This is a genomic window from Hydrogenophaga sp. (assembly GCF_051860785.1).
In the GTDB taxonomy this organism is placed as follows: Bacteria; Pseudomonadota; Gammaproteobacteria; order Burkholderiales; family Burkholderiaceae_C; genus Hydrogenophaga.
The window spans coordinates 109501-165451 of record NZ_JBIMLB010000009.1; the positions used below are offsets into that span (position 1 = coordinate 109501).

General features: G+C 63.8%; 57 protein-coding genes (1 of these 57 cut by a window edge). 33 read left to right on the forward strand and 24 right to left on the reverse strand.

Annotation, left to right across the window (positions count from 1 at the left end; all coding sequences use genetic code 11):
* Positions 1-135 precede the first annotated feature (135 nt).
* From ACTIF6_RS13755 to ACTIF6_RS13780, 6 genes are all read right to left on the reverse strand, one after another.
* Positions 136-1617, reverse strand: a complete 1482-nt coding sequence (locus tag ACTIF6_RS13755; protein ID WP_439588479.1) for a nucleobase:cation symporter-2 family protein — start codon at positions 1615-1617, stop codon at positions 136-138.
* A gap of 430 nt (positions 1618-2047) precedes the next feature.
* A complete protein-coding gene (locus tag ACTIF6_RS13760) occupies positions 2048-4336 on the reverse strand; it encodes an NADP-dependent malic enzyme (protein WP_439588480.1) in 2289 nt (762 codons plus the stop codon).
* 38 nt (positions 4337-4374) lie between these two features.
* Positions 4375-5625 carry an ArgE/DapE family deacylase gene (locus tag ACTIF6_RS13765; RefSeq protein ID WP_439588481.1) on the reverse strand — a complete coding sequence of 417 codons (1251 nt, stop codon included), beginning with the start codon at positions 5623-5625 and terminating at the stop codon, positions 4375-4377.
* Positions 5626-5633: 8 nt separating this feature from the next.
* Positions 5634-7418, reverse strand: coding sequence for a 2-oxo-4-hydroxy-4-carboxy-5-ureidoimidazoline decarboxylase (gene uraD / locus ACTIF6_RS13770; RefSeq protein WP_439588482.1), 1785 nt, complete (start codon positions 7416-7418; stop codon positions 5634-5636).
* A 10-nt stretch (positions 7419-7428) separates the two neighbouring features.
* Positions 7429-8379, reverse strand: coding sequence for an allantoinase PuuE (gene puuE / locus ACTIF6_RS13775; RefSeq protein ID WP_439588483.1), 951 nt, complete (start codon positions 8377-8379; stop codon positions 7429-7431).
* Complete coding sequence (locus tag ACTIF6_RS13780; RefSeq protein WP_439588484.1) at positions 8376-9041, reverse strand: GntR family transcriptional regulator; 666 nt, start codon at positions 9039-9041, stop codon at positions 8376-8378. Before ACTIF6_RS13780 ends, puuE begins: the two co-directional genes overlap by 4 nt.
* 72 nt (positions 9042-9113) lie before the next feature.
* On the opposite strand from ACTIF6_RS13780, the gene uraH reads away from it, so the two are divergent.
* On the forward strand, positions 9114-9467 hold the full coding sequence (gene uraH / locus ACTIF6_RS13785; RefSeq protein ID WP_439588485.1) for a hydroxyisourate hydrolase: 354 nt from the start codon (positions 9114-9116) through the stop codon (positions 9465-9467).
* Between the two features lie 62 nt (positions 9468-9529).
* On the opposite strand, the gene ACTIF6_RS13790 is transcribed toward uraH, so the two are convergent.
* The 5 genes from ACTIF6_RS13790 to ACTIF6_RS13810 are packed head-to-tail and all read right to left on the reverse strand — an operon-like array spanning position 9530 to position 14301.
* Positions 9530-10207 (reverse strand): RraA family protein, encoded by a 678-nt coding sequence (locus ACTIF6_RS13790; protein WP_439588486.1) that lies wholly within the window; start codon positions 10205-10207, stop codon positions 9530-9532.
* The gene (locus ACTIF6_RS13795; RefSeq protein ID WP_439588487.1) at positions 10204-11376 is read right to left on the reverse strand and encodes an alpha-hydroxy acid oxidase; all 1173 of its coding nucleotides are present in this window, start codon (positions 11374-11376) and stop codon (positions 10204-10206) included. Before ACTIF6_RS13795 ends, ACTIF6_RS13790 begins: the two co-directional genes overlap by 4 nt.
* Before the next feature lie 14 nt (positions 11377-11390).
* Positions 11391-12350: an NAD(P)-dependent oxidoreductase gene (locus ACTIF6_RS13800; RefSeq protein ID WP_439588488.1), complete on the reverse strand. Its 960-nt coding sequence runs from the start codon at positions 12348-12350 to the stop codon at positions 11391-11393.
* Positions 12347-13303 carry an alpha/beta hydrolase fold domain-containing protein gene (locus ACTIF6_RS13805; RefSeq protein WP_439588489.1) on the reverse strand — a complete coding sequence of 319 codons (957 nt, stop codon included), beginning with the start codon at positions 13301-13303 and terminating at the stop codon, positions 12347-12349. Before ACTIF6_RS13805 ends, ACTIF6_RS13800 begins: the two co-directional genes overlap by 4 nt.
* A 26-nt stretch (positions 13304-13329) precedes the next feature.
* Positions 13330-14301, reverse strand: a complete 972-nt coding sequence (locus tag ACTIF6_RS13810; protein ID WP_439588490.1) for a tripartite tricarboxylate transporter substrate binding protein — start codon at positions 14299-14301, stop codon at positions 13330-13332.
* Between the two features lie 115 nt (positions 14302-14416).
* On the opposite strand from ACTIF6_RS13810, the gene ACTIF6_RS13815 reads away from it, so the two are divergent.
* The gene (locus ACTIF6_RS13815; protein WP_439588491.1) at positions 14417-15334 is read left to right on the forward strand and encodes a LysR family transcriptional regulator; all 918 of its coding nucleotides are present in this window, start codon (positions 14417-14419) and stop codon (positions 15332-15334) included.
* 104 nt (positions 15335-15438) lie between these two features.
* On the opposite strand, the gene ACTIF6_RS13820 is transcribed toward ACTIF6_RS13815, so the two are convergent.
* Entirely contained in the window at positions 15439-16002 is a 564-nt protein-coding gene (locus ACTIF6_RS13820; RefSeq protein ID WP_439588492.1) for a hypothetical protein, read from the reverse strand.
* Between the two features lie 176 nt (positions 16003-16178).
* Between ACTIF6_RS13820 and xdhC the strand changes: the two genes are divergently transcribed.
* Together xdhC and ACTIF6_RS13830 are read left to right on the forward strand one after the other, a co-directional pair.
* On the forward strand, positions 16179-17018 hold the full coding sequence (xdhC, locus tag ACTIF6_RS13825) for a xanthine dehydrogenase accessory protein XdhC (protein ID WP_439588493.1): 840 nt from the start codon (positions 16179-16181) through the stop codon (positions 17016-17018).
* A gap of 151 nt (positions 17019-17169) precedes the next feature.
* Positions 17170-18366: a urate hydroxylase PuuD gene (locus ACTIF6_RS13830; protein WP_439588494.1), complete on the forward strand. Its 1197-nt coding sequence runs from the start codon at positions 17170-17172 to the stop codon at positions 18364-18366.
* A gap of 3 nt (positions 18367-18369) precedes the next feature.
* On the opposite strand, the gene ACTIF6_RS13835 is transcribed toward ACTIF6_RS13830, so the two are convergent.
* Entirely contained in the window at positions 18370-20079 is a 1710-nt protein-coding gene (locus tag ACTIF6_RS13835; protein WP_439588495.1) for an FAD-dependent oxidoreductase, read from the reverse strand.
* Positions 20080-20170: 91 nt separating this feature from the next.
* Between ACTIF6_RS13835 and ACTIF6_RS13840 the strand changes: the two genes are divergently transcribed.
* From ACTIF6_RS13840 to ACTIF6_RS13865, 6 genes are read left to right on the forward strand one after another with little or no spacing between them, the layout of a single operon-like run.
* A complete protein-coding gene (locus ACTIF6_RS13840; protein WP_439588496.1) occupies positions 20171-20614 on the forward strand; it encodes a MarR family winged helix-turn-helix transcriptional regulator in 444 nt (147 codons plus the stop codon).
* Positions 20615-20660: 46 nt separating this feature from the next.
* Complete coding sequence (locus ACTIF6_RS13845) at positions 20661-21767, forward strand: S-(hydroxymethyl)glutathione dehydrogenase/class III alcohol dehydrogenase (RefSeq protein WP_439588497.1); 1107 nt, start codon at positions 20661-20663, stop codon at positions 21765-21767.
* A 39-nt stretch (positions 21768-21806) separates the two neighbouring features.
* Positions 21807-22649, forward strand: a complete 843-nt coding sequence (gene fghA / locus ACTIF6_RS13850) for an S-formylglutathione hydrolase (protein ID WP_439588498.1) — start codon at positions 21807-21809, stop codon at positions 22647-22649.
* 4 nt (positions 22650-22653) lie between these two features.
* The gene (locus tag ACTIF6_RS13855; RefSeq protein WP_439588499.1) at positions 22654-23313 is read left to right on the forward strand and encodes an HAD family hydrolase; all 660 of its coding nucleotides are present in this window, start codon (positions 22654-22656) and stop codon (positions 23311-23313) included.
* Between the two features lie 7 nt (positions 23314-23320).
* Positions 23321-23698 carry a Rieske (2Fe-2S) protein gene (locus tag ACTIF6_RS13860; protein ID WP_439588500.1) on the forward strand — a complete coding sequence of 126 codons (378 nt, stop codon included), beginning with the start codon at positions 23321-23323 and terminating at the stop codon, positions 23696-23698.
* A 12-nt stretch (positions 23699-23710) separates the two neighbouring features.
* Complete coding sequence (locus ACTIF6_RS13865; protein WP_439588501.1) at positions 23711-24679, forward strand: S49 family peptidase; 969 nt, start codon at positions 23711-23713, stop codon at positions 24677-24679.
* A 4-nt stretch (positions 24680-24683) separates the two neighbouring features.
* On the opposite strand, the gene galE is transcribed toward ACTIF6_RS13865, so the two are convergent.
* Together galE and ACTIF6_RS13875 are read right to left on the reverse strand one after the other, a co-directional pair.
* Positions 24684-25715, reverse strand: a complete 1032-nt coding sequence (galE, locus tag ACTIF6_RS13870; RefSeq protein ID WP_439588502.1) for a UDP-glucose 4-epimerase GalE — start codon at positions 25713-25715, stop codon at positions 24684-24686.
* 4 nt (positions 25716-25719) lie between these two features.
* The gene (locus ACTIF6_RS13875) at positions 25720-27162 is read right to left on the reverse strand and encodes a mannose-1-phosphate guanylyltransferase/mannose-6-phosphate isomerase (protein WP_439588503.1); all 1443 of its coding nucleotides are present in this window, start codon (positions 27160-27162) and stop codon (positions 25720-25722) included.
* Positions 27163-27319: 157 nt separating this feature from the next.
* On the opposite strand from ACTIF6_RS13875, the gene galU reads away from it, so the two are divergent.
* A complete protein-coding gene (gene galU / locus ACTIF6_RS13880; protein WP_439588504.1) occupies positions 27320-28204 on the forward strand; it encodes a UTP--glucose-1-phosphate uridylyltransferase GalU in 885 nt (294 codons plus the stop codon).
* A 6-nt stretch (positions 28205-28210) separates the two neighbouring features.
* Here the strand turns inward: galU and ACTIF6_RS13885 are convergent, their stop codons facing one another.
* Complete coding sequence (locus tag ACTIF6_RS13885; protein ID WP_439588505.1) at positions 28211-28948, reverse strand: SAM-dependent methyltransferase; 738 nt, start codon at positions 28946-28948, stop codon at positions 28211-28213.
* Between the two features lie 59 nt (positions 28949-29007).
* On the reverse strand, positions 29008-29607 hold the full coding sequence (locus ACTIF6_RS13890; protein WP_439588506.1) for a Maf family nucleotide pyrophosphatase: 600 nt from the start codon (positions 29605-29607) through the stop codon (positions 29008-29010).
* Between the two features lie 37 nt (positions 29608-29644).
* Here ACTIF6_RS13890 and ACTIF6_RS13895 point away from each other — a divergent pair, with 37 nt between their 5' ends.
* The 22 genes from ACTIF6_RS13895 to nagZ all read left to right on the forward strand — a co-directional run bounded on the left by ACTIF6_RS13895 (position 29645) and on the right by nagZ (position 49363).
* Entirely contained in the window at positions 29645-30202 is a 558-nt protein-coding gene (locus ACTIF6_RS13895; protein WP_439588507.1) for a YceD family protein, read from the forward strand.
* A 122-nt stretch (positions 30203-30324) separates the two neighbouring features.
* Complete coding sequence (gene rpmF, locus ACTIF6_RS13900) at positions 30325-30507, forward strand: 50S ribosomal protein L32 (protein WP_005794249.1); 183 nt, start codon at positions 30325-30327, stop codon at positions 30505-30507.
* Positions 30508-30620: 113 nt separating this feature from the next.
* On the forward strand, positions 30621-31682 hold the full coding sequence (gene plsX, locus ACTIF6_RS13905) for a phosphate acyltransferase PlsX (protein WP_439588508.1): 1062 nt from the start codon (positions 30621-30623) through the stop codon (positions 31680-31682).
* Between the two features lie 19 nt (positions 31683-31701).
* Entirely contained in the window at positions 31702-32679 is a 978-nt protein-coding gene (locus ACTIF6_RS13910) for a beta-ketoacyl-ACP synthase III (RefSeq protein ID WP_439588509.1), read from the forward strand.
* Positions 32680-32719: 40 nt separating this feature from the next.
* Positions 32720-33673: an ACP S-malonyltransferase gene (gene fabD, locus ACTIF6_RS13915; RefSeq protein WP_439588510.1), complete on the forward strand. Its 954-nt coding sequence runs from the start codon at positions 32720-32722 to the stop codon at positions 33671-33673.
* A 13-nt stretch (positions 33674-33686) separates the two neighbouring features.
* A complete protein-coding gene (gene fabG, locus ACTIF6_RS13920; protein WP_439588511.1) occupies positions 33687-34448 on the forward strand; it encodes a 3-oxoacyl-ACP reductase FabG in 762 nt (253 codons plus the stop codon).
* A gap of 118 nt (positions 34449-34566) precedes the next feature.
* The gene (acpP, locus tag ACTIF6_RS13925; RefSeq protein WP_068173947.1) at positions 34567-34806 is read left to right on the forward strand and encodes an acyl carrier protein; all 240 of its coding nucleotides are present in this window, start codon (positions 34567-34569) and stop codon (positions 34804-34806) included.
* A 93-nt stretch (positions 34807-34899) separates the two neighbouring features.
* Positions 34900-36144 (forward strand): beta-ketoacyl-ACP synthase II, encoded by a 1245-nt coding sequence (fabF, locus tag ACTIF6_RS13930; protein WP_439588512.1) that lies wholly within the window; start codon positions 34900-34902, stop codon positions 36142-36144.
* Between the two features lie 33 nt (positions 36145-36177).
* A complete protein-coding gene (locus tag ACTIF6_RS13935; RefSeq protein WP_439588513.1) occupies positions 36178-36657 on the forward strand; it encodes a hypothetical protein in 480 nt (159 codons plus the stop codon).
* Positions 36658-36712: 55 nt separating this feature from the next.
* Positions 36713-37354 (forward strand): RNA polymerase sigma factor RpoE, encoded by a 642-nt coding sequence (gene rpoE, locus ACTIF6_RS13940; protein WP_439588514.1) that lies wholly within the window; start codon positions 36713-36715, stop codon positions 37352-37354.
* A gap of 38 nt (positions 37355-37392) precedes the next feature.
* A complete protein-coding gene (locus ACTIF6_RS13945) occupies positions 37393-38061 on the forward strand; it encodes a sigma-E factor negative regulatory protein (protein WP_439588515.1) in 669 nt (222 codons plus the stop codon).
* Positions 38062-38166: 105 nt separating this feature from the next.
* Positions 38167-39147 carry a MucB/RseB C-terminal domain-containing protein gene (locus tag ACTIF6_RS13950; protein WP_439588561.1) on the forward strand — a complete coding sequence of 327 codons (981 nt, stop codon included), beginning with the start codon at positions 38167-38169 and terminating at the stop codon, positions 39145-39147.
* Between the two features lie 104 nt (positions 39148-39251).
* Positions 39252-40763, forward strand: coding sequence for a DegQ family serine endoprotease (locus tag ACTIF6_RS13955; protein ID WP_439588516.1), 1512 nt, complete (start codon positions 39252-39254; stop codon positions 40761-40763).
* 517 nt (positions 40764-41280) lie between these two features.
* Positions 41281-43089 carry a translation elongation factor 4 gene (gene lepA, locus ACTIF6_RS13960; RefSeq protein ID WP_439588517.1) on the forward strand — a complete coding sequence of 603 codons (1809 nt, stop codon included), beginning with the start codon at positions 41281-41283 and terminating at the stop codon, positions 43087-43089.
* Entirely contained in the window at positions 43089-44066 is a 978-nt protein-coding gene (lepB, locus tag ACTIF6_RS13965; RefSeq protein WP_439588518.1) for a signal peptidase I, read from the forward strand. Before lepA ends, lepB begins: the two co-directional genes overlap by 1 nt.
* Positions 44067-44091: 25 nt before the next feature.
* Positions 44092-44439, forward strand: coding sequence for a DUF4845 domain-containing protein (locus tag ACTIF6_RS13970; RefSeq protein ID WP_439588519.1), 348 nt, complete (start codon positions 44092-44094; stop codon positions 44437-44439).
* Between the two features lie 43 nt (positions 44440-44482).
* The gene (gene rnc / locus ACTIF6_RS13975) at positions 44483-45223 is read left to right on the forward strand and encodes a ribonuclease III (RefSeq protein ID WP_439588520.1); all 741 of its coding nucleotides are present in this window, start codon (positions 44483-44485) and stop codon (positions 45221-45223) included.
* A 4-nt stretch (positions 45224-45227) separates the two neighbouring features.
* Positions 45228-46244, forward strand: a complete 1017-nt coding sequence (era, locus tag ACTIF6_RS13980) for a GTPase Era (RefSeq protein WP_439588521.1) — start codon at positions 45228-45230, stop codon at positions 46242-46244.
* A 33-nt stretch (positions 46245-46277) separates the two neighbouring features.
* On the forward strand, positions 46278-47096 hold the full coding sequence (recO, locus tag ACTIF6_RS13985; RefSeq protein ID WP_439588522.1) for a DNA repair protein RecO: 819 nt from the start codon (positions 46278-46280) through the stop codon (positions 47094-47096).
* Positions 47093-47866, forward strand: a complete 774-nt coding sequence (locus tag ACTIF6_RS13990; protein ID WP_439588523.1) for a pyridoxine 5'-phosphate synthase — start codon at positions 47093-47095, stop codon at positions 47864-47866. The genes recO and ACTIF6_RS13990 overlap by 4 nt, the downstream gene beginning before the upstream one ends.
* On the forward strand, positions 47863-48255 hold the full coding sequence (acpS, locus tag ACTIF6_RS13995; protein ID WP_439588524.1) for a holo-ACP synthase: 393 nt from the start codon (positions 47863-47865) through the stop codon (positions 48253-48255). The genes ACTIF6_RS13990 and acpS overlap by 4 nt, the downstream gene beginning before the upstream one ends.
* Before the next feature lie 22 nt (positions 48256-48277).
* Positions 48278-49363, forward strand: coding sequence for a beta-N-acetylhexosaminidase (gene nagZ / locus ACTIF6_RS14000; RefSeq protein WP_439588525.1), 1086 nt, complete (start codon positions 48278-48280; stop codon positions 49361-49363).
* 18 nt (positions 49364-49381) lie between these two features.
* Here nagZ and ACTIF6_RS14005 read toward each other — a convergent pair whose 3' ends face one another.
* The 7 genes in view from ACTIF6_RS14005 to ACTIF6_RS14035 are tightly spaced (at most 47 nt apart) and all read right to left on the reverse strand, a layout consistent with a single transcriptional unit that may run on beyond the window.
* On the reverse strand, positions 49382-50062 hold the full coding sequence (locus tag ACTIF6_RS14005) for an LON peptidase substrate-binding domain-containing protein (protein WP_439588526.1): 681 nt from the start codon (positions 50060-50062) through the stop codon (positions 49382-49384).
* Positions 50059-50937, reverse strand: a complete 879-nt coding sequence (accD, locus tag ACTIF6_RS14010; protein WP_439588527.1) for an acetyl-CoA carboxylase, carboxyltransferase subunit beta — start codon at positions 50935-50937, stop codon at positions 50059-50061. The genes ACTIF6_RS14005 and accD overlap by 4 nt, the downstream gene beginning before the upstream one ends.
* 42 nt (positions 50938-50979) lie before the next feature.
* On the reverse strand, positions 50980-51789 hold the full coding sequence (gene trpA, locus ACTIF6_RS14015; protein ID WP_439588528.1) for a tryptophan synthase subunit alpha: 810 nt from the start codon (positions 51787-51789) through the stop codon (positions 50980-50982).
* Entirely contained in the window at positions 51786-53054 is a 1269-nt protein-coding gene (gene trpB / locus ACTIF6_RS14020; protein WP_439588529.1) for a tryptophan synthase subunit beta, read from the reverse strand. The genes trpA and trpB overlap by 4 nt, the downstream gene beginning before the upstream one ends.
* Positions 53055-53101: 47 nt before the next feature.
* Positions 53102-53782, reverse strand: coding sequence for a phosphoribosylanthranilate isomerase (locus ACTIF6_RS14025; protein ID WP_439588530.1), 681 nt, complete (start codon positions 53780-53782; stop codon positions 53102-53104).
* Complete coding sequence (truA, locus tag ACTIF6_RS14030) at positions 53779-54600, reverse strand: tRNA pseudouridine(38-40) synthase TruA (protein ID WP_439588531.1); 822 nt, start codon at positions 54598-54600, stop codon at positions 53779-53781. The genes ACTIF6_RS14025 and truA overlap by 4 nt, the downstream gene beginning before the upstream one ends.
* 20 nt (positions 54601-54620) lie before the next feature.
* A protein-coding gene (locus tag ACTIF6_RS14035) for a FimV/HubP family polar landmark protein (RefSeq protein ID WP_439588532.1) crosses the window boundary here: on the reverse strand, positions 54621-55951 show its 3' portion. 1309 nt of this gene lie beyond the right edge of the window; only the last 1331 of its 2640 coding nucleotides appear in the window; the start codon falls outside the window, past its right edge; it ends in the stop codon at positions 54621-54623.

Sequence of the window (55951 nt, forward strand, 5' to 3'; positions counted from 1 at the left end):
GTGCCCCTGGCTTTGCGCGTCATCGGGGCCAACCCTGAATGGTGCGCCCCAAGTCGGTGCCTGCACCGGCTTGGGGATGATGCCTCAAAAAGCGAAGGTCCCGAGAGGGACCTTCGTCGCTTCGCGCCAACGCGCTCAATGGGCCTCCGCCTGTTTGGCGGCATTCACCGCCGCCTCGGTATCGCCCCGGCCGCCGTTGAAATACAGGTTGAGTGCCACGGCGCTGATGGATGCCAGCAGGATGCCGGATTCGATGAGCGGGTGGATGGCGTGTGGCATCCACTGTTTGAAGTTGGGTGCCACCAGCGGGATCATGCCGATACCGATGGACACGGCGACGATGAAGAGGTTATTGCGGTTGCCCTTGTAGTCCACCCCGGCCAGGATACGGATGCCGGTGGCGGCGACCATGCCGAACATCACCAGCCCCGCGCCGCCGAGCACGAAGGTGGGCAGCGACTCGACCAGCGCCGCCATCTTGGGCAGCAGGCCGAGCACGATGAGGATCACGCCACCGGCCACGCAGACGAAACGGCTCTTGACGCCGGTGACGCCAACGAGCCCCACGTTCTGCGAGAAGCTGGTGTAGGGAAAGGTGTTGAAGATGCCACCGATGAGCGTTCCCAGGCCGTCGGTGCGCAGGCCGGCAGTCAGTGCTTTCTGATCGATCTTGCGCTCGGTCATGTCGCCGAGGGCGAGGAACATGCCGGTGGATTCGATCATCACGACGATCATCACCAGGCTCATGGTGAGGATGAGGATGGGGTCGAAGATCGGCGCGGCGATTTCGAACGGGAGCACCAGATCGAACCAGCTGGCCTTGCCCACTTTTTCGAAGCTCATGAGGCCTGCGGCAGTGGCGATGGCGCCGCCGATGACGATGCCCAGCAGCACCGAGATGTTGGCGATGAAGCCCCGCGCGTATTTCGCGATGAGCAGGATGGCCGCCAGCACCACGGCGGCGATGGCGATGTGCGACATCTGTGCGTAGGAGGGATTGGGCACGCTGCCCACGATGGCCAGGCCTTGTGGCACGGCGGGAACGGCACCGCTGGACGCCGCCTGCTTCACCGAGTCCATCCACTGCAGGTGTTCGGGGCTGGGAATGCTGGGCGCGGTGGGGCCGAAAGGATTGCCGAAGATCCAGTTGATGCCGATGCGCATGAGGCTGATGCCGATGACCGCAATGATGGTTCCCGTCACGACCGGCGGGAAGAAGCGCAGCATGCGGCTGACAATGGGTGCGATGAGGATGGAGACCACGCCTGCGCCGATGATGGAACCGAAGATCAGGCCCGCACCCTGCACGCCGGGGTTGCTGTTGGCCATGGCCACCATGGGTGCCACCGAAGCAAACGTCACACCCATCATGACCGGCAGCTTGATGCCGAACCACTGTGTAGCGCCGAGCGACTGGATCAGCGTGACCACGCCGCAGCAGAAGAGGTCGGCCGAGATGAGCATGGCGACTTGCTCGGGGCTGAGCTTGAGCGCACGGCCCACGATCAGCGGCACGGCGACCGCGCCGGCATACATCACCAGCACGTGCTGCAGACCGAGGGCGGTGAGCTTGCCTGTGGGAAGGACTTCGTCGACCGGGTGGACTGTTGTGGACATGGATTGCTCCTCAATTGCATGCAAAATGTGTATACAGTTTATGTGTACGAAGTGATGGCGGTCAGCTAGGGGAAACCCGGGTTCTGACGGGTGGCGTGGTTGCCTTCTGCCTGCTCCGGTCATCGGCAGTGGGGGTGATCGGCTCCGCGAATGTCCCCCGAGTCGGCTTCGCCGCCTCTCCTCCTTTATTTCGCTGCGCCGATCACCCCCACTGCCGATGACCTCGTTGGCGCTCGGAAGGTCGGCGCGCCAGCAGAAACTTCAACTCATGGGTGCAAGGCGTTCTATGGAGCGAAATAAAGGAGGAGGCGGCCTCCCGCCGCCGGGGGACATTCGCGGAATAGAGCGCCTTGCATCCATGGGCCGCGAGGTATGTGCAAGAAAAAAGGGACGCCAAAGCGTCCCTTTCCAAAAAGCGAAGAAAAGAAACTCAGTTCCTCACAGCCCCACTCGCCGCCGCCAGCGCCGTCATGTTCAGCACGCGCCGCACAGTGGCCGCTGGCGTGAGGATGTGCACCGTCTTTGCAGACCCCATCAGGATCGGCCCGACCGTCACACCGCCGCTGGTGGTGGTCTTCATCACGTTGTAGAGGATGTTGGCCGCGTCCAGGTTGGGGCAGATCAGCAGGTTCGCCGAGCCAGTGAGCGTCGTTTCCGCCAGGTAGGCGCTGCGAATCTCGGGTTGCAAGGCTGCATCGCCGTGCAGTTCACCATCGCACTCGATGTCCGGGTGCGCGGCCACGAACAGGTCGCGCGCTTGCGCCATCTTGCGCGCCGATGCGCGCTTGCTCGAACCATAGCTCGAGTGCGAGAGAAAGGCCACCTTCGGCGGCAGGCCGAAGCGCTGCACTTCCTGCGCGGCCATCCAGGCGATCTCGGCCAGCTCTTCGGCACTTGGCAGCTCATTGACGTAGGTGTCGGCGATGAACACCGGGCCACGGCTCGTCATGAGCGCGTTCACCGAGGCGTACAGCCCTGCGCCTTCCCGACGACCCAGCACATGGTCGATGCGTTCCAGGTGCGTCATGTAGCCGCCCACCAGGCCACAGATGAGCGCATCGGCATCGCCCAGTGCCAGCATGAGCGAGCCAATGATGGTGTTGGAGCGCCGCACGGCGGCCTTGGCCACCTCGGGTGTGGCACCCTGGCGGCCCATGATCTGGTGGTAGTGCTCCCAGTACTGGCGAAAGCGCGGATCGTCTTCCGGGTTCACGTTCTGCACGTCCTGTCCCAGCTTCATGCGCAGGCCGGCCTTGGCGATGCGCGCCTCGATCACCGCCGGGCGACCGATCAGGATCGGCACGGCCAGCTGGTCGTCGATCGCCAGCTGCGCCGCACGCAGCGCGCGCTCGTCCTCACCGTCCGCGTAGGCCACGCGTTGCTTCTCCGGCAGGGCCTTGGCCGTGTTGAAGATCGGCTGCATCAGAATGCCGGTCTGGTACACGAAGCGCCCCAGTTGCTGGCGGTACGCATCCATGTCGGTGATCGGCCGCGTGGCCACGCCCGAGTCGGCGGCAGCCTGCGCCACGGCCGGTGCGATGCGCAGGATCAGGCGCGAATCGAAAGGCTTGGGGATGATGTAGTCGGGGCCGAAGCTCAGGTCCTGCCCCGCGTAGGCGTTGGCCACTTCCTCGCTGGTCTCGCTCTTGACCAGATCGGCGATCTGGCGCACGCAGGCCAGCTTCATCTCTTCCGTGATGCGCGTCGCGCCGCAGTCCAGCGCACCCCGGAAGATGTACGGAAAGCACAGGACGTTGTTGACCTGGTTCGGGTAGTCGCTGCGGCCGGTGGCGATGATGCAGTCCGGCCGCACGGCCTTGGCCAGCTCGGGCCGGATCTCCGGCTCGGGGTTGGCCAGCGCCAGCACGATGGGCTTGGCGGCCATGGTCTTCATCATTTCGGCGGTGAGCACGCCAGGGGCCGAGCAGCCCAGGAAGACGTCGGCACCGTCGACCGCGTCGGCCAGCGTGCGCTTGTCGGTCTTCTGCGCGTAGCGCGCCTTTGATTCGTCGTAGCCACCGGCCCGGCCTTCGTAGACCACGCCCTTGGAGTCGCAGACGAAGATGTTGTCGCGCGAGACGCCCAGGCCGACCATCACGTCCAGGCAGGCGATGGCTGCGGCACCCGCGCCGCTTACGGCGAGCTTGACCTTGCCAATGTCCTTGCCCACCAGTTCCAGGCCGTTGAGCAAGGCGGCGGCCGAGATGATGGCGGTGCCGTGCTGGTCGTCGTGGAAGACCGGGATGCCCATGCGCTCGCGCAGCTTCTTCTCGATGTAGAAGCACTCGGGTGCCTTGATGTCTTCGAGGTTGATGCCGCCCAGCGTGGGCTCGAGCGAGGCGATGATCTCGACCAGCTTGTCCGGGTCTTTCTCGTCGAGTTCGATGTCGAACACGTCGATGCCGGCGAATTTCTTGAACAGGCAACCCTTGCCCTCCATCACCGGTTTGGCCGCCAGCGGGCCGATGTCGCCCAGGCCGAGCACGGCCGTGCCGTTGGTGACCACGCCCACGAGGTTGCCGCGCGAGGTGTACTCGGCCGCCATCGCGGGGTCGGCCTCGATGGCCAGGCAGGGGTAGGCCACGCCGGGGGAGTAGGCCAGCGAGAGGTCGCGCTGGTTGGACAGGGGTTTGGTGGGGGTGACGGCAATCTTGCCGCGCGAGGGCGTGCGGTGGTACTCGAACGCGGCGTCGCGCAGGGCTTGTTCAGCGGGGGTCATGTTGTCTCCAAGGGTCCGGGTTCAGCGTCCCGATTGTGTCACGCAGGACGCGACAGCAACTCGTGCAGCGTGCGCGCAATCACCTTGGTGGCGCGCCGCAGATCTTCGAGCACCAGGTGCTCGTCGGCGCGCTTCGCATTCGACTCGCGCACCGTGCGCGGACCGGCGCCGTAGATCACACCGGGGATGCCACGCTCCACATAGAGGCGCACGTCGGTGTAGAGCGGCGTGCCCACCGCGGGAATCTTTTCACCGAACACATCCAGGCCGTGTTTCTGGATCGCCTGCACCAGTGGCTGGTTGCCGGGCAGCGGTTGCATGGCGCGCGCCAGCAGGATGCGGCGCACGTCCACTTTCAGTTCCCGGCCACCGCGAGGAGGCTGGAAGCTGGCCGCAGCCTGCTCGATGGTGCGGCGCAACGAGGCCTCCACCTCGGAGGGATCTTCTTCCGGAATCATGCGACGGTCGATCCGCAGGACGACCTTGCCGGGGATCACGTTGGTATTGGTGCCGCCGCTGATCTGGCCCACGTTGAGGTAGGGGTGGGTGATGCCCTCCACGCTGGACGACACCTTCAGGTAGTCGGCGTTGAGTGCGTAGAGCGCGTTGAGGATGTGTGTGGCGCCTTGCAGCGCGTCGGTGCCGCTGTCGGGAATGGCGGCGTGCGCCATGTCTCCGTGCACGGTCACCTCGAGTTGCAGGCATCCGTTGTGCGCCACCACCACCTGGTAGCTGAAGCCAGCGGCGATCATCAGGTCCGGCTTGGTCAGGCCCTTCCTGAACAGCCAGTCCGGCCCCACCTCACCGCCGTATTCCTCGTCGTAGGTCACGTGCAGTTCCACGCCACCGGCAAGCTTCGCACCGAGCGACTCGAGCGCGCGGATGGCGAAGGTGAAGCTGGCAATGTCGCACTTGCTCACCGCTGTGGCGCGGCCGTAGATCCTGCCGTCGGCGATCTCGCCGCCGTAGGGGTCGTGCGTCCAGCCTTCGCCCGGGGGCACCACATCGCCATGCGCGTTCAACGCGATGGTCCTGCCCGTGCCGTAGGGCCTGCGCACGATCAGGTTGGTGATGCTTTGCAGGCCTGCGGCCTGCACCTCATCCGTTGGCACGGCGTGCTTTTCGGCGTTCAGGCCCATGGCCGCAAGCAGATCGGCCGTGCGTTCGGCGTGTGGGGCGTTGTTGCCCGGCGGCGTGTCGGTGGGTACGCGCACGAGCTCCTGCAGGAAGCGCACTTCTTCGTCAAAGTGGGCGTCGATCCAGGCATCCAGTTGTTGTTCGATGGTCATGTAGGGACTCAGTGGCTGTGTTCGGTGGCGAGTTGGTCGAGCAGGTTCGAGAAGGCGTTCACGCTCAGTTCGATGTCGTCGCAGGTGCTGGATTCCAGCGGGTTGTGGCTGATGCCGCTGTTCAGGCCGCGCACGAACAGCATGGCCTGCGGCATGATTTCGTGCAGCTTCATGGCGTCGTGGCCAGCACCGCTGGGCATGCGGTGCAGCGGCACGCCAAGCGCCTGCACCGCACGTTCCCAGCGGGTCTGCCACACGGGGTTGCTCGGCGCGGCAGCGGCGCGCATGGTTTCTTCGACTTTCAGGCCAATGCCGCGCCGCTCGCAGATGGCGTGCAACTGCGCCAGCACGTCCCGCTCCAGCGCGTCGCGCTGTGTGTCGTTGGGCGCCCGCATGTCGAGCGAAAACAGGCAGCGGCCGGGCACCACGTTGATCGAACCCCCGGGCACCTGCAGCATGCCGATCGTGGCCACCGAATCGCCATCCGCCTGGGCGCGCTGCTCCATGTATAGCGCGAGTTCGGCCACGGCGCTGGCAGCGTCGCGCCGACGGTCCATGGGCGTGGTGCCGGCGTGGCTGGCCATGCCGATCGCCTCGCACTGGTAGCGCACGCCGGCGTTGATGGAAGTGACCACGCCCAGCGGCAGGTCCATCTCGTTCAGCACAGGCCCCTGTTCGATGTGGACCTCGACGAAGCCGAGGTACTTCGCGGGGTCGCGTTCCAGCGCATCGATGGCCTCCACCGTGGCGGGCAGGCCGGCATGCTGCATGGCCGCGCGCAGCGTGATGCCATCGGCGTCCTGCTGGTCGAGCCAGGCCGGGTTGAAATGGCCGGTGAGCGCACCCGAGCCCAGGAAGGTCGCCTTGTAGCGCTGACCCTCTTCCTCGGAAAAGCCCACCACCTCGAACGCGAACGGCAGGCGGCGGCCGGCGGCGTGCAGTTGCTGCACACAGGCCATGGGCACGAAGATGCCCAGGCGCCCGTCGTACTTGCCACCGTTGCGCACGGTGTCGTAGTGGCTGCCGGTGAGAAGGGTGGGGGCGTCAGGACGGCTGCCGTGGTAGCGGCCCACCACATTGCCCACCGCATCGATGCCCACTTCGTCGAACCCACATTCCCGCATGCGCGCAGCAATCTCGGCCGCGCACGCGCGGTGCGCATCGGTGAGGTAGGTCACGGTCAACTGGCCCTGCTCGGCGAACCCTGGATCGCTGTGGCGCGAGAGGCTTTCGTGCCAGTCCCACACGCGCTGGCCCACCACCGGCTCGAAGCCGAACTTGTCATTGAGGCGGATTTCGGCGATGCGGTGGATGTGGCGGATGCACTCGGCGCGCTCGAAATCCACCGGGTGGTTCAGGCGCCGTTCGAAGGTGGCGATGATCTCGCGCTTGGACAGGCCCGTGCCGCGCGGGCCACGCACCGCGAGGATGAAGGGAAAACCGAACTTCGCGTTGTATTGCGCGTTGAGCTGCTGGATGTGGGCGAACTCCTCGGGCGTGCAGTTCGTCAGGCCCGCCTTGGTCTGTTCGTTGGTGGATTCGGCGGTGAGCGACTGGCTCACCATGGCCTTGCCCGCCAGCTCCGGGTGGGCACGGATGAGCGCCAGTTCCGCCTCGACGCCTGCTTTCGCCAGCACGGTCACCATGGCGTGCTTCAGGGCCGCCAGGGACGCGAAGGGGCGTTGCGCCAGAGCCTGCTCGGCGATCCAGGGCGAGTGTTCGTACAGGCCGTCGAGCATCTGCGTGGCCTCGGCCAGGGGCGCTCGGTTGAGTTGTTCCAGGGTGATGGGCATGGCAGCGGCCTCAGGCGGAAAGGGGGTGTGTGGTTTTCCAGTGGCGCGCGATGTCCAGGCGGCGTGCCACCCAGACCTTGTCGTGCGCCTGCACGTGATCCAGGAAGCGCTGCAACGCCGTGATGCGGCCTGGTCGGCCGAGCAGGCGGCAATGCATGCCGATGCTCATCATCTTCGGACGGTCCAGGCCGCTCGGGTCGCCCTCGGCGTACAGCGCATCGAAGGTGTCGCGCATGTACTGGAAGAAGGGGTCGGCGTGCGAATAGCCCTGGGGCAGGGCGAAGCGCATGTCGTTGCAGTCCAGCGTGTAGGGCACGATGAGCTGGTGGGCGTCGCTGCCGTCGGTCTTTCTCACTTTCATCCAGAAGGGCAGGTCGTCGCCGTAGTAGTCGCTGTCGTACTCAAAGCCACCGAAGTCGGCCACCAGGCGGCGTGTGTTGGGGCTGTCGCGTCCGGTGTACCAGCCCAGCGGCCGGCTGCCGGTGAGGCTTTCGATGAGCTGCATGGCCTGTGCCATGTGCGCGCGCTCGGTGGCCTCGTCCACGTTCTGGTAGTGGATCCACTTGAGACCGTGACAGGCGATGTCGTGGCCGAGTTCGAGAAACGCTGCGCTCACATCGGGGCTGCGCTGCAGCGCGGTCGCCACGCCGAACACGGTGAGCGGCAGGCCACGCCGCTCGAACTCCCGCAGGAGGCGCCAGACACCGGCGCGCGAGCCGTATTCGTAGATGCCCTCCATGCTGATGTGCCGCGCCGGGTAGGCCGCCGGGTTGAACATTTCCGAGAGGAACTGCTCGGATGCGTCGTCACCATGCAGCACGCTGTTCTCGCCCCCTTCCTCGTAGTTCAGGACGAACTGCACCGCGATGCGTGCGCCGTTCGGCCAGCGGGCATGGGGCGGGTTGCGGCCGTATCCAGCGAGATCGCGCGGGTAGTGGCGTGTGGAGTCGTAAAGGCTCATGACAAAGCCATGGAGATGTCGTTGGTGGGAACCTTGCGGTCGAAGGTGAGGTTCTCTTCGACGTGAAGCAGATGCTCGTTCATGAGGCGCACCGCCAGCTCCTCGTCGCGAGCAGCCATGGCCTTGACGATGTCGACGTGTTCTTCGCTGGAATGCTCGGCCGCCTGGTTGCTCTGGTACATGAGCGTGATGAGCGCACAGCGCGAGATGAGATCGCGCAGCAGTTCGGCCAGGACCTGATTGCCCATGAGCTCAGCCATGCGCACGTGGAAGTCACCCAAAAGCTCGGTGCGGCCGGCCACGTCTTCGTTGTGGACCGCGTTTTTCTCCTGCGCCACATGATCGCGCAAGGCCTTGATCTTGGCGTTGGTCACGTTCCGGACAAAGGCGCGCGTCATTTCCACTTCGAGCATGCGACGCACAGCAAAGACCTGCTGCGCTTCCTGCACCGAAGGTGCGGCCACAAAGGCGCCTCGCGCAGGCTCAAGCCGGATCAGGCGGTTCTGCGAAAGCTGGAACAGCGCCTGCCGGACGAGCGTGCGAGAGACACCAAAGTGGTCCGCCAGTTTCTGCTCGGCCAGCTTGGTGCCCGGGTGCAGCCGGTGCTCCACGATGGCCCGCGTGAGCGACTCGACGATGTGAAGGGTGCTGGAGGTTTCCATGCGGTCATCATATCCAGAAAAACAAAAAGTGTATACACTTTCGGTCGACCATATTCAATCGAAGGAAGCATCATGGGAATGAGCACGCACGTTCTGGACACCATGCACGGTTGCCCAGCGGCCGGCATGAAAGTGGAGCTGTACACGACCGAGGGAGACCGCGCGACGCTCGTCAAGAGCTTCCAGCTCAACCAGGACGGCCGCAATCCGGATGGCCCGCTCTACGACAACAGCAGCCTCAAGGTCGGTACCTATCGCCTGGTGTTCGATGTGAAGAGCTATTTCGCGGCTCGGGGTGTGCCCTTGCCCGAGCCGAACTTTCTCCAACGCGTGGCGCTCGATTTCGGTGTGGCGCACACCGACCAGCACTACCACGTGCCGTTGCTGGTCAGCCCCTGGAGTTATTCAACGTACCGCGGCAGCTGAGCCGCGAGCGGGAAAAAAATGTCCGCTGCCCCTGCATGACGCGGGTTTGGTTTCGCTAGACTTCAATGCGGTAGTGGATCGCAGCCGATCCGCTGCAGTGCGGTATCTACCCATCCGGTGTTGAGCGCGTGATTCGCGATGTCCTCCAGCGTTTTCTTTTCTGCGGCAACCTTGGCATTTGCCGCGGCGAGGATGCCTGGAATATCTTGCCGGGGTATGGATAGAACACCGTCGAGGTCCCCGACGATGAGGTCACCCGGGTGAATCACCATGCCGCCGATCGAGACAGGCACATTGATTTCACCGGGGCCGTCCTTGTAAGGCCCGCGATGCGTCACACCTGCCGCATACACCGGGAAATCACCCGCGCGGATCACGTCCAGATCGCGGATGGCGCCATCGATGACGAAACCTGCGATACATCGGCTGCGGGCGTAGGTCGTCATGAGTTCTCCGATCAGCGCGTTGGTGAGGTCACCGCCGCCGTCGACGACGATCACATCGCCTGCGCCCGCCATGTCGAGCGCCTTGTGGATGAAGAGGTTGTCGCCAGGCCGAGTCTTGACCGTGAGCGCAGCGCCTGCGAGCCGACCGCTGCCATGCATCGGCCGCAACAGGGCGCCCGCTGCGCTCATGCGGGCCATGCAGTCACTGATGTTGGCGACCGGAATGTGTGCGAATGCGGCAATATGTTCTTGCGAAACGCATTCGCCGCGCTGAAGGATGCGCATACCGTTCATGGGCGTGCCCTCTGTGTCGGGTTGATAAGGTGGTTGTCGATGAGATGCCCTGCTTCCAGTTCGCCAATGGCGTTGACGCCCAGCAGGCCCATGTTGCGAAGTACTTCTGCTTTCAGCAGCGACGATGCCTTGAGGACGCCGCTCTCGCCTGCGGCAGCCGCCGCGAAACTGAACGGGCGCCCGACGAAGACGAACCGCGCACCCAGGCAGAGTGCCTTCAATACATCGCTGCCCCGGCGCACACCGCTGTCAAGCATCACTGGAATGTCCCGGCAGGCTTCGACCACCTGTGGAAGGACGTGCATTGGCGCGGCGGCCCCATCCAATTGCCGGCCACCGTGGTTGGACACGATCACGCCATCCACTCCGAGGGCTGCAGCGCGCTGCCCGTCGCGCGCATCCAGCACCCCTTTGACGACAAGATGTCCCGGCCATCGGCGACGGATCGAGTCGAGGTGACGCCAGTTCAGATGGCTCCGTCCGGACAGATCGCGTTCGACATGGGGCGACAGGATAGGTATGCCTCGTTTGGCGTATGCGTTTTCCAGATGCGGCATGCCGTGCTTGACGAGCGTGCGCAGAAATGTGCCGAACAACCATCGCGGATGCCGGATGCCCTGCCACGCAAGACGCAGGTTCGGTCGCGCGGGGATCGAGAAGCCTGCGCGCACGTCGTTTTCCCGATTGGCCGCAACCGGCGTATCGAGTGTCACGACCAGGGTGCGGTACCCCGCTGCCTGCACTCTCCCAAGCAGCGCGTCAATGTCTCGCTGGTCACCAGGAAGGTAGGCTTGAAACCAGGCATCGGGATTGAGCCGAACCACATCCTCGAGCGGTATCAGCGACGACCCGCTCATCACCATCGGAATGTTCTCCGCCGCCGCCGCGCGAGCCAGGAGGATGTCTCCACGATAAGCCGCGAGCGCGGCGAGCCCCATGGGAGCAATGCCGAACGGTGCGGCATACCGTCGCCCGAGCAATGTCGTCTCCGACGACCTGTGGCTGACATCGACCAGGACACGAGGCACGAACGCATAGCGGTCGAAAGCGGTACGGTTTGCCCGCGCCGAGTGCCCGGTCTCTGCTGCGCCCGCAATGTAGCTGTACATCGGTTGCGGCAGGAACCGCCTTGCGGCGGGCTCGAAATCATCCAGGCACAGGAATGGCATGAAGAAGATACGGCTCAGACGACGGGTTCGGGGGTCTCGGACACGGGAATGCCGGACATGATCTGGATTTGCAGCGCGAGAGCGCACCAGTCCCAGTCAGCCCGGCCACTGGCGCAGAGCGAATCGAGAAGCTGTTCTGCCAGCATGGTCGTTGGCAGCGTCGCCCCGCCGCTCCTGGCCGAGGCGAGCGCGATGCGCAGGTCCTTTCGCATCAGACGAGCACGAAAGCCGGGCGCGAAGTGCCCGCCAATGATGCGCGGTGCGTGTTTTTCCAGCGAGAAGCTGCGGGCTGCTCCCTCCATCAGCACTTTGGACATGGTCTGGGGATCGATGCCCTGTACATGCGCAAGGGTCAGTGCGTCGGCGACGCCCAGCAATGCGGCAGCGACTGCGACCTGATTGCACGCCTTCACCGTCTGACCAGCCCCGAGCGCACCGACATGCGTGATGGATTTGCAGAACGCCTGCATGGCTTCCCGGCACTTGTCGAGGACGTGAGCCTGACCACCCACCATGCAGCTGAGTTGCCCGTTCTCCGCGCCCTGCTGACCGCCGCTGACAGGTGCGTCGAGCAAATCAATATCCCGATCGGCCAGCCGCTGACCGAAGGCACGGATGGATTCGGCCGGAATGGTGCTGGTGTCGATGACGCAGCTCCCGGGGACCAGATATGAGCAGAGCCCGTTGCTGCCGGACGGATCGCTGCCGAAGAGGACATGCTCCACTGCAGCTGCATCGGGCAGACTGAGGATCACGAGTGAACATTTGCGGCCTAGGTCTGCCAGCGTGGGTGTTGCATGGGCACCCGCAGCAACGAGCGCTTCGGCGGCGTCTGGCCGCCGTGCGAAAACCCGCAACGGCCAGCCATTGCGCAGGAGGCTGCGGGCGATGCCAGCACCCATGGAGCCGAGCCCGACCATTCCCAATTGGCGATGGTCCGCATGCGACGGGGAACTCTGTTCTGAAGTGTTCACGTCATTGATTCTTGAGAGCGCTGTGTAGCGGTGAGGCCTTGGGCCGCCAGGAATGCAGCGGCTTCAGCATGCACTGCCGCGACATCGGGAATGAGCCGGCCATAGCCCATGTAGCCATGGGCCATTCCTGCACGGAGACTGAATTGAAAAGGTATGCGGGCCTGTGCCAGGCGGTCGGAGAATCTCCTCGCACCATCGCGCAGGAGGTCGCATTCGGCCGCCATCAGATACATCGGAAATGCGTCGGCCAGATCGGCATTGAGCAGGTTGACACGTCCGTCCGAACGCTGCCGCTCCTCGGGCACGTAGTGATCCCAATAGTCCCTCATGCGTGTGACAGAGAGGCCGCAGCTTCCATCGCCGTACTGAGCAGCAGAACCGGTTTGCAAATCGTTGTCGAACACGCCGTAGTAGAAGACGCCGGCTTTTACTGTCCCGGGAGCTTCGCGCTGAACTTCAAGGGCTGCGGCGAGAGCGATGTTCGCGCCGGAAGAATCTCCTCCGACCGTTATATGGCTCGCTGACAGCCCCAGCTCACTGGCACAAGAAGAGAGATGACGCATGACCCAGCGCGTTTCCTCGACGGGTCGAGGAAATGGAAACTCGGGTGCCAGCGCATAGTCGGGTGCGAGGATCGTGAGATCCGACGCTGCGGCGAGTCCCCGCATGATGGCGGCGTGGGTTGACGTACTCCCCAGCATCCAGCCGCCTCCGTGCAGGTACACCATCCAGGACTTCAATGGCGAAGGCGCGATGGGCTGGAAGACACGGACGGGAACGGGGCGCAACGGACCTGGCAGGACCATCGCCCACTCGCGCACGTGCGGGTCTTCGAATGCGTTCCAGTACTGCCGCTCGGCTTCCATCAGGCTGCGCTGGCGTGCCACGGGAACGCTGCTTCGCTCAGTCGTGTCGCGTCGCAAGGCCTTGACCTGCGCCAGTGCGGCGATCATGTCGGGGTGGAGGTGGCTGGCAGACGTCATTTGCCGCCAACGGCTTTGCCGATGGCATCCGACATCGCCGCCATGGCCGTCATGAAGCCCGGTCCATCGAGATACGCCGATTCGATGCGAGCGGCATCGGCCAGCTGTTTCCAGCGTGGACGCTCCATGGCCGTCTTGAACCGCTCGTGCATGTAAAGAATGATTTCATCCGGCACGCCGGAAGGTGCGACCAGGCCTTTCTGGTTCTCCAGATTGACCGCGTATCCCGACTCCATCAGGGATGGCACATTGGGAAGAAGCGGATCGCGGTCGGAAGTCGATGCAAGGACATGCACCTTTCCGGCATCGCGCTGCGCCTTTGCATCGGCCGGCGTCAGGATGGTGACCGTGATTTGTCCGCCCAGCAAATCCACCAGTGCCGGCGCTCCGCCCTTGTAGGGCACATGAAGCATGTCGATTTTTGCCTCCTTGCAAAAAACCGCGAACGCGGACTGCAAGATGCTCCCCTCGCCCGATGATCCATAGCTGGCCGCACCTGGACGACTTTTTGCGTAGTCCACCAGCTTGGCGATCGAATCGATGTTCAGCCCTTCGCCTGCCTTCGACACGATCATCATTCGTTCCCGGTTGACGCGCACCACGCCACGGAACTGCGACAGCTTGTAGTTCGTTTTCTGGTAATGATGGATGGAGGTGCTCTCACTGCCGCCGGCGACCAGCAACATGTAGCCGTCCGGTGGTGCATTGGCGACCATTTCGGCGGCAAGCGTTCCCGATGCCCCCGGCTTGTTGATTACCACCAACGGGACGGGAAAGAGATCCTGCGCCGCCGCAGCGATCAGCCGGCCGGTTGCATCGGTACCGCCTCCCGCTGCAAACCCCACAACGATCTGAATGGGCCGGGTCGGTGCCCATTGAGCCCGAGCGGGTAGGGAAGTGCCTGCTGCCGCGGCAGCGATCGCCAGCACCGCATGGCGGCGCGAAACTCTTCCAGTACAGCTGCGCATGGTTGTCTCCTATTCTGTTTTGCGATCCTGTGTTGAACCTGTGCAGGATTCTGGAAGTGGCGTGAGTTCAAGAAAAGCGATAAAAACAGATGAACAATGTTCTATAAATTGAAATATGACCCTCAAGCAACTTCAGGCGTTCTACTGGGCAGCTACCGCAGCCAACTTTCTCGTGGCGGCCGAGCGATTGCATGTGTCTCAGTCGTCGCTATCCAAGCGCATCGTGGAACTGGAGACGCAACTCGGAAAGCGGCTTTTCGATCGCAGCGGCCATCGCGCTTCGCTCACCGAGGCGGGTTTGCAACTCTTGCCCATGGCCCGTCGCCTGCTCTCCATGGCGGACGACATCCGCCTGCAGATGACGGACAAGCAGGGTTTGCGAGGGCATTGCCGTTTTGGGGTCGGTGAACTGGCGGCGCTGACTTGGCTGCCTGAATTGGTGGCGCATGTCGGAAAGCTGTACCCCGAACTGGTTCTTGAACCCTACGTGGATCTGGGTACGCGCCTGGAGCAGCGGGTGGAAGCCGGTGAGCTCGATTTCGCCATCGTCGCTGGCTATTCCTCGCGCAGTGCCATTGCCAGCCAGGGCATCGCGGCAGTACAGTTTTCCTGGGCGGCTGCGCCTGCTGTTGCCGATAAGAACGCCCGCCTCAGCGCCAGTCTTCTGGAGCACAACGCACTCATCACCATGCCTGCGGCCGCGGGCCCCACACGAATGCTCGAAACCTGGCTGGCACACAACAATCTTGAGAGCGCTCGGCGCCTCGTTTGCAACAACCTTTCTGCCACGGTGAGCTTGATCGTTGCTGGTGTGGGCATTGGGTTGTGCCCACAAGCATGGCTGAATCGCATGGTCTCGCGAGGGGTTGCTGTCGAGCTGCAAAGCGATCCCGAGTTGCCCCAACTCGAATACACGATGCAACGCCGCCGCGATGACAGCCGACCGCTGCTTGCAAAGATGCAGGAGGCCGTTCTAGCAACCGTCGATTTTCATAAGGCGGGTACCTTGTACAGCGATGGTACGAGTGGCTGACGCCTCCGCCAATGCCGAAGTCCACCGCGATCTTCGCGCTCGGTGCTGGCGTCATGGTGCAATGAAAAAACCCGCCGGGAGGCGGGTTCTTCGCAGGGGCCGGATCACTTGTTTCTCTGGCCTTCGGTCAGCGTATCCAGCTGGAAATTGCCGCTCTTGTCCCACAGCCAGATGTCGGTGTAGGTCACGCGGCCCATGCGAACGGGTGCCGGGAACGGCGACGCAGCGCGCACCGTTCGCTCGATCTCCCGCATCACGTCGGGCACATGGCTGGGCGCACGCATCCAGCTCAGGTTGCGCACATGGCCCAGGTCGTCCACTTCGACCTGCAGCACGCCCACCGCGTGCATCAACGGGGGCAACTGGCCCTTGTAGATGCGGTGGCTGTTGCGCTCGTAGATGTGGCGAGCACCGTCCTTGCGGTAGTCCTGCGGCGAAGCCGCGTGCGACACGAATTGGGGCGTTGGCCGCGTGCTCACGGGCGGCGGTGGTGCGGGCACGGGCGCCGGAGGCGGTGGGGGAGGTGGCGGGGGCGGAGGCGGCAGGGGCGCGGCGCACGCAGCCAGCAGGGCTGCAGTGCCAATGCCCAGCCAGCCCCAGGCGGAGCGGGGCTCTCGGTGGGCGTCCGCGCGCTCGGCGGGACGGGGTGCGGGATCGATGTCTCTCATGTTGACGGACCTGTAAGTCGGATCGGGTGCCTGGCGCTGGACTTCGGCTGGACCATATCGCTGGGCGGATGAAGTGTATGGGGGTTTTCAACAGGGCTTGCGTACAGTACGGCGGATACTGAGCGGCCTTGATTGCCATTACGTATCCATACATCTTTTTTGACGTCGAAGCCACAATGTCTGCGGACCTTGAATCCTTTCTACTGCGTCTGCAACGCGAACCCGCCGTGCTCGTGACGGTAGGAAAAACACGCGGTTCGGTACCGCGCGAAGCCGGTGCGTGGATGGCCGTTTTTTCAGGCGCGACGGGCGGTGCGATCGGCACGATCGGCGGTGGTCATCTGGAGTGGGATGCGATGCGCCAGGCGCGCGAATCACTAGCGCTGCCGGGGGCTGCAGGGGTGGTGTGGGAGCAATCCGTCACGCTCGGGCCGAGCCTGGGGCAGTGTTGCGGCGGTGCCCTGGCGCTGCAGTTCGAGCGGGTTGATGCGTCGCACACTGGAGCACTCCGCGAGCGGCTGCGCGAGGGTCATGCGCAGCTGGCCTTGTTCGGTGGCGGACACGTTGGCCACGCCATCGTTCAAGCCCTTGCACCCCTGCCTTTCCGTGTGACGTGGTTCGACAGCCGTGACGAGGTGTTTCCCGCCGATCTGCCCTCGCATGTGCGCGCAGAACATTCCGACCCCGTGCACATGGCCGTGCGCGATCTGGTGACCGGCAGCGCCGTGCTGATCATGAGCTTCTCGCACGCCGAAGACCTCGACATCGTGGCCGCCTGCCTGCAGCGCCAGCGCGAGCAACGCGACCTGGGCTTCATCGGGCTGATTGGCAGCCGCACGAAGTGGGCCACATTCCGCCACCGGTTGGAGCAGCGCGGCTTCGATGCAGACGAACTCGCGCGCATCACCTGCCCGATCGGCCTGCCTGGCATCTCCGGCAAGGAGCCGGCCGTGATCGCTGCTTCCGTCGTGGCGCAGTTGTTGCTAAACCGATCCACCCTGCCGTTCGGTGATTGATCGCTTGAATGTTCTCAAAAATTGTATACACTTTGCCCGTCCGGTCGCAGCGGAGCTGGGTGTGGAGAGGTCCATGCCCAAGCGCGGCCCTCATCCGACTCAGAGCGCCCGCGGTGGTGAGTCGCAAGCATTGACCTTGCATTGAGGTGCCATGGAAACTTATCTTCTGGATTGGGCCAACCTGCTGCTGCGATGGCTGCACGTGATCGTGGCCATCGCCTGGATCGGCTCCTCCTTCTACTTCGTCTTTCTCGACAGCAGCCTCACGCCACCCGAGGACGAACAACTGAAGAAGGATGGCGTGAGCGGCGAACTCTGGGCCGTGCACGGTGGCGGCTTCTACCACCCGGTGAAGTTCGCCGTGTCCCCGCCCAGGCTGCCCGATCACCTGCACTGGTTCTACTGGGAGAGTTATTCCACCTGGCTCTCTGGGTTCGCGCTGTTTCTCATTTCCTACCTCTGGAGTCCCAGCGTCTACCTGATCGACGCGAAGGTGATGGACTGGAGTCCGGCTGCGGCCATTTCGGCTGCGCTGGCGTTCCTGGTGGTGTTCTGGCTGCTGTACGACGCGATCTGCCGCACGCTGGGCCAGAAGGAGAACGGCGACGCCAAGGTGGGTGCGCTGGTGCTGGTGCTGGTGTGTGTCGCCGCCTGGCTGGCCACGCAGCTCTTTGCCGGACGTGCCGCCTTTCTGCTGGTGGGCGCCATGATCGCCACCGCCATGAGCGCCAACGTGTTCTTCTGGATCATCCCGGGGCAACGCACGGTGGTGGCCGATCTCAAGGCCGGCCGTCCGGTGGATCCGATCCATGGCCAGCGCGGCAAGCAGCGCAGCGTGCACAACACCTACTTCACGCTGCCGGTGCTGTTTGCGATGTTGAGCAACCACTACAGCTTCACCTACACGCACGAATACAACTGGCTGATCCTCATCGGCATGATGTTCGCTGGCGCAGCGATCAGGCAATTCTTCGTGATGCGCCACGGTTACAAGCTGGGCCGCAACCCGCATCCCTGGAAGTACGCGGCCGCTGGCGTGGTGGTGCTGGTGGCGCTCATCGTCTGGCTCAAGCCTGCGCCTACCGTCGCCGTGGCGGTGCCCCAGACCGTGAGTTACGCCGAACTCAAGCCGGTGCTGGAACAGCGCTGCGTGATGTGCCACGGCGAGGCGCTGCAATCGAAAAACGTGCGACTGGATTCGGCCGACGCGCTCAAGCAGCATTCGCAGACGGTCTACCAGCAAGTGGTCGTCACGCGCCTGATGCCCATGAACAACGCCACGGGCATGACCGAGGAGGAGCGCGCCATGGTGGCGCAGTGGTTCAAGGGCGGCGCGAAGGTGGACTGATCTTCAGTTGGCGGGCGGTCCCGCATGGCCTGCACAGGTGGCGAGGATCTGCGCGGCGGCGCTGGCATCCGGCCCGCGCCAGGCCACGATCTGGTCCGGCCTGATCAGCACCAGCGGTGCTTCGTACAAGGTGCGCAGTGCCGGGTCTTGGTGCCGCACCACTTGCAGGTCGAGGCCGGCGCGCTGCGCGGCGAATTCGAACGCTGTGGCGTCGGGCGCATCGGGCCCCAGGGCCAGCAGCGTCCACTCGGCGTGAAAGCTGTCATAGAGCGACCGACCATCCGCCAGCCAGGCGTGTGGCGGACGACCACCGGGGCAGGCGGTGGGCACGTAGGCGTTGGGCTGGTCTTCGGGTGGCAACGTGCCGTCGGGCACGACGATGGGCGACCCGTCGTATCGACCACCAAAGGTCACGCCCGGAATGTTGAACTCCAGCCGCACGTGCGCATCCAGGTGCGCGCCGGCGAACTGGCGTGCGGTTTCACCGGCGGGTGAATCGTGTTCCAGTTCCGGCGTCACCTGAAAGAGGCCAACCGAGTCGGCAAAACGCTTCGCGTAGCCCGTGTTGCGTTCGGCCAGCGGCTTGCGTTCGATCTCATAGGTTGACAGCAAGGCCTCGGGCGCGCGCCCTTGCACCACATGCGCGAGCTTCCATCCCAGGTTGACGGCGTCTTCCACCGCTGTGTTGTAGCCCAGGCCCCCCGTGGGTGTGAACAGGTGGGCTGCGTCGCCCGCCAGGAACACGCGGCCACGCTGGAACCGCTCTGCCACCAGGGCATGCCCGGCGGTCCAGGTCAGCATCGACAGGATGTCGATGGGCAGCTCGCGGCCCATGGCCTGCGCGAAGATCCTTCTGGCGTCCTCCTCGTTCCAGCCCTCGGCGTCCTCGCCGTCATGAATCGCCGCGTGGAACGCGAATTCGCTCTGCCCATCGACGGACGCCATGAAGGCCCTGCGCTCGGCGTTCACCGACACGTACATCCACGCCCTGTCGTGTGGCAAGGCTTCGTGGAAGGTGGGCGCACGAAGGTAGATGGCGAACATCTTCCCGCCCATGAAGTCGCGCTTGAAGCCGGTGGAGCCGCCGTACTCGATGCCCAGTTGCCGGCGAACGAGACTTCGCGCGCCGTCCACGCCCACCAGGTAGCACGCCGTCACGTTCGCCGTCGATGTGCCATCCACCGATCCGATCTGCGCCTGCACGTGGTTGCCGCGGTCGGAGAAGGCCTGCAGTCGCCAGCCATGGCGCATGTCGACGCTGGGCCAACCGCGGGCGTGTTTCAGCAGGGTGGCCTCCACAAATTTCTGGGACACCCGGTGGGGCAGTTCCGCGGCGCTCCACGACCCACCCAGGCGCTTGACCGTGGCCGCCGCCTTCTCGGCCGTGGGCAGACGCAACCGGGCCAGTTCGTGCTGGCTGAAGCGCGTGAAATAGGCGATGTCGGTCGGGTGGTCCGGCGGCAATCCCTGTTGACGGATCTCGTTGGCAAAACCCAGGCGGCGGAAGTGCTCCATGGTGCGCGCCTGGGTGGCGTTGGCCTGCGGATTGAACGCAGTGCCCGGCTTGGGCTCCACCAGCAGCGCTCGCACGCCGCGTCGTCCCAGTTCGTTGGCCAGCATGAGCCCACAAGGGCCAGCACCGGCGATCAGCACGTCGGTTTCGATGCGCCCGCTCGGCGAGTCGGCGGGGTTGCTTGATAATGCGCCGGTCATCTTGATTAATTGCTTAGGCTGCCTAAATACTTTGAGTGTAACGAAGAACTCCCTTCCAACGAGGCGCCGCCGGTCCCCGGACGCCTGGCGCATGCACAACGCGGGCCGCATCCTGGGCAATGCCTTGATGCGCTTCGAAGCGCGTGTGATGGAACTCATGGTGCAGGCGGGGCACACACAGACGCGCCTGCCCCACATCAACCTGACCCGGCATCTCGACCGCGACGGCACCCGCATCACGGTGCTGGCCCGTCGCGCGAACATGACCAACGCGGCCATGACGGAACTGATCGACCAGTGCGAGGAGCTGGGGCTGGTCACCCGTGTCGCCGATCCTCAGGACCGCCGCGCGCGAATTGTCCATTTCACCGAAGACGGCGAGGCCTGGCTGGCGGCCTTCTCCAGGGCGTTGAAAAAGGCGGAGCGCGAACTGGTTGACGAACTGGGTGAAGCGCCTGCAGCGGTGCTGTTCAGCGCCCTGGCCGGATATGCCGGCGTGGTGGAATCCATCGGGCGAAAGGACGATGCGGCGTGATCTGCGGTAACCTCGACGGCGATTCCAACAAACCATCGAGCCACCCATGAAAACGCAAGCCGCCGTCGCCTGGAAAGCAGGCCAGCCCTTGACCATTGAAACCGTGGACCTGCAGGGTCCGAAATTCGGCGAAGTGCTGGTCGAGATCAAGGCCACCGGCATCTGCCACACCGACTACTACACGCTTTCCGGTGCCGACCCGGAAGGCATCTTCCCCGCCATCCTGGGCCACGAGGGCGCGGGCATCGTGGTCGATGTCGGCCCTGGCGTGACCACGCTCAAGAAGGGCGACCACGTCATTCCCCTCTACACGCCGGAATGCCGCCAGTGCAAGTTCTGCCTGAGCCGCAAGACCAACCTGTGCCAGCTCATCCGCGGCACGCAGGGCAAGGGCCTCATGCCCGACGCCACCAGCCGCTTCAGCCTCGATGGCAAGCCCATCTTCCACTACATGGGCACCAGTACCTTCAGCAACTACACCGTGGCGCCCGAAATTTCGCTCGCCAAGATCCGCGAGGATGCGCCGTTCGACAAGGTCTGCTACATCGGCTGCGGCGTCACCACCGGCATTGGCGCCGTGATCTTCACCGCGAAAGTGGAGGCGGGCGCCAACGTGGTGGTGTTCGGTCTGGGCGGCATCGGCCTGAACGTGATCCAGGGCGCGAAGATGGTGGGTGCGGACAAGATCATCGGGGTGGACATCAACCCCGCGCGCCAGGAGATGGCGCGCCGTTTCGGCATGACGCACTTCATCAACCCCAAGGAGGTGGAGAACGTGGTCGATGCGATCGTGCAACTGACCGACGGCGGTGCCGACTACAGCTTCGAGTGCATCGGCAACACGCAGGTGATGCGGCAAGCGCTGGAATGCACGCACAAGGGCTGGGGGCGCAGCATCATCATCGGCGTGGCCGAGGCCGGTGCCGAGATCAGCACGCGGCCGTTCCAGCTCGTCACGGGTCGCAAGTGGGAGGGGTCGGCCTTCGGTGGCGCGCGGGGCCGCACCGACGTGCCGAAGATCGTCGACTGGTACATGGAAGGCAAGATCAACATCGACGACCTGATCACCCACACCATGCCGCTGGCCGACATCAACAAAGGCTTCGACCTGATGAAGCGCGGTGAATCGATCCGCGGCGTCGTTCTTTACTGATGGAGGCAAGCCGCGAACGGCGCGCCGCCTGCTCATGACATGAACACAGACATCACGACGTTGTCCACCCACCGCTGCTTTGGTGGCGTGCAGGGCTTCTACCAGCACGCGTCCAGCGCGATCGGCCTGCCGATGAAGTTCGGTGTGTTCGTGCCACCTCAAGCCACGCACGGCCCTGTGCCGGTGTTGTATTTCCTTGCCGGCCTGACCTGCAACGAGGAAACCTTCGCCATCAAGGCGGGCGCTCAGCGTGTGGCGGCCGAACTGGGGCTGATGCTGGTCACACCCGATACCAGTCCGCGCGACACGGGCATCGAAGGCGCCAGCGAAGCCTGGGATTTCGGTCACGGCGCCGGGTTCTACCTCGACGCCACCAGTGCGCCCTGGTCCAGCCACTTCCGCATGGAAAGCTGGATCACCCAGGAACTGCATGAGCTGATACCGCGCCATTTCCCCGCTCATGCAGAACGCGTGGGCGTGTGTGGCCATTCGATGGGCGGCCACGGTGCACTCACACTCGCCCTGCGCCACCCCGGTCTGTACGGCAGCGTCTCGGCACTGGCACCCATTGCCGCGCCGAGTCGGTGTCCGTGGGGCGAGAAGGCATTCACCGGCTACCTCGGATCGGACCGCCGCGCCTGGGACGCGCACGACGCCACCGCACTGGTGGCCGCTGGCCACAAGGCGCCGCCTCTGCTGATCGACCAGGGCATGGCGGACAAATTCCTGGAGGATCAGTTGCATCCGCATCTTTTCGAGGCCGCTTGCGCGCAGGCGGGCCAGGCGCTCACGCTGCGCCGCCACGAGGGCTACGATCACGGCTACTGGTTCATTGCCAGCGTCATCGAGGACCATCTGCGCCACCACGCGCTGACGCTCTGACACCATGCGCTCCCGCCAGTTCGACCTCATTGCTTTCGACTGGGATGGCACCCTGTTCGATTCCACCGCCGTGATCGCGCGCTGCATCCAGAGCGCGGTGACGGACCTGGGCTACACCCCGCCGACCCGTGAGGCAGCCAGCTACGTCATCGGCATGGGCCTGATGCAGGCCCTGGCCCATGCAGCGCCCGAGGTACCGCGTGAACAGTACGCCATGCTGGGCGAGCGTTTCCGTTTTCACTACGTGTCGCATCAGAACGACCTCAGCCTGTTCACAGGCGTGTTGCCGCTGCTGGCCGAACTCAAAGGGCGTCAGCATTTGCTGGCCGTGGCGACCGGCAAGAACCGCGCGGGGCTTGACGAGGTATTGCACAAGCAGGAACTGCACGGCGTGTTTGACGGCTCGCGCACCGCCGACGAGACCGCCGGCAAGCCGCATCCGCGCATGCTGCACGAGCTCATGAGCGAATTCGGTGTGAAGCCTGAGCGCACGCTGATGATTGGCGACACCACGCACGACCTCCAGATGGCATTGAACGCAGGCTGCGCCAGCCTGGGCGTGAGCTACGGTGCGCACGAGCCTGCGGCCTTCCATGCCTTGAAGCCCCTGCATGTGGCGCATTCCGTGCGCGAGTTGCACGACTGGCTGGGTGCCAACGCCTGAGGACGCCATGGCCGCTGACGAAGACACGATCCACCCGCTGTGCAACAGCCATGACCTGGTGGAGGGCGGGCGCGCGGTTTCGTTTGATGTGAACTATGCGGGCCAGACTTGCCGAGCGTTTGCGGTGCGTTTCGAAGGCCTGCCGCACGCGTACCTCAACCGGTGCTCTCACGTGGCCATGGAGATGGACTGGCAACCCGACCGGTTTTTCGACGACACCGGCCGTTGGTTGTTGTGTGCAACCCATGGCGCCGTCTACCAGCCCGATACCGGTGCCTGCCAGGGCGGTCCGTGCCGTGGGGGCCTGTTCAAGATCGAACTGGTGGAGCACGATGGCGTGGTCCACTGGCGGTCACAATACCACCTCAAACCCCTTGAATTCTGAGATCCACCGACCATGAATGAAGACCCCCTGAATCAGGGCATCAACCGACCCAATGGCAGTTGGGAGCGAGAAACACTCGAAAAGCTCGTACTGGCCACCATCCGGGAACAGCAAGCCTCCCGGCGCTGGAAAATTTTCTTCCGCCTCGTCTGGCTGGTGCTGATCGGTGCCGTGGTGTGGATGATCTACAGCGCAAACACCAGCAGCAGTTCGGTCAGCAAACCGCATACCGCGGTCGTGGAGATCAAGGGCGAGATCGGCTCGGGTGCCGAGGCCAGTGCCGAAAATGTGGTGCCCGCGCTGCGCTCTGCGTTCGAAGACACGGGTGCGCAGGCCGTGGTGCTGTTGATCAACTCGCCTGGCGGCAGTCCTGTACAGGCCGGCATCATCAACGATGAACTCAACCGGCTGAAGGGTCTTCACAAGAAGAAGGTGTATGCGGTCGTGGAAGAGACCTGTGCCTCGGCCGCCTACTACATCGCTGCGGCGGCGGACGAGATCTACGTGGACAAGGCGAGCCTCGTGGGCAGCATCGGGGTGCTCATGGACGGCTTCGGTTTCACCGGCCTCATGGAGAAACTCGGTGTTGAGCGCCGCCTCATGACGGCGGGTGCCAACAAGGCGCTGCTCGATCCATTCAGCCCGCAGGATGAAGCGCAGCGGGCTTATATCCAGCGCATGCTGGACGAGATCCATGCCCAGTTCATCGAGGTGGTGAAGAAGGGCCGGGGAACACGCCTGAAGGAGAACACCAACACCTTCAGCGGTCTGGTGTGGAGCGGCCAGCAGGCCATCAACGAAGGGCTTGCCGATGGCCTGGGAAATCTCGATTTCGTGGCACGCGAGGTCGTCAAGGCCGAAGAGATCGTGGACTACACCCAGCGTGAGAACGTCGGGCTGCGCCTGGCGAAGCGGTTTGGCGCCAGCGTGGGAGAGGGCATTTTCATGGCTGCGCGCGCAGCCGGTGTGCAGCTGAAGTAAAGCCCTAGCTGCGGTAGCCGTTGGGGTTGCCGCTTTGCCAGCGCCAGGTGTCGGCGCACATCTCGTCGAGCGAATGCGTGGCACGCCAGCCCAGCAGGCGCAGGGCGAGGCCGGGGTCGGCCCAGCATTGCGCCACGTCGCCAGGGCGGCGTGGCGCAATGCGGTAGGGAATGGCGCGTCCGCTGGCCCGTTCGAATGCGCGCACGACTTCCAGCACGCTGTGCCCGCGTCCGGTTCCCAGGTTCACCGTGAAGCTCTCGTCGCGCCCGAGCAAGGCCTTGATGGCGGCCACGTGTCCCGCGGCCAGATCCTGTACATGGATGTAGTCGCGCACGCCAGTGCCGTCCGGCGTGGCGTAGTCGTTGCCGAACACGTTGAGGTGATCGCGCTGGCCCACCGCCACCTGGGCCACATAGGGCATGAGGTTGTTGGGGATGCCGGCCGGGTCTTCCCCAATGAGGCCGCTGGGATGCGCGCCCACAGGATTGAAATAGCGCAGCACACCCACCCGCCAGGCCGGACGTGCCGCGTTCAAGGCGTACAGCATGTCCTCGATGACCAGCTTGCTGTGGCCATAGGGGTTGGTGTGACCGCGAGGAAAATCTTCGGTGATGGGCATGCTGGCGGGATCGCCGTAGACCGTTGCGCTGCTGGAAAACACCAGCGTGGGCGCAGTTTCCGGGGCTTCGGCGTGCACAGCCTCCATCGCGCGCAGCAGGCTGATGGCTCCGCCGATGTTGTTGTGAAAGTACTTCAGTGGTTGCGCCACGCTTTCACCCACCGCCTTGTCACCCGCGAAATGCACCACGCCGGCGGGCTGCTGGCGGCGCAGCACGTCTTCCAGCCAGGGCGTGTCGAGGACGTCACCGCGCTCCAGGGGCACAGGCTGGCCGGTGATGCTGGTCAGGCGATCCAGCACCACGGGATGGCTGTTGGCAAAGTTGTCGAGCACCACTGGCTCGAAGCCTGCGTCGACCAACGCGACCACCGTGTGACTGCCGATGTAGCCAGCGCCGCCGGTAAGCAGGATTTTCATGACGTTACTTGTCTGTTTTGGCCGCGTCGGGCTGTCGTCCGTAGATGTCCTCGAGGCGGACGATGTCGTCCTCGCCCAGATAGCTGCCCGACTGAACCTCGATCATTTCCAGCACCATCTTGCCGGGGTTGTGCAGGCGGTGCACTTCACCGATCGGAATGTAGGTCGACTGGTTTTCGGACAGCAGGTAGACCTCCTGCCCTCGCGTGACTTCTGCCGTGCCCTTGACGATGATCCAGTGCTCAGCCCGATGGTGGTGCTTCTGCAGGCTCAGCGAAGCACCCGGCTTGACGCCGATGCGCTTGACCTGGAAGCGCTCGCCCACGTCCACACTGTCGTACCAGCCCCAGGGGCGGGCTACGCGGCGGTGCGCCGCCGCCTGCGAGATGTTGCGCTGGCTCAGGTGCGCCACCACGTCCTTGACTTGCTCGGCGTGGTCGCGCTGCGCCACCAGCAGCGCGTCGGGCGTGTCGATGATGAGCAGGTCCTGCGTGCCCAGGGCCACCACGGTGCGCCCGGGCGCGTGGATGAAGGTGTTCCGCGATTGCAGGGTATGTCCCTGACCGGTGATGCGATTGCCGTCGTCATCGGCCGGGCTCAGTTCGGCCACCGCGTTCCAGCTGCCGACATCGCTCCACTGGCCCTGAAAAGGAACCACGGCGACGTTGTCATGGGGCTCCATCACGGCGTAGTCGATGCTTTGCGAACGGCACGCCAGGAACGGCTCGGCCTCGGGGCGCACGAAACTCACGCGGCCCACGGATTCAGTGCGCGGTTGCCCCATGGCATGCGCGCAGGATTGCAGGATGTCCGGGGCATGCTGTGCAAGCGCTTCCAGCAGAACACTGGCACGCACCAGGAAGATGCCCGCATTCCACAGCACATTGCCCTGCAGCAGCAGGGCTTGAGCCGCAGCGGGTGCAGGCTTCTCGATGAAGCGCGCCACATCTCGGCTGCCATCGGCACGCGAATCGCCTTGCTGGATGTAGCCGTAGGCGCTGCTGGGAAAACTGGGCATCACGCCGAATGTGACGATGGCGCCACCTTCGGCCGCCGCCACGCCTTGCTCGATGGTCTTTGCGAAGGCGCGGGCGTCGGGAATGTGGTGATCGGACGGACAGAAAAGCAGGAGCGCGTCTGCGTTGCCCTGCAAGCGAGCGAGCAGCGCAGCCAGAGCCATGGCCGCAGCGGTGTTGCGTGCGGCAGGTTCCAGCAGGACCTGTCCGCCGGCTGACTGGGGTTCCAGCGCATCGGCCACCAGAAAGCGATGGTCCTCGCTGGCCACGCAGACGGCTGGCTCGCCGCACCATGCCAGACGTTCCAGCGTGAGCTGAAGCAGGTTCTTGTCGCCCAGGAGCGGCACAAACTGTTTCGGAAAGCTCTGCCGGCTGAGGGGCCACAGGCGGGTGCCTGAGCCTCCGCAAAGAATGACGGGGGTGATGCTCATGGGCGCTGGATGTTGCGGTTGGGTCGAACTCTGGCCTGCTAAGCAGGCGGTATTCAACGGTCGACCTGTGGCAGTGTAGTCTCTCGAAAGTCGGTGGAGCGCACGCCGTTACCATGGTGAGCCAAAGTTCACGAACCCGCAAAAAAGGCGCATCACCATGACCATCCGGAAAGCAGTGTTTCCCGTCGGCGGCCTCGGCACCCGTTTTCTGCCTGCCACCAAAGCCATCCCCAAGGAGATGCTGCCGGTGGTGGACAAACCCCTCATGCAGTACGCGGTGGAAGAGGCCTACGCGGCCGGCATTCGCGAAATGATCTTCGTCACCGGCCGCCACAAACGCGCCATCGAGGACCATTTCGACACCGCTTACGAGCTGGAAGTCGAGCTTGAAGCCGCTGGCAAAGGTGCCTTGCTGGAACTGGTGCACTCCATCAAGCCTGAAGACATGGACTGCGTGTATGTGCGCCAGCCGCGCGCCCTGGGCCTCGGCCATGCGGTGTTGTGTGCTGAGCGGCTGGTGGGCAACGAGCCGTTCGCGGTGCTGCTCGCCGACGACCTGATGATGGGCCGAGGCCAGGCTCAAGGGGGCCCAACCGTGCTGCAGCAGATGGTGCAGGCCTACGAATCCAGCCCGGGTACCGTGCTGGCGGTGCAGGACGTACCCCGGGCCGAGACCAAGCGCTACGGCGTGGTGGACGTGCGCGGTGCCCAGCAGCAACTGGCCGAGGTGTTTGCCATGGTGGAGAAGCCAGCGCCTGAGGTCGCACCCTCCACGCTGGCGGTTGCCGGACGCTACATCCTGACGCCTGCGGTGTTCGAGAGCATCCGTCGCCAACCGCGCGGTGCGGGTGGCGAAATCCAGCTCACCGACGGTATCGCAGCCTTGATTGGCCACGAGAAGGTGCAGTCTTTCCGTTATGACGGTCAGCGCTACGACTGCGGCAGCAAGGAAGGTTTTCTGGAGGCCACCATCGACCTGGCGTTGGCGAACCAGGAGCTCAGTGGTTCGGTGCGTGCGCACCTCCAGCGCATCATGCGCTGACGCTGCTCATCGACCCAGCAGGAACACGCAGGGCGCCTGCAAAGGCAGGCTGTCCTGCAGCCCCTTCAATCGCCGCCATTCGCTGACAAGGGCGCTGCGGCTGACCTGCTGATCCAGTGTGAGAGCGCCACACACCGCGAGCCGCGTGTGAGGATGCAAGGTCTGCAACAGGGCGCGCAGCAAAGCCGCATTGCGGTAGGGCGTTTCGATGAGGATCTGTGTCTGCCCGGTTTTCAGGGCCAGTGCTTCCAGGTCGCGCAGGCGCCTCGCGCGCTCGGCAGTCTCCTGGGGAACGTAGCCAACAAACGCGAACTGCTGTCCATTCAGTCCACTGGATGCGAGCGCCAGCATGAGCGAGATCGGTCCCGTCAAGGGCACCACCCGCAAGCCCAGCGCATGTGCTGCGCGGACGATGGAGCTGCCTGGGTCAGCGATGGCTGGCATGCCCGCTTCGCTGACCAGGCCCACATCGTGTCCAGCGAGCGCCGGCGCCAGCAGATCACGGGCCGCCGCTTCACCATCGCCTTGCGGTGCATGGTCTCCCTTTTTGTGTGCGGCGCGTGGCAGTTCGGCAATGTGTTGTTCCTGCAGCGGTGCGGCAAGGGCGGCTGCGGATTCCACGCGTTTGAGGAAGGCGCGCGTGCTCCTGGCATTTTCCGTGATCCAGTGCGTCAGTCGGCTGGCGACAGCCAGGGTTTCGGCGGGCAGCCACTGGCCGACGGGCGACACCTCGTCGATTCCCATGCCGAAATCCAGCGGCGTGGGCACGAGGAAAAGCGCACCTGGTCTTTTGGAGTGGGTGCTCACAATACCTTTACCCCGGCCGCGCGAAGCAGATGGCAGGTGCGAATCAGCGGAAGGCCGATCAAGGCTGTCGGGTCGTCGTTGTCAATGCGCTCCAGCAGCGCAATGCCCAATCCTTCGCTCTTGGCGCTCCCAGCGCAGTCGTAAGGTTGTTCGGCCTGGAGGTATTGTTCGATTTCAGCGCGACCCAGTGTGCGGAATACCACGCGCACCGGAGCGATTTCGCATTCCTCGAAGCCCGTCTCCACGCAGACCACTGCCAGCGCGGTCTGGAACACCACGGTCTTGCCGCTCATGCGGCTCAGCTGGTCCACCGCGCGCTCGTGTGTGCCTGGCTTGCCCAGGGGTTCACCGTGCAGGTCGGCGACTTGATCGCTACCGATCACCACCGCCGTCGGGAATCGCCGCGCCACGTCGCGCGCCTTGGCCAATGCGAGGCGCAGAGCCAGATCGGCGGGGTTTTCACCCGGCCGCGGCGTTTCGTCCACCTGTGGCGCAACGGCTTCGAATGGCACACGCAGGCGCGACAGCAATTCGCGGCGATATCGGGAGGTGGAGCCCAGGATCAGGGGGCGCGTGGCGTGCGGGGAAGAGGTCATGAGCGGTATTCTCCCTGCATTCTTTTACACTGCCTCTATGAAGACCCCTCCGAAATCCGCGTGGAATCCCGATCGCCTGGATGCGCGCGCGTTTGCCGAGGCACAGGGCCGCCTGCAGATGGACACGCCCCTGTCGCATCTGCCGAGGCTGCGCGAGGAGGCAGATGGTGCTGCCCTGTCGCTGAGCGATGTGCAATGGGAGGCGGTTGCCGAAATGCGGCCGGGGGCGAGCGGTGGCGCCCCGTCGCCCTGGGTGCACCTGACCGCTCACACCAGCCTGCCCTTGACCTGCCAGCGCTGCCTCGGACCGGTGGACACGCTCCTTGAAGTGGACCGCTGGTTTCGTTTTGTGGCCGATGAAGCCACAGCCGAGGCGCAGGATGACGAATCTGAAGAAGACCTGCTGGCGATGGAGCCGCGGCCCAGCCTTTTTGATGTGCTGGAGGACGAACTGCTCATGGCCTTGCCATTGGTTCCCTTGCATGGGTCCTGTCCGATCGAGGTGGTGCTCAAGGCAGGCGATCCTGGTGTGGACGATGACGAAGCGGCGCCCAGAAAGAGCCCGTTCGCCGCCCTGGAGCGGCTCAAGAAGTGAGGGAGTGGCATCCGTGCATGCTTCGCGCTATAATGCTTGGCTTTGCGCTGGTATCCATTGGCACCTGAAGAAAATCAGGGTGCGCGGGTCAGGCGCCAACCTACCGAATTCAGGAGCCCACCATGGCCGTCCAGCAAAACAAGAAATCTCCGTCCAAGCGCGGCATGCACCGTTCGCACAATGCGCTGAACGTGCCCGGCATTGCCGTGGAGCCCACCACTGGCGAAACCCACCTGCGTCACCACATCAGCCCCAACGGCTTCTACCGTGGCCGTCAGGTGTTGAAGAACAAGTCCGAAGCCTGAATGACGGGCCGCCTCTGGCCTCGCCGCGACATCGCGATCGGGGGCCAGTTGGCGATTGAGGCAAGAGCCCGCATGTCGCATGCGGGCTTTTTTTACGCTTCCAGGATGTCTTCATGATCACCATCGCCGTGGATTGCATGGGAGGGGACGTCGGCCCGGCAGTGACCTTGCCGGCCTGCAGCACCTTTCTGGCCAGCCACCCGCAGGCCCAGCTGCTGCTGGTGGGCAAGCCCGAGGTCTTCCGAGCCTGGCCCCAGGTGCTCAACAACGTGCGTTGCCGAGTGGTGCCGGCCACCGAAGTGGTGAGCATGGACGACCCGGTGGAGGTGGCCTTGCGACGCAAGAAGGACTCCTCCATGCGCGTCGCGATCAATCAGGTGAAAGAAGGCGCTGCCCAGGCGGTGGTGTCCGCCGGCAACACCGGAGCCCTGATGGCGATTGCCCGTTACGTGCTCAAGACCCTGGATGGCATCGACCGCCCTGCGATCGCTACCCAGATGCCCAACGCCCGGGGGGGGGCCACCACGGTGCTGGATCTCGGGGCCAACGTGGATTGCTCCGCAGAACACTTGCTGCAGTTCGCGGTGATGGGCTCGGCCCTGGTCGCAGCGGCTACCGGACGCAAAGAGCCCAGCGTCGGCCTGCTCAACGTGGGCGAAGAAGTCATCAAAGGCAGTGAAGTGATCAAAAAAGCGGGTGTTTTGCTTCGAAATGCTTCCAACACCGGCGATCTCAATTTTTTTGGAAATATCGAAGGCGACGACATCTTCAAGGGCACAACCGACATCGTGGTGTGCGATGGTTTTGTCGGCAATGTGGCCCTCAAGGCCAGCGAAGGCCTGGCTTCAATGATCAGCGGCTTCATCCGCGAAGAGTTTTCACGCAGTATCTTCCGGAAAATGGCTGCCATCATCGCTTATCCGGTTCTCATGTCGTTTAAAAATCGCGTTGATCATCGTCGGTACAACGGCGCAGCCCTGCTCGGACTGCAAGGGCTTGTCTTCAAGAGCCATGGCTCGGCCGACGCCTTTGCCTTCGAGATGGCGCTGAGCCGGGCTTATGATGCAGCCCACAACCACCTGCTGGACAACGTACGGGACCGCATCGCCCACGCCAGGCCGTTGATCTCGCCGGAGTCTCTGCCCAGCGAGCTCAAGAGCATCCCGACCCTTTGAATTTCTCGATTTTCCCCGCATGACACGTTACGCCCGCATCACAGGCACTGGCAGTTGCCTGCCTCCCCGGCGACTGAGCAATGCCGATATGGTGTCGATGCTGGCCGCACGCGGCGTCGAAACCAGCGACGACTGGATTGTGGAGCGCACAGGCATTCGGGCGCGCCATTTCGCGGCTGATGGTGTCTACGCCAGCGACCTGGCTGTGCAGGCGTGTCTCCAGGCACTGGAGGCTTCCGCCCTGAACGCCAGCGAGATCGACCTGATCATCGTGGCCACTTCCACTCCCGACATGGTGTTCCCCTCCACGGCGGCGATCCTCCAGCACAAACTGGGCGTGGCCGGGTGCCCTGCGTTCGATGTGCAAGCGGTGTGCAGCGGGTTCATCTATGCGCTGACCGTTGCTGACGCCATGATCCGCGCGGGTGGCGTCCGGAATGCGCTGGTGGTGGGCTCCGAGGTGTTCAGCCGGCTGCTGGACTTCAACGATCGCACCACTTGCGTGCTGTTCGGGGACGGCGCGGGTGCCGTCGTGCTACAGGCTTCGGAGACGCCAGGCATCCTGGCCACCGATATCCACGCCGACGGCAAGCACACGGGCATTCTTTGTGTGCCGGGTCACGTCTCGGGCGGGCAGATTCTGGGTGACCCGTTGCTGAAGATGGACGGGCAGGCGGTCTTCAAGCTGGCGGTGGGCGTGCTCGAGGACACCGCGCGCACCGTGCTGGACAAGGCCGGTCGCACCACTGCCGACATCGACTGGCTGATTCCGCACCAAGCCAACATCCGCATCATGCAGAGCACGGCGCGCAAGCTCAAGCTCCCCATGGACAGAGTGGTCGTCACGGTGGATCAGCACGGCAACACTTCGGCCGCTTCGATTCCACTGGCGCTGGACCATGCGATGCGCCAGGGTCAGATCAAGAAGGGCGACACGCTCATGCTCGAAGGTGTGGGCGGCGGGTTCACCTGGGGCTCGGTGCTGCTGGATTTCTGAGCCAGCATCGCTTCCATCCTTCATCTGAAAAGAAGATCCCATGAAGAAGAATTTTGCATTCGTGTTTCCCGGGCAGGGCTCCCAGGCGGTGGGCATGCTCGACGCCTGGGCCGACCACCCCGCCGTGCGTGAGACCCTGAAAGAGGCGTCTGATGCCATGGGAGAAGATCTGGGCAAGCTCATTCATGAAGGCCCGGCCGAGTTGTTGGCCCTGACCGTCAATACCCAGCCGGTGATGCTGGTGGCCGGCGTTGCCGCCTGGCGCGTCTGGTGCGCAGAAGGAGGCCAGCCTCCGGCGGCCGTTGCAGGCCATTCGCTTGGAGAGTACTCGGCACTTGTGGCCGCTGGCTCGCTGACGCTGGCACAAGCCGCTCCCCTGGTGCGCTTTCGTGCGCAGGCCATGCAGGACGCCGTGCCTTCAGGTGCTGGTGCCATGGCCGCAGTTCTCGGATTGAGCGCGGCCAGTGTGGAGGCCGGCTGTGCAGAAGCACAGGCCAGCTTTGGCGCTGGCAGCCTGGAGGTGGTGGAAGCCGTGAATTACAACGACCCCGTTCAGACCGTGATCGCGGGCAGCAAGGCAGCGGTCGACAAGGCCTGCGAGGTGCTCAAGGCGCTGGGGGCCAAGCGCACACTTCCCCTGCCGGTTTCCGCGCCATTTCATTCCAGCCTGATGAAACCCGCCGCCGAGAAGCTGAAGGAAAAGCTCGCTGCAACGGCCATCTTGCCACCGCAGATTGCCGTCATCAACAACATCGACGTGGCAGTGGAAACCAATCCCGATCGCATCCGCGACGCCCTGTACCGTCAGGCCTTCGGTCCGGTGCGTTGGGTCGAGTGCATTCACGCCATCAAGGCCCGTGGGGTTGATACCGTGGTCGAATGTGGGCCTCGCAAGGTGCTGGCCGCCATGGTCAAGCGCGTGGACCCCGAACTGAACAGTGCTGCCCTGTTCGACCCTGTCACGTTGGCAGAGGTCAAGGCCCTGCTGGCCTGATACTGGAGAATCCATGTCCGACAACAAATTCACCGGCCAGGTGGCCCTGGTTACTGGCGCCTCTCGCGGCATTGGAGCCGCCATCGCACACGAACTGGCGTTGCGAGGCCTGATCGTGATCGGCACCGCCACCAGCGAAGAGGGTGCTGCCCGCATTGGCGCGACGCTTTCTGCGTTGCCCGGGGTCTCCAGTGGTTGCCGAGGTGCGAAACTGGATGTCAACGACGCGGTGGCGGCCGACGCGCTGATCGACGAAGTCGTCAAGACCCATGGCGGTCTGCAAGTGCTGGTGAACAATGCCGGCATCACCCGTGACATGCTGGCCATGCGCCTGAAAGACGATGATTGGGATGCGGTGCTTGATACCAACCTCAAGGCGGTGTTCCGTATGAGCCGCGCCGTGATCCGCCCCATGATGAAGCAGCGCTATGGCCGCATCATCAGCATCACCAGCGTGGTGGGGGCCTCAGGCAATGCTGGTCAGGCCAACTATGCGGCTGCCAAGGCCGGCGTGGCGGGCATGACGCGTGCTCTGGCCCGCGAACTGGGCAGCCGCAACATCACAGTGAACTGCGTGGCCCCCGGTTTCATCGAGACCGACATGACCGCCGCATTGCCTGAAGAACAGCAAAAGGCGCTGCTGGGTCAGATTCCTCTTGGCCACCTGGGAAAACCTGCCGACATCGCGCACGCGGTGGCTTATCTGGCCAGCCCGCAGGCGTCTTACGTCACGGGTCAGGAACTGCACGTCAACGGTGGCATGTTCATGGCGTGAGCCCGCAGGGCACACAGCATTCCTGCGCCGCGTGAGCCGCCCGGCGGGCCATCTGGGGAGACTTCCCCGGGATGGCTAAAATGACGGCCTTGTATTTCAACCACCCTCAGAGGGACTTATGAGCGATATCGAAGCACGTGTTAAGAAAATCATTGCCGAGCAACTCGGCGTGGAAGAGGGGCAGGTCACCAACGAGAAAGCCTTTGTGGCCGACCTGGGTGCGGACTCGCTGGACACGGTTGAACTCGTGATGGCCCTGGAAGACGAATTCGGCATCGAGATTCCGGACGAAGACGCCGAGAAGATCACCACCGTTCAGAACGCTATCGATTACGCGATGGCCCATCAGAAGGCCTGATGGCGCACGCATGACCGCCGGGTTGCCTTGGGGTCTCCAGGCGCTCCGGGGTCGACGCGTTGGACTTTCAACGCACTGTCCTGAGGATCAAGAATGAGTCGTCGTCGCGTGGTTGTCACCGGTCTGGGATGTATCAGCCCGGTCGGAAACACCGTGGAGGAAGCCTGGACCAACCTGCTGGCAGGTAATTCGGGCATCAGCCTCATCACCAAATTCGACGCTACGAACTTTGCCTGCCGCATTGCGGGAGAGGTCAAGAATTTTGATCTGGGCTCGTACATTGGCGCCAAGGAAGCGCGGTCGATGGACACCTTCATTCACTACGGCATCGCCGCTGCGCAGCAGGCCGTTGTCGACTCGGGCCTGCCCGTGGGTGAAGCGCTGGACGATGAACTCGCCACCCGCATTGGTTGCATCATTGGCTCGGGCATCGGCGGTTTGCCGCAGATTGAAGAGACGCACACCGAGCTCATGAACCGGGGTCCGCGCCGGATTTCACCGTTCTTCGTGCCCGCCTCCATCATCAACATGATTGCGGGCCATGTCTCGATCCGGTTCGGGTTCAAAGGCCCCAACCTGGCGGTGGTCACGGCATGCACCACCGGCCTGCACTGCATCGGCGAAGCGGCCCGCAAGATCGAGTACGGCGATGCCGACGTGATCGTGGCGGGCGGTTCGGAGGCCACGGTCTCGCCGTTGGGCGTGGGGGGCTTCGCTTCCATGCGTGCGCTGTCCACCCGCAACGACGATCCCACCACCGCTTCCCGCCCCTGGGACCGCGACCGCGACGGCTTCGTGCTGGGCGAAGGCGCTGGCGTGATGGTCTTGGAAGAGTACGAGCATGCGCGTGCTCGCGGTGCGCGCATCTACGCCGAACTCAGTGGCTATGGCATGAGCGCCGATGCTGGTCACATGACCGCACCCAACATGGACGGCCCACGCCGTGCCATGGTCAGCGCTTTGCGCAATGCGGGCATCAACGCAGACGAAGTCAACTACCTCAACGCTCACGGTACATCCACCCCGTTGGGCGATGTGAATGAGAGCAATGCGATCAAGGCCGCTCTGGGAGACCATGCCAGCAAGGTCGTTGTCAACTCCACCAAATCCATGACGGGTCACCTTCTTGGTGGCGCGGGTGGCATCGAAAGTGTGTTCACGGTGCTGGCGTTGCACCACCAGAAAAGCCCGCCCACCATCAACATCTTCAACCAGGATCCGGAATGCGACCTGGACTACTGCGCGAACACCGCACGCGACATGAAGATCGATGTGGCCGTGAAGAACAATTTTGGCTTCGGTGGCACGAACGGCACGTTGGTTTTCCGGCGCGCCTGAACCCAACGATCGCGCCTATCTTTTCCTTCCTGCATGCACAACGCCCCATCGGTGATCTACCCGGTGGGGCGTTGCCGCTTTTTCGCCGCCCTGCTGTTGCTGCTGGCTCTGGCAGCGCTTGTATTGTTGTTTTCGTGGCATGCAGCGGTGAACGACGCCTTCGGGGTCCGGCGGTGGGCCGGCTGGATCGGAGCGGGGTTCTGGTTGGTTTGGGGCTTGTGGGCGATACGAAGCTGGCGCCGCTCGCCCCAAGGGCGGCTGGAATGGGATGCACACGCGCCCGCAGTGTCCCTGACTCCCGCAGATGGCCAGGGCGCCTGGCGTTGGCACGATCAGGAAGGTGGGGAGGCGGTGCGCTTGAGTGGCATCGAGCTCGCGGTAGACCTGCAGATGCTGGCGTTGCTGAGCCTGCCTGGCGCGCGGCGCCGCAGGTGCTGGATCTGGGTGGAGCGATGGCGCGATCCGGCGCGCTGGAACGACCTGCGTCGAGCGCTCCATTCGCCCAACGCTTGAATGGATCTCCCGCACGCCCGATGGCGCGAAGCGCTTGGGTTATATTTTCGCGCGCATGACACTCGAAGACCACACTGCTCCCCCTCCGCCGGACAGCGATGTCATGCTGGTGCAGCGAACGCTGGCCGGCGAGCAGAAAGCTTTCGAGATGCTGGTGATCAAGTACCAGCGCCGCGTCGAACGCCTGATCGGACGCATGGTGCGCGACAGCGATCTCGTCCAGGATATTGCCCAGGAGACCTTTATCCGGGCTTACCGGGCCCTAGCGCAGTTCAGGGGCGACGCGCAGTTCTACACCTGGCTCTACCGCATTGCAGTCAATACGGCCAAGAAACAACTCATGGAACTCAAGCGCGACCCGCTGATCTTCCAGTCGCAGATGAAATCGGCGGATGATGATGAAACTTCCGCCCCGGAACGCGAACTAAATTCGGGAGTGGCCGACACCGAGACGCCCGAGGCGGTGTTGGCCAGCAAGGAAATCGCCCAGGCGGTCAATGCCGCCATGGAAGCGCTGCCCGAAGAGTTGCGCATGGCGATCACCCTGCGAGAGATCGAGGGCATGAGCTATGAAGAAATCGCCACGGCGCTGGATTGCCCGATTGGAACGGTGCGTTCCCGGATTTTCAGGGCCCGCGAGGCGATCTCGGGGCGCATCAAGCCGATGCTGGAGCGTCAGACAGGAAAACGCTGGTAGGGCAACGCCTTTTGCCTCGTGAAATTGGGATGTTCATCATGAATGCCGCAGATATGAATCCGTATCCTTCGAACCCACAGGAGTCGCTGTCCGCGCTGGCCGATGGTGAGCTCGAGGTCGCCGCTTTGAGCGGTTTGTTCGCGGAGATCGAATCCGACCCGCAGAGCATGGGAAGCTGGCATGCCTATCAGGTGATCGGCGATGTGCTGCGCAGCTCGGGGAGGGTGGTGAGCGCGCAAGCCCCTGGCGACTTCCTCGCGGGTGTTCGTGAACGTCTCAAAGCCGAAGGTGCCCTCCCGCCTGTGCAGCCGGTGGTGACCCGCATCGATTCAGCGCCTGTTGTGGCGGCCAATGATGCAGTCTTTCGATGGAAGATGGTGGCCGGTGTGGCCTCGGTGGCTGCGGTCATGGCGGTGAGCTGGAATCTGATCGGTGGCGCGCCTCGGGACGCGGGTGGCGCTTCGGGTCCGCAGCTGGCGAGCATCGCCCCAGCCCCTGCCAGCCCCCCGGTAGTCGTACCGGTCGCCAGCGTGGCACCTTCCTCACCATCCACTGAGGTGGTGGTGAACACGGGCCAAGGTGTCGTGATTCGTGATGCCAGGCTCGAAGAGTTGCTGGCTGAACACCGACAGCATGGTGGCATGTCCGCGCTGCAGATGCCTACCGGTTTCATCCGTGGTGCCACTTACGACGCCTCCGGCCGCTGAACTGCCATGACGTCTGCTTTGCCCTTGCCTGTGGATCCTCTTGAGGCTTCTTTGCATCTCGCACCGAATGAGGCAGCGTGGCCTGGCATCCGGCGCTGGGGTGCGGTGGCGCTGCTGGTTCTGACTTCCGGTCTCGCTGTTCCGGCGCATGCCCAGAGCCCCACAGCGGGGCAGGCGGGAACGCGCAGCGTCAATGAGTGGCTTAACCGCATGCACGAAAGCTCCCGCCAGCGTGCCTATGTCGGCACGCTGGTGGTTTCCGCCGGCTCGTCCATGTCGGCCTCCAAGATATGGCATGTGTGCGATGGCAACCAGCAGATGGAGCGCGTCGACACGCTCACCGGCACGCCGCGAACCACCATCCGTCGCAACAACGACGTGATCACCTTCATGCCGGAGACGAAGACCGCTTTCGTGGAAAAACGGGATTCGCTGGGCATGTTTCCGGAGTTGCTGCGCACGCCCAACAACCTGATTCCACAGTTTTATCAGGCGCGCGAGGTCGGTGTTCAGCGTGTTGCTGGGCATCTGGCCGACATGGTCGAGATTCTTCCGCGCGATGAGTTGCGCTTCGGGTACCGCATCTGGTCCGAGCAGCAGTCTGGCCTGGTGGTCAAGCTTCAGACCTTGGGACAGCAGGGTGGCGTGCTCGAGCAGATGGCCTTTTCCGAGTTGCAGCTGGATGCACCGGTCAGCATGGAAAAGCTCAAGAAGCTCATGAAGGACACGCGCGGGTACGAGGTGCACAAGCCCGCTTTGAAAAAGACCACAGCCGAGGCAGAGGGCTGGCGCCTCAAGGAGCCGGTGCCAGGCTTCACCGCCATGAGTTGCCACACCCGTGACAGCGGAACACCTCAGGCGCCGGGCATGGCACCGATGCAATGGGTTTTCTCCGACGGGCTTGCTTCGGTTTCGTTGTTCGTCGAACCCTTTGATCCGCAACGACACGTTCAGGAATCCTCGGCGGTGGTGGGTGCGACCCATTCCGTCAACCGACGGGTGGGCGAGCACTGGCTCACGGTGCTCGGCGAAGTGCCCGAGCAGACTTTGCGCCGCTTTGCCTTGGCGCTGGAGCGAACCCGCTGATCGGATCGTCCCTCTTGCAGGGCAGGCCTGCGCCACCATGTGAGTGAATTCCTGTGTTCCGGCATCGTCCCATTCATTCAGCGTTTGAGCATCAAAGGACCAACATGACGCGTTTTGCCTCTCACCCTTCGGTGTTGTCTTTGTTTGCGAGTGCCGTGTTGGCCGTCGGTGGTGCTACGTTCCTGCTGGCACCCGCGCCTGCAGCAGCGCAGGCTGCCGTGGTGCCTACCGTTCCCCCGGCCGGCAGCGTTCGTGGCCTCCCTGACTTCACCGACCTCGTTGATCAGGTGGGGCCTTCAGTGGTCAACATCCGTACCCTGGAGCGCGCCAGCGCCAACAGCGGTTCCGGAAGCGGCCCCGATGAACAGATGCTGGAGTTTTTCCGCCGCTTCGGCATACCGATTCCACCCGGCATGACGCCACGCACCCCGCGTCCTGATCGGGGTGGCCCTTCGGAAGAAGCGCAGCCGCGCGGTGTGGGTTCGGGCTTCATCCTTAGCGCCGATGGCCTGATCATGACCAATGCGCACGTGGTCGATGGCGCCGATGAAGTCATCGTCACGCTCCCTGATAAGCGCGAGTTCAAGGCCAGGATCGTCGGGGCAGACAAGCGCACGGACGTGGCCGTGGTCCGCATCGAAACGACGGGGTTGACCGCCGTGAAGATCGGCGACGTGAACCGCCTGCGCGTGGGCGAATGGGTGATGGCCATTGGTTCGCCCTTTGGCCTGGAGAACACCGTGACCGCCGGCATCGTCAGCGCCAAGCAACGCGACACCGGTGACTTCCTGCCTTTCATCCAGACCGACGTTGCAATCAACCCCGGCAACTCGGGCGGACCGCTGATCAACATGCGCGGCGAAGTGGTTGGTATCAACAGCCAGATCTACTCGCGTTCCGGCGGATTTCAGGGCATTTCGTTCGCCATCCCGATCGATGAAGCGGTGCGTGTTTCCGACCAGCTCAAGGCCACCGGTCGAGTGACACGCGGGCGCATCGGCGTTCAGATCGATCAGGTGAGCAAAGACGTGGCAGAGTCGATCGGGCTGGGCCAACCCAAGGGTGCCCTGGTGCGTGGGGTGGAGCCCAACTCGCCTGCTGCCAAGGCAGGGGTGGAGCCCGGCGACATCATCCTGAAGTTTGACGGCAAGGAGATCGACAAGTCGGTTGATCTTCCGCGTTTCGTGGGCAACACCAAGCCGGGAAACAAAAGTGCCATGACGGTGTTTCGCCGGGGCAGCCAGCGCGAACTCTCCATCACCGTAGCCGAACTTGAACCCGAAAAGCCGGAAGTTCGCGCCTCAGCCCCCGAGCCCAGCAAGCCGCAGTCCAGCAACGCGCTGCAGGCCATTGGCCTGAGCCTCGCCGATCTCACCGCCGCGGAGAAGAAAGAACTCAACCTGAAAGGTGGTGTTCGCGTCGCGTCGGCCGAGGGTTCAGCGGCCCGTGCCGGTTTGCGCGAGGGCGACGTGATCGTGGCCATTGCCAACACCGAGACCGGCACGGTCAAGGAGCTGGAGGCCGCCTTGAGCAAGGCCGACAAGACCAAGCCCATCAACGTTCTCTTCCGACGAGGCGAGTGGGCGCAGTACGCAGTGATCCGCCCGCAGCGCTGAACACCTGTTCCCGGCTTGTACCAATAACCCCCGGGCCCGATTGGGTTTTGGGGGTTTTTTTCAGCGTTGGTCGTTTTGCCACACGGGGTTTTCCTGACCCCGTGACCCTTTCAGGAAAATAGATGTTGGTGACTGCTAACAAACCTGGATCAGCTCTTGACCGATTTCGCTAAAATGGCGTTCGTTCTGAACAGATTCCTGTGCCCATGTGCTCCTTCGATTCACGATGTGGGAGTGTCACAGGAAGCCCCCAGGTCATCCACAGCCGCCTCACAAGATGCTCTATTTTCTTGTGGATTATCTGTGCATAACTTGTCTGTTGCTGCGCTGCAACAAGGCTTTGGCGCTGGTTTGGTGGTTTGCTTTTCGGGCTTTTTGCCTACAATGAAACCCCAACTATCGCAGTTGCCATTGATTGTTGGTTACGGGCGCGTCAGCAGCTGACGCGCCCGTTTTTTATGGCCGCTTGTTCCTGTTGGAGCCCGCGGTTTCTCTCGTGTCCGAGCCGTTTTTCCTGATGAATCACATCCGCAATTTCTCGATCATCGCCCACATCGATCATGGCAAGTCGACGTTGGCCGATCGCATCATTTCCTTATGTGGTGGCCTGTCCGATCGAGAGATGAGCGAGCAGGTTCTTGATTCAATGGACATCGAGAAGGAACGTGGCATCACCATCAAGGCGCAGACCGCTGCGCTCAAATACAAAGCGCGCGATGGGCAGGTCTACAACCTCAACCTGATCGACACGCCCGGTCATGTCGATTTCTCCTACGAAGTCTCGCGCTCGCTCTCGGCTTGCGAAGGCGCGCTGCTGGTGGTGGATGCCAGTCAGGGCGTCGAAGCCCAGACCGTGGCCAACTGCTACACCGCGCTCGACCTGGGCGTGGAGGTGGTTCCCGTGCTCAACAAGATGGATCTGCCGAACGCCGATCCTGACAATGCCAAGAGCGAAATCGAGGATGTGATCGGCATCGATGCGAGCGAGGCGATCCCGTGTTCGGCCAAGACCGGCATGGGGGTCGAGGACATCCTGGAAGCCGTGGTGGCCCGCATCCCGGCTCCGAAGGGCAAGCCCGATGCCCCGTTGCGCGCCATGATCGTGGACAGCTGGTACGACGCCTATGTGGGCGTGGTCATGCTGGTGCGCGTGGTTGACGGGCGGCTGCTGAAGGGTGAACGTTTCAAGATGATGGCCACCAACACTGTCTACAACGCCGACAGCCTGGGTGTGTTCACACCGTCCAACGAACCGCGGGAAGCGCTGAATGCGGGCGAGGTGGGTTACATCATCGCCGGCATCAAGGAGCTCCAGGCGGCCAAGGTCGGTGACACCATCACGTTGGAGAAAAAGCTGCCCAACAACGCTGGTCCTGCTACCGAGGCCTTGCCCGGGTTCAAGGAGGTGCAGCCGCAGGTGTTCGCCGGCCTGTACCCGACCGAGGCCAACCAGTACGACGCACTGCGCGACGCGTTGGAAAAACTCAAGCTCAACGACGCGTCGTTGCACTACGAGCCTGAGGTGTCGCAGGCGCTGGGCTTCGGCTTTCGATGCGGCTTCCTGGGGTTGCTGCACATGGAGATCGTGCAGGAACGCCTGGAACGTGAGTTCGACCAGGATCTGATCACCACCGCGCCGAGCGTGGTTTACCAAGTGGTCAAGCCCGATGGGGAGGTCATCATGGTCGAGAACCCTTCCAAGATGCCTGATCAGGGCCGGATCGAAGAGATCCGCGAACCCATCGTGACGGTGCATCTGTACATGCCACAAGAGTATGTGGGCGCGGTCATGACGCTGGCGAACCAGAAGCGCGGCGTGCAGCTCAACATGGCATACCACGGCAAGCAGGTCATGCTGACCTACGACATGCCGCTGGGTGAAATCGTGCTGGACTTCTTTGACAAGCTCAAATCGGTCAGCAGGGGTTATGCCTCCATGGACTACGAGTTCAAGGAATACCGGGCATCCGACGTCGTCAAGGTGGACATCCTGCTCAACGGAGAAAAGGTGGACGCGCTGTCCATCATCGTGCACCGCACGCAGTCCCAGTACCGGGGTCGGGCGGTGGCCGCCAAGATGCGTGAGATCATCAGCCGGCAGATGTTCGACGTGGCGATCCAGGCGGCCATTGGCGGCAACGTGATCGCGCGGGAAACCATCAAGGCGCTGCGCAAGAACGTGCTGGCAAAATGCTACGGTGGGGACATCACGCGAAAACGCAAACTCCTTGAAAAACAGAAAGCAGGCAAGAAGCGCATGAAACAGATTGGCTCGGTGGAGGTTCCCCAGGAGGCTTTTCTCGCCATTTTGCAGGTGCAGGACTGATGCAGGCGCTCATGGGAACGATCACCGCGGTGATCCTGGCGGCGTTTGGCGCTTATGCAGTGGCCTGGTATTCCGGCGTGGTCGAGGGCAACTTCGCGGTGCTGCTGATGATGGCCACCGTGGTGACGGGCGTGTACTGGCTTGCAGAGCGGACCATCTTCCTGCCGCAGCGCCGCCGCGCCGCGAAACAGTTGCAGGACGAGCACAACGCACGCAAGGAGGCCCTTCTCAAGCAAGGCTTCAGCCAGATTGAAGGCGACGTGGAGGGCGCCCGTCAAAAGCTCCTGATGCAACCCTGGTGGCTGGACTGGACGGCGGGCCTGTTTCCGGTGATCCTGGCGGTTTTCGTGCTGCGTTCCTTCCTGTTCGAGCCCTTCAAGATTCCCTCGGGCTCCATGATTCCCACGCTGCGCGTGGGCGATCTGATCCTGGTCAACAAATTCCACTACGGCGTGCGTCTCCCGGTGTTCAACACCAAACTGCTGGCCAACAACGAGCCTCAGCGCGGCGACGTGATGGTGTTCCGCTACCCACCGCAGCCCAGTCTGGACTACATCAAGCGGGTGATCGGTGTGCCGGGTGACGAGGTGGCCTACATCAACAAGCAGCTCACTGTGAACGGCCAGCCCGTGCCCCGCGCGGCCCAGCCCGAGTTCTTCGACAGCGACAGCATGCGTTACTCGCGCCAGTTCCGTGAGACGCTGGGGCAGCGCCAGTACAACACGCTCAACGACGACGATCGGGCTGCGTTCATCAACCGGACCACCGATTTCCCCTTCCTTGACCAGTGCCGCTACAGCGTCGAGGGGGTCGCCTGCAAGGTTCCGGCCGGCCACTATTTCATGATGGGCGACAATCGGGACAATTCACTCGACTCACGGTATTGGGGGTTTGTGCCCGAAGCGAATATCGTAGGCAAGGCCTTTTTCGTCTGGATGAACTTTGGTGACCTCGGCCGCATCGGGTCGTTCGAGTGACAGCAAGCCTCAGGAGAATGAAGTCATGGCATTGAAACGTCAACAACAGGGACTGACCTTCGTCGGCCTGATCATCGTGGGTGTGCTGCTGGCCTACACGGGCGTCATTCTGGCCCAGGTTGCGCCAACCTACATTGAGTACATGGCGGTTCAGAAGGCGGTGGACAAGGCCGCCGCCGGCACCACGGTGGCCGAGGTGCGCAGCACTTTCGACAAGTCGGCTCAGATTGACGACATCCGCACCATTTCCGGCAAGGATTTGACGGTGGGCAAGGAGGGCGATCGGGTGGTGGTTTCCTTCGCTTATGTGCGTGAGATCCACCTCGTGGGACCGGCGAACCTCGTGATGAAGTACGAGGGTCGGTCCAAATGATCGTTGCTGCGGACTGGAAGCGTCCTGGCGGGCGCCCCGCTCCTTGAACCCGGAGCTTGTGGCGCTGCAAAAGCGCCTGCAACACCAGTTTGCCAACCCGCGCCTGCTCGAGCGGGCGCTTACCCACCGCAGCTTTACCGCCGATCACAACGAGCGCCTGGAATTCCTGGGCGATTCCGTGCTCAGTCTGGCCGTCTCCGGCCTGTTGTTCGAGAAACTCAACCAACTGCCTGAGGGCGATCTTTCCCGGGTGCGCGCCAACCTGGTCAAACAGGACACCCTGGCACAGATCGCCACCGGGCTCGGGATTTCAGTGGGGCTGCGCCTGGGCGATGGCGAAAAGCGCTCGGGCGGCCACAAACGGCCCTCCATCCTGGCCGATGCCCTCGAAGCGGTGATCGGTGCGGTCTATCTCGACGCAGGCTTCGAAGCCGCCGCAGCGGTGGTGCACCGGCTCTACAGCGGCATCGAACTCAATGCCCAGATGAGCGCCATGGGCAAGGACCCCAAGACCGAATTGCAGGAGTGGCTGCAGGCGCGCAAAATGAAACTGCCGGTCTATCGCGTGGTCGCCACGCTGGGCGAGGCGCACCAGCAGACCTTTGACGTGGAGTGCACCGTGACCGAAACCGGTCATTGTGAGCGCGGCATCGGGGCATCCCGGCGCGCCGGCGAGCAGGCGGCTGCGGCCGCCATGCTGCAACACCTCCTTCCCGCGTCGGCGCCGGCCAGTGCCCCCGCATCCGAGGTTCCCGTGGTCACCCGCGCTGCCCAGTCTTCCTGAACACATGTCCGCTGCCCCTGCACAACCTCCTGCCAATCCCGAACTCGATGCCATGCTGGCGCGTGCACTGGGCAAGGATTCCGCCGCTGCCCCCAGCGCAGACCAGGTTGCCGAAGAAGTGCCGGAACCGGTAGACCCCGCCGATCAACGCTGTGGTTACGTGGCCATCGTGGGCAAGCCCAATGTCGGCAAATCCACTCTGCTCAACGCCTTGGTGGGTCAGAAGGTCAGCATTACCTCGCGCAAAGCTCAGACCACGCGGCACCGCATCACCGGCATGCGCACGGTGGGTCCCACGCAGTTCGTTTTTGTGGACACACCGGGATTCCAGACCCGCCATGGCAACGCTCTCAACCGCGCGCTGAACAAGACCGTGTTGGGTGCGGTCAGCGATGTGGATTTGATCCTCTTCGTGGTGGAGGCCGGGCACTTCAACCTCGCCGATGCCAAGGTGCTTTCGCTGCTGCCGGCCAACGTGCCCGTGGTACTGCTGGCCAACAAGTTCGATCTGGTGCACCGCCGCGCCGATCTGGCGCCGTGGCTGCGCTCGATGCAGGAGCGCCACCCCTTTGCCGAGTTCGTGCCCATGTCGGCCAAGACGGTGAAGGACATCCAGCGCCTGTTCACCATCTGCGAGAAGTACCTGCCGCAGCAGCCCTGGATGCACGATCCGGATGACCTGACCGACCGCAGTGAGCGCTTCATGGCCAGTGAGATGGTGCGCGAGAAGCTGTTCCGCCTGACCGGCGACGAACTGCCCTACACCTCGACCGTGGTGATCGACAAGTTCGAGGAAGAGGGCGCGCTCAAGCGGATTGCCGCCACCATCGTGGTGGAACGTGAAGGGCACAAGGGCATGGTTATCGGTGAGGGTGGCGAGAAGCTCAAGCGCATCGGCACCGAAGCCCGCCAGGAGCTGGAGAAGCTCTGGGATTGCAAGGTGTTCCTTGAACTGTGGGTGAAAGTGCGTTCGGGGTGGGCGGACGACGATGCGCGGGTGCGGTCGTTCGGATACGAGTAAAGCCGGTTCCTTGGACGCACGAGGCCACGCCGCATGGCCCTGAAACGCTTCACCGACGAGCCTGCTTTCGTTCTCCATCGCTACGACTGGAGCGAAACCAGTCTTGTGCTCGAAGTCTTCACCCGTCACCACGGTCGAATCGCTCTGGTGGCCAAAGGTGTGAAGCGGCCCAGCTCCCAGTTTCGCCCCGTGTTGCTGCCGTTGCAGCCGCTGCACGTTTCCTGGACGGGTGACGCCGAGGTGCGCACCCTCAAGGCCGCTCAGTGGCAGGGCGGCCACGTGATGCCCACGGGCGAGGCGCTGGTCTCTGGCAGCTATCTCAACGAACTGCTCATGCGCCTGCTGGCGCGCGATGATGCCCACGAGCGCTTGTTCGATCACTTCACCACCGCGGTGCAGTTGCTGGCTGAGAAAAGCGACGCACAGCAGGTCATCTTGCGCGCCTTCGAGATGCTGCTGCTTCGCGACGTCGGTTTGCTGCCCGATCTGTCTCAGGAGGGCAGCACTCTTGTCGAGCTTGATCCGCAGCGCCGCTACGTGCTGCTTCCTGAAAATGGACTCAGTGCCGCGCAACCCGACGACGATCAGGCGCTCACGGGCGCACAGTGGCTGGAACTGCAATGGGCCATGGACGAGCCCGCGCCCTTCGTTTCCACACTGCGAGCTTGTGCGGCGTGCCTGCAGGCCATTCGCCTGCCGCTGCGCAATTTGCTGCACTACCATTGCGGTGTGCGTGTGTTCAAGACCCGACAGTTGATGCTCGATGTGCAGGCCATGACCCGACGGCCGCAGCCGAACGAACTGGAAGGTGATCCCACTTCCGATCCGAACTCCAGCGTGACCGCTCCATGACCGTGGCTCCAAGCTCCCCGCTTCACCCCACCGCTTTGTCGGTGAACCTCAACAAGGTGGCCCTGGTGCGCAACACGCGCCATCTGGGCATTCCCTCGGTCACGCGCGCGGCCACGCTGTGCCTGCAAGCTGGCGCGCACGGCATCACGGTGCATCCGCGCCCCGATGAGCGCCACATCCGTGCGCACGATGTGCACGATCTGGCTGCCTTGCTCAAGGACTGGCCGGATCGCGAATACAACATCGAGGGGAACCCCTTTCACAACCTGATGGGTTTTGTGAGCGTCGTACGACCGAACCAGGTGACCTTCGTGCCCGACAGCGAGGGCCAGTTCACCAGCGACCACGGCTGGAACTTCCCGGCGGATGCCGAGCGCCTGCGCCCGTTGATCGCCGAGGCGAAATCTCTGGGTGCCCGCGTGAGCCTGTTCATGGACGCCGATCCTGACCAGATGGCCGGTGCGAAAGCGGTCGGTGCCGACCGCGTGGAGCTCTACACCGAGCCTTACGCAGCGGCATGGTCCACCGCGCAACGCGGTGCGCAGCTTGAACGCTTTCGCGCCGCTGCGCAGGCAGCGCTGGACGCTGGTCTCGGTGTCAACGCCGGACACGATCTCAACCGCGACAACCTGGCCGCCTTCGTGCGCACCGTACCCGGTGTGAGCGAGGTGTCCATCGGCCACGCGCTCATCTCGGACGCGCTGGAGTTGGGCTATGCCGCGACCGTTGCCGCCTACAACCGCTGCATTGCCGAAGCCTTCGCCAGATGATTTACGGCATTGGTACCGACATCTGCGACATTCGCCGTCTGGAAGCCACCTTCGGGCGTCAGGGCGAGCGCTTCGTGCACAAGGTGCTGTCCGACGCCGAGATGCTTGTCTGGCGTCGACGCAGCGAACGCAATGCCCAGCGAGGGCTTCGATTCCTGGCCACGCGTTTCTCTGCCAAGGAAGCCTTCTCCAAAGCCATCGGTCTGGGCATGCGCATGCCCATGACCTGGCGGCGCTGTGAAATCACCAACCTGCCTTCGGGCAAACCAGTCATCGTGCTGCACGGCGAACTCAAGAGCTGGTTCGAAGCCCAGGGCCTGCGCGCCCATGTGACCGTGACCGACGAGACCGACTACGCCGCCAGCTTCGTCGTCGTCGAACAAGACTGAGCCTTTCCCCCTTCACGCACCCATGAATCCCCACGCTCCCCTCGTCATCGACGTCGCCGGCCACGCACTGACCACGGTCGACCGCCAGCGCCTGGCTCATCCGCTGGTGGGTGGCGTCATCCTGTTTGGCCGCAATTGGAAGGACCGCGCCCAGCTCACCACCTTGTGCCGCCAGATCAAGGCCGTGCGACCCGATCTGCTGATCGCTGTGGACCACGAAGGCGGCCGGGTGCAGCGTTTTCGGACCGATGACTTCACCCACCTGCCACCCATGGCCGCGCTGGGCAAATTGTGGCTGCGCCCCGACCAGCGCGAAGGCACCTCGGCGCTGGAGGCCATGAACGCTGCCACCGCCGTGGGCTACGTGCTCGGCGCCGAGCTGCGTGCCTGCGGAGTGGACCTGAGCTTTGCGCCGGTGCTGGACCTGGACTACGGCGAAAGCTCGGTGATCGGCGATCGTTCTTTCGGGCGCGATCCGCGCATGGTTGCCTTGCTGGCGCAAAGCGTCATGCATGGGCTGCTGCAAAGCGGCATGGGCCACTGCGGCAAGCATTTCCCTGGCCATGGTTTTGTGCAGGCCGACTCGCACCTCGCGATCCCCATCGATCGCCGCAGCCTGAGTGCCATCCTGGCCGAGGATGCCGCGCCCTACGGCTGGTTGTCCGCCAGCCTGCAGGCCGTGATGCCGGCGCATGTGATCTACCCTCGGGTAGACCGGCGCCCAGCGGGCTTCTCGGCGCGCTGGTTGCAAGACGTTTTGAGGCGCCGGCTGGGCTTCACCGGCGCCATCTTCAGCGACGACCTGAGCATGGCCGCAGCGCGACAGATCGACGGCAAGGCCGTGGACTTCACGACGGCAGCTCTGGCTGCGCTGCAAGCGGGCTGTGATCTGGTCTTGTTGTGCAACCAGTCGGTGGTGGACGGCGGTGCGCCCATTGACGAGGCGATCGATGCGCTCTCGCGTGCGGTGGTGGAAGGGCAATGGCAACCCCATGTCGCCAGCGAGGAGCGCCGCCTGGCGCTGCTGCCAATGGCGTCAGCCTTGCCATGGGATGAGCTGATGGTGAGCCCGCGTTACATGCAGGCCCTCTCTCTGTTGCCGGGCTGAAGCACAGGCCGGTCGGACTCAGTGTTCCAGGCCGAGCCGGTCCAGCAGATCCGACACCAGTTCCAGCCGCAGCAACGGATTGTCCAGTGCCATCAGGCGCTGCTTGAGTTCGGCCGGTGTGGGCAGCAACTCGGCCCAGCGGTTGGCCACCCAGCCGCTGTCATCCCAGCGGTACGGTGGTCGCAACGGCAATTGCTCCAGGCTTTGGGGATCGCGCTCCTGCAGGCTCTGCAGCAGGCGTTGCAGGGCGTCGCGCGTGTTGGCGAGGTGCGTTGGCACAGGCACAGACGCTTCGGGTTCATCCAGTTGCACATCGGCCACCCAGAGCCCGTGCGCCAGTTGGCTGCGGCGCGTCACCTGAAAGCGCTGCTGGCCTCGGCACTGAATCACCATCAGCCCCGGCTGGGGCCGCTCCAGAGACTCGATCCGGGCCAGGGTCCCAACGGGGTGGAACACCTCCCTGGCGAATGCGTCACCGCCGGGTGGCGCTGCCGGGTCGATACGCCGCACCTCCGAGCCCTCGCTCAGGCAGACCACGCCAAAGGGCGCGCCGGCCTTGTGGCAGCGGCCAATCATGTCCAGGTAGCGCACCTCGAAAATGCGCAAGGGCAGCCAGCCACCCGGGAACAGGACGGTCTGCAGCGGAAACAGGGGAAGCTGCTGGAGCGTCAGAGGCCCGCTGACGGGCTCGGCACTCAATCGTTGACCACCGCGTCGGCGCTCTGGCGCTGCAGCATCGCCAGCAGGTTGGCAATGTGGGCGCGCAGTTCGCGCCGGTCGCTGATGAAGTCCACCGCGCCCTTGGTCTGAAGGAACTCGGCGCGCTGGAAACCTTCGGGCAGTTTCACCCGCACCGTGTTCTCGATCACGCGCGGGCCGGCAAAACCGATCAGGGCCTTGGGCTCGGCAATCACCACGTCGCCCACGAATGCGAAGCCCGCGCTCACGCCACCCATGGTGGGGTCGGTCAGGACGCTGATGTATGGCAGGCCTTTCTTCGCCAGGCGGGTGAGCGAGGCGTTGGTCTTGGCCATCTGCATGAGGGAAAGCAGGCCTTCCTGCATGCGCGCACCACCGGTGGCGGTGAAGCAAACGAAAGGCACCTTCTGGGCGATGGCTTCCTCAACGCCGCGCACGAAGCGCTCACCGACCACGGAGCCCATGGAGCCACCCATGAAATCGAACTCGAAACACGCGGTGACCAGGCTGATGCCGAGCACCGATCCGCCCATGACCACCAGCGCATCGGTCTCGCCGGTGGCCTCCAGTGCATCCTTGAGGCGCTCGGGGTACTTGCGGCTGTCCTTGAACTTCAGCGCGTCCACCGGCAGCACTTCCTGCGCGATCTCGTAGCGGCCTTCAGCGTCCAGAAACGCGTTGAGCCGCGCACGCGCACCGATGCGGTGGTGGTGGCTGCAATGCGGGCAGACGTTCTGGTTCTTCTCCAGATCGTTCTTGTAGAGCACCGCCTCGCAGCTCGGACATTTGATCCAGAGGCCTTCGGGCACGCTGCGGCGCTCGGTCGGGTCGGTCGGGGTGATCTTTGGGGGCAGCAGTTTTTCTAGCCAGGACATGGATGTTCTCCTTGCGGATGGCCCGTGGGCACAGTGGGCGGATTATGCGTCCAGCGCTTTTCGGATGGTGCGAAGGAATTGAGAGGCCACGGCAACCACTTTCTCATGGGGCTCGTTCTCGATCAACTGGATGATCTTGCTGCCAATCACCACGGCATCGGACGTCTTGCCGATGGCGCGGGCGGTTTCGGCGTCGCGAATGCCGAAACCTACGCCGACGGGGATGTTCACGTGCTGGCGGATGCGCGGCAGCATGGCTTCCACTTGCCCCACATCCAGCGTACCGGCACCGGTGACGCCTTTGAGTGAAACGTAGTACACGTAACCGCTGGCCACGCGGGCAACCTGGGCCATGCGTTCGTCGGTGGAAGTGGGTGCCAGCAGGAAGATCAGGTCCATGCCGTGTGCACGCAGCGAAGCGGCGAAGTCTTCACACTCCTCTGGCGGGTAGTCCACCACTAGCACACCGTCCACGCCGGCCGCACTCGCATCGCGCACGAATGCGCCCGCGCCGTGCTTCTGGTCGTAGCGCTCGACCGGGTTCGCATAGCCCATCAGAACCACCGGCGTGGAGGTGTTGCGCTCGCGGAAGGTGCGCACCATGGCCAGCACCTGCGTCATGCCGATGCCCAGCGCCAGTGCGCGATCGCCGGCTTTCTGAATCACGGGGCCATCGGCCGCGGGGTCCGAGAAAGGCACTCCGAGCTCGATGACGTCGGCGCCGGCTTCGGCCATGCCGTGCATCAGATCGGGGGTGATGTCGGCAAACGGAAAGCCGGCCGTGACGTAAGGAATCAGGGCCTTGCGGTTCCTGGTCTTGAGTTGGGCAAAGGTCTCTTCGATGCGGCTCATTTGGTCTGCCCCCCTTTCACGGTGAGTCCCCGCATGGAGGGTCGGTCGTAGAAGTCGACGCCTGAGAGGTCGGCCACGGTACCAATGTCCTTGTCCCCGCGTCCGGACAGGTTGACCAGGATGGACTGGTCGGGTTTCATGGTCTTCGCCAGCTTCATGGCGTAGGCCACGGCATGGCTGGACTCCAGCGCAGGAATGATGCCTTCGGTTCGGCAGAGGTAGTGGAAGGCTTCCAGTGCCTCGGTGTCGGTGATGCCCACGTACTCGGCGCGACCAATGTCCTTCAGGAACGCGTGCTCGGGACCCACGCCGGGGTAGTCCAGACCCGCGCTCACGCTGTGCGTCTCGGTCACCTGGCCGTTGTCGTCCTGCAGCACGTAGGTGCGGTTGCCGTGCAGCACGCCGGGGCTGCCCATTTGCAGCGAGGCTGAATGCTTGCCGCTCTCCAGACCTTCGCCTGCCGCCTCCACGCCGATCAGGCGCGTCTTCTCGTGTCCGATATAGGGATAGAAGATGCCCATGGCATTGCTGCCGCCACCCACGCAGGCAAGCACCGCATCGGGCTGACCACCACGGCAACCGGCCGCGCTCAGCATCTCGGGCATCTGCACCAGGCATTCCTCGCCGATCACGCTCTGGAAGTCGCGGACCATCATGGGGTAGGGGTGCGGACCCGCCACGGTACCGATGATGTAGAAGGTGTTGTCCACGTTGGCCACCCAGTCGCGCATGGCTTCGTTGAGTGCATCCTTCAGCGTCTTGCTGCCCGACTCCACCGGCACCACAGTGGCGCCCAGCAGCTTCATGCGGTAGACGTTGGGGCTCTGGCGTTTCACGTCTTCACTGCCCATGTAGACCACGCACTCCAGCCCATAGCGTGCGCAGATGGTGGCGGTGGCGACGCCGTGCTGCCCGGCACCGGTCTCAGCGATGATGCGCGGCTTGCCCATGCGGCGCGCCAGCATGGCCTGGCCGATGGTGTTGTTGACCTTGTGCGCACCGGTGTGGTTGAGGTCTTCGCGTTTCAGAAAGATCTGTGCGCCGCCGGTTTCGCGGCTCATGCGCGCAGCGTGATAGACCGGGCTGGGCCGGCCCACGAAATGGGCCAGTTCACGCTTGAACTCGGCCAGGAACTCGGGGTCGTGCTGGTACTTCGCGTACGCAGTCTTGAGCTCGTTGATGGCGTGTGTGAGCGTTTCGCTCACGAAGCTGCCGCCGTAGATGCCGAAATGGCCTCGGGCGTCGGGTTGCTGGTAGGTCTGCATGGGAGTGATTCCGGTTCGATCGCCGCCCGGACCCCATGGGAGGGACGTCAGGGAAGGCGGGCTGTCTGTGCGTCGGCCGCTCGCACGGCGGCCACAAAAGCGAGCATCTTGTCGGGGTCCTTGATGCCTTTGGACATCTCGACCCCGGAGCTCACGTCAACGGCCCAGGGCCGTACGCGCGTGATGCCATCGGTCACGTTTGCAGGCGTGAGTCCACCAGACAAAACGAGGCGAGAGCTGGCGTTTAGAAGCGGATGTGACCAAGGGAATGCTGTCCAGTCGAAGGATTGACCACCGCCGCCATAACCCTCGACCAGTGCGTCGAGCAGGATGGCCTGGGCGGCCCGGTGATCTTCGGCGTATTTTAGGAGATCGAAGTCCCGGCCGGGTAGCCCGGTGGGAATGCGTGCCGCGCGCATGAAAGGCCGCCCCGCCGCGATGCAGTCTGCCGGTGATTCGTCGCCGTGGAATTGCAGCAGTGCCTGCGGCACGGCTAGGCATCCTCGTGCGATGTGCTCCGGGCTGGCGTTGACGAACAGCAGCACAGGCATGACGAAGGGGGGCAGGCGCCGCGCCAGTTCGCGAGCGCGCTCTGGCGAGACATGCCGAGGGCTCTTGTCGTACAGCACGAAGCCCACGGCATCCGCACCAGCGTGCACGGCCGCGTCCACATCGGTCTCGCGCGTGAGGCCGCAGATCTTGATGCGCGTGCGGTGTTGGGTGTTCATGGCAGCCAGTCAAAGGCGGGCGTGCGTTCGGGCAGACCCAGGACCGCATCGTAGACGGGTCCCAGAAAGTACAGGCCGTCCGGGGAGAAGGTGGGTGCGGCGGCAGCACGGCTGCGGGCCAGCAGCACTTCGGTCATCCACTCAGGCGGACGGTTGCCGGTGCCGATCGCGATCAGGCACCCCATGATGTTGCGGATCATGTGGTGCAGGAAGGCGGTGGCTTCGAACTCGAAACGCCAGTAGCTTCCGCGACGCGACACCTCCGCTCGAAGCAGGTGCTTGATGGGCGAGTGCGCCTGGCATTGGGCGGCACGGAACGAGGTGAAATCGTGTTCGCCTATCAAGGTTTGTGCCGCCTGCACCATGGGCTCCAGTGCGAGTGGGCGAAACACCCAGCCCACCAGACCGGCATCGACGCTGGGCCGCACCGGCGATTCGAGCAACACATAGGCGTAGCGGCGGGCGCGCGCACTGGCACGGGCATGGAAGGTGTCTGGGACGTGGCGTGCCCATTGAACGGCAATGTCGTCGGGCAGGAAGCTGTTGGTGCCTCTCACCCAGGCGCTGTCAGGGCGGTCGAGCGACGTGTCGAAATGCACCACCTGCATCAGACCGTGTACGCCGGCATCGGTGCGCCCGGCGCAAAGTGTCTTGATGGTGTCCTGCGCGGTGAATCGCGTCAGCGCCTGTTCCAGGTGGTCCTGCACGGTGCGGCCACCCGGCTGGCTCTGCCAGCCGTCGTAGGCGCGTCCGTTGTAGCTCAGCCCCAGCGCCACGCGCTGGCGCCGTTCGACGGCTGCCACCGCGGGACTCTGCAAGGGGGAATCCAGCTGGTGCTTCAGGCCAGGTCGGCGAGGAAGGTGCCGGCTTTGGTCTTGAGCGTGCCGGAGGCCTCGGCGAGCACTTCCTCGGCCAGCGAGCGAGCGCCTTCGAAGTCGCCAATGGCACGGAATTCTTCAGCCAGCGAAAGCTTGGTCTCCAGCGGGTTCTCTTCCGTCAGTCGGCCTGAACTGGTGTTGTCGTCCTGCGGGAGCTTGGAAGGCGTGGCGTCCAGATCGAGGTTGATGTCGTTGAGGTTGAACGACATCATCTCCGGCATGGCAGCGGGCTGGCTCGGTGCGGCTACAGGCGGCGGCACATCGAGGTCGAGTGACATGGAGGCCGACGACGGTTCCAGCGATCCGCGCAGCGACGTGGTCTCGCTCGCGGCTGCAGCATCGCTGGTGGGGCCGAGGGGAGCCGGACCCGACGGAAAGTCGAGGTCGAAGTCCATCGACATGGAGGGAGAGGCATCCTTCTCTTCCACGCGCTGGCTGGTCAGCGCTTCCGTGGCGTTCAGGTCATCCATGCCGGAGAGGCCGGCATCGCCCACCGAACCGCGAACGGAGTGGGGTGCGTCCAGCGGAGCAGGTGCAGAGGGCTCGTCCAGCGAAAAGTCCAGATCCAGGTCGAGATTGGCCATGTCCGACGGCGTACCGGCGTTGGAGGTTTCGGCCAGTGTGCTGCTGCCGAAGGGCATGGTGTTCATGCCGGCGCCCGCGATGCCCGCCACCGCACCGACCTTCACGGCAGGCGCGCCGCCTGGCTGGTACAGCGGATTGGACGGATCGAGTTCCTTGCCGATCTCGCAAGCATGTTCCCACTCAGGGCCCTGGCCCTGCGTGAGTCCATAGGCTTCGGTGGCCACCACCTCGAAGGCACGTGCATCGCGGCGCTTGGCGTAGATCTCCAGCAGCTTGTTGTGAATGGCCACACGCGTCGGCGTGCTGCGCATGGCTTCCTTGAGAATTTCCTCGGCCTGCAGGTCGCGGCCATAGGCCAGGTACACGTCGGCTTCGGCCACCGGGTCCACGTCGCCAGCTGCATCGAGCTGGCTGGGCGAATACACCATGGAAGAGCCCGATGCCACCGACTCAGCGGTGTCGATGCGCTGACCGCCGCTGGAGCCGAAGAACGAATCGGGCTGGAGGCGGCTTTCAAGGAAAGAGCTGTCCACGCTCGAGCCGTGCTTGCGCTGGCGCATGCGGTAGAAGCCGAAAGCCGCGAGCAAGGCCAGCAGGCCACCGGCCAGAGGCAGCACCAGCGGGTTGTCGCGCAACTGGTCGAGGAAAGAAGGTTCGTCGGGAAGCGGCACCGGCACGGGCCTGGGGGCTGCCACGGGGGCGGGCG

Excerpts from the sequence above, each read along its gene's own strand:
- ACTIF6_RS13755 (WP_439588479.1), bottom strand. The coding sequence starts at position 1,617 with ATGTCCACAACAGTCCACCCGGTCGACGAAGTCCTTCCCACAGGCAAG.
- ACTIF6_RS13760 (WP_439588480.1), bottom strand. The coding sequence starts at position 4,336 with ATGACCCCCGCTGAACAAGCCCTGCGCGACGCCGCGTTCGAGTACCAC.
- ACTIF6_RS13765 (WP_439588481.1), bottom strand. The coding sequence starts at position 5,625 with ATGACCATCGAACAACAACTGGATGCCTGGATCGACGCCCACTTTGAC.
- uraD (WP_439588482.1), bottom strand. The coding sequence starts at position 7,418 with ATGCCCATCACCCTGGAACAACTCAACCGAGCGCCCCTGGCCGAGGCC.
- puuE (WP_439588483.1), bottom strand. The coding sequence starts at position 8,379 with ATGAGCCTTTACGACTCCACACGCCACTACCCGCGCGATCTCGCTGGA.
- ACTIF6_RS13780 (WP_439588484.1), bottom strand. The coding sequence starts at position 9,041 with ATGGAAACCTCCAGCACCCTTCACATCGTCGAGTCGCTCACGCGGGCC.
- uraH (WP_439588485.1), top strand. The coding sequence starts at position 9,114 with ATGGGAATGAGCACGCACGTTCTGGACACCATGCACGGTTGCCCAGCG.
- ACTIF6_RS13790 (WP_439588486.1), bottom strand. The coding sequence starts at position 10,207 with ATGAACGGTATGCGCATCCTTCAGCGCGGCGAATGCGTTTCGCAAGAA.
- ACTIF6_RS13795 (WP_439588487.1), bottom strand. The coding sequence starts at position 11,376 with ATGCCATTCCTGTGCCTGGATGATTTCGAGCCCGCCGCAAGGCGGTTC.
- ACTIF6_RS13805 (WP_439588489.1), bottom strand. The coding sequence starts at position 13,303 with ATGATCGCCGCACTGGCGCAGGTCAAGGCCTTGCGACGCGACACGACT.
- ACTIF6_RS13810 (WP_439588490.1), bottom strand. The coding sequence starts at position 14,301 with ATGCGCAGCTGTACTGGAAGAGTTTCGCGCCGCCATGCGGTGCTGGCG.
- ACTIF6_RS13815 (WP_439588491.1), top strand. The coding sequence starts at position 14,417 with ATGACCCTCAAGCAACTTCAGGCGTTCTACTGGGCAGCTACCGCAGCC.
- ACTIF6_RS13820 (WP_439588492.1), bottom strand. The coding sequence starts at position 16,002 with ATGAGAGACATCGATCCCGCACCCCGTCCCGCCGAGCGCGCGGACGCC.
- xdhC (WP_439588493.1), top strand. The coding sequence starts at position 16,179 with ATGTCTGCGGACCTTGAATCCTTTCTACTGCGTCTGCAACGCGAACCC.
- ACTIF6_RS13830 (WP_439588494.1), top strand. The coding sequence starts at position 17,170 with ATGGAAACTTATCTTCTGGATTGGGCCAACCTGCTGCTGCGATGGCTG.
- ACTIF6_RS13835 (WP_439588495.1), bottom strand. The coding sequence starts at position 20,079 with ATGACCGGCGCATTATCAAGCAACCCCGCCGACTCGCCGAGCGGGCGC.
- ACTIF6_RS13840 (WP_439588496.1), top strand. The coding sequence starts at position 20,171 with ATGCACAACGCGGGCCGCATCCTGGGCAATGCCTTGATGCGCTTCGAA.
- ACTIF6_RS13845 (WP_439588497.1), top strand. The coding sequence starts at position 20,661 with ATGAAAACGCAAGCCGCCGTCGCCTGGAAAGCAGGCCAGCCCTTGACC.
- fghA (WP_439588498.1), top strand. The coding sequence starts at position 21,807 with ATGAACACAGACATCACGACGTTGTCCACCCACCGCTGCTTTGGTGGC.
- ACTIF6_RS13855 (WP_439588499.1), top strand. The coding sequence starts at position 22,654 with ATGCGCTCCCGCCAGTTCGACCTCATTGCTTTCGACTGGGATGGCACC.
- ACTIF6_RS13860 (WP_439588500.1), top strand. The coding sequence starts at position 23,321 with ATGGCCGCTGACGAAGACACGATCCACCCGCTGTGCAACAGCCATGAC.
- ACTIF6_RS13865 (WP_439588501.1), top strand. The coding sequence starts at position 23,711 with ATGAATGAAGACCCCCTGAATCAGGGCATCAACCGACCCAATGGCAGT.
- galE (WP_439588502.1), bottom strand. The coding sequence starts at position 25,715 with ATGAAAATCCTGCTTACCGGCGGCGCTGGCTACATCGGCAGTCACACG.
- ACTIF6_RS13875 (WP_439588503.1), bottom strand. The coding sequence starts at position 27,162 with ATGAGCATCACCCCCGTCATTCTTTGCGGAGGCTCAGGCACCCGCCTG.
- galU (WP_439588504.1), top strand. The coding sequence starts at position 27,320 with ATGACCATCCGGAAAGCAGTGTTTCCCGTCGGCGGCCTCGGCACCCGT.
- ACTIF6_RS13885 (WP_439588505.1), bottom strand. The coding sequence starts at position 28,948 with ATGGGAATCGACGAGGTGTCGCCCGTCGGCCAGTGGCTGCCCGCCGAA.
- ACTIF6_RS13890 (WP_439588506.1), bottom strand. The coding sequence starts at position 29,607 with ATGACCTCTTCCCCGCACGCCACGCGCCCCCTGATCCTGGGCTCCACC.
- ACTIF6_RS13895 (WP_439588507.1), top strand. The coding sequence starts at position 29,645 with ATGAAGACCCCTCCGAAATCCGCGTGGAATCCCGATCGCCTGGATGCG.
- rpmF (WP_005794249.1), top strand. The coding sequence starts at position 30,325 with ATGGCCGTCCAGCAAAACAAGAAATCTCCGTCCAAGCGCGGCATGCAC.
- plsX (WP_439588508.1), top strand. The coding sequence starts at position 30,621 with ATGATCACCATCGCCGTGGATTGCATGGGAGGGGACGTCGGCCCGGCA.
- ACTIF6_RS13910 (WP_439588509.1), top strand. The coding sequence starts at position 31,702 with ATGACACGTTACGCCCGCATCACAGGCACTGGCAGTTGCCTGCCTCCC.
- fabD (WP_439588510.1), top strand. The coding sequence starts at position 32,720 with ATGAAGAAGAATTTTGCATTCGTGTTTCCCGGGCAGGGCTCCCAGGCG.
- fabG (WP_439588511.1), top strand. The coding sequence starts at position 33,687 with ATGTCCGACAACAAATTCACCGGCCAGGTGGCCCTGGTTACTGGCGCC.
- acpP (WP_068173947.1), top strand. The coding sequence starts at position 34,567 with ATGAGCGATATCGAAGCACGTGTTAAGAAAATCATTGCCGAGCAACTC.
- fabF (WP_439588512.1), top strand. The coding sequence starts at position 34,900 with ATGAGTCGTCGTCGCGTGGTTGTCACCGGTCTGGGATGTATCAGCCCG.
- ACTIF6_RS13935 (WP_439588513.1), top strand. The coding sequence starts at position 36,178 with ATGCACAACGCCCCATCGGTGATCTACCCGGTGGGGCGTTGCCGCTTT.
- rpoE (WP_439588514.1), top strand. The coding sequence starts at position 36,713 with ATGACACTCGAAGACCACACTGCTCCCCCTCCGCCGGACAGCGATGTC.
- ACTIF6_RS13945 (WP_439588515.1), top strand. The coding sequence starts at position 37,393 with ATGAATGCCGCAGATATGAATCCGTATCCTTCGAACCCACAGGAGTCG.
- ACTIF6_RS13955 (WP_439588516.1), top strand. The coding sequence starts at position 39,252 with ATGACGCGTTTTGCCTCTCACCCTTCGGTGTTGTCTTTGTTTGCGAGT.
- lepA (WP_439588517.1), top strand. The coding sequence starts at position 41,281 with ATGAATCACATCCGCAATTTCTCGATCATCGCCCACATCGATCATGGC.
- lepB (WP_439588518.1), top strand. The coding sequence starts at position 43,089 with ATGCAGGCGCTCATGGGAACGATCACCGCGGTGATCCTGGCGGCGTTT.
- ACTIF6_RS13970 (WP_439588519.1), top strand. The coding sequence starts at position 44,092 with ATGGCATTGAAACGTCAACAACAGGGACTGACCTTCGTCGGCCTGATC.
- era (WP_439588521.1), top strand. The coding sequence starts at position 45,228 with ATGTCCGCTGCCCCTGCACAACCTCCTGCCAATCCCGAACTCGATGCC.
- recO (WP_439588522.1), top strand. The coding sequence starts at position 46,278 with ATGGCCCTGAAACGCTTCACCGACGAGCCTGCTTTCGTTCTCCATCGC.
- ACTIF6_RS13990 (WP_439588523.1), top strand. The coding sequence starts at position 47,093 with ATGACCGTGGCTCCAAGCTCCCCGCTTCACCCCACCGCTTTGTCGGTG.
- acpS (WP_439588524.1), top strand. The coding sequence starts at position 47,863 with ATGATTTACGGCATTGGTACCGACATCTGCGACATTCGCCGTCTGGAA.
- nagZ (WP_439588525.1), top strand. The coding sequence starts at position 48,278 with ATGAATCCCCACGCTCCCCTCGTCATCGACGTCGCCGGCCACGCACTG.
- accD (WP_439588527.1), bottom strand. The coding sequence starts at position 50,937 with ATGTCCTGGCTAGAAAAACTGCTGCCCCCAAAGATCACCCCGACCGAC.
- trpA (WP_439588528.1), bottom strand. The coding sequence starts at position 51,789 with ATGAGCCGCATCGAAGAGACCTTTGCCCAACTCAAGACCAGGAACCGC.
- trpB (WP_439588529.1), bottom strand. The coding sequence starts at position 53,054 with ATGCAGACCTACCAGCAACCCGACGCCCGAGGCCATTTCGGCATCTAC.
- ACTIF6_RS14025 (WP_439588530.1), bottom strand. The coding sequence starts at position 53,782 with ATGAACACCCAACACCGCACGCGCATCAAGATCTGCGGCCTCACGCGC.